We start from the raw sequence: 57,116 nt of genomic DNA on the forward strand, positions 1-57,116 counted from the left end.
ATAAGAAGGTGAAAGGGCTCCCTTACCCCATATGGGATGGCTCTGGCGCGCTCAATGCAGTGATCGAAAAGTGAGGCGGAGAGGCTGACGACTCATGTTGAGTGACGAGAAGCCGCCTCTCCCCGCGGACATTTCAGGAGCAATACCATGACGATGGCCCATGAGCGCACCCGTAGCGTTGTTCAAACACGGGACTTCCTACAGGAGCTGGCTAGGGACACGAGCCTTCCTGAAAACGTACGGTACCAAGCAAATAATCTACTTCGGCATTACCCGACAGCAGAAGCCGTCTGGTTGGCTGGTCGAGTGGAAGAGCGATCCAAGCAAGAGCTTTCCCTATTGGCCGACAAGCATGGACCTCTACATCCGGTGTTAGTCAGCTGGCTGTTAAATGATCCGATGTTTTCGGATCACGGAGCCAGCTGAGCCGGGGCGCAACACTGGCAAGAGGATCCCCCTCGTCAGGTGTTCAAGGGGCAGATGCTGGCTGTGGCCTTGATGTCCATCATGCCGTTTAAATAGGCCCCGTTTATCTCTGAGCGGCCCGAAGGGAGCCGTGCACTGGGCGTGATTGACATACCGCCGTGCCGTAACAGCTTCCCTCGTATCTATAATTGGTGGCTCAGCTAGGAGCCATCATGAGTTTGTTGCCGATTGAATCTGTTTTGCCCGCTTTAAGAGATGCCTTGTCTGCACGTAATGAAGTTGTACTTGAGGCAGCGCCGGGGGCAGGCAAAACAACGCGAGTACCAATAGCGCTGCTGGAAGAGCCTTGGCTGGCCGACCAGACTATTGTCATGCTCGAACCACGTCGACTAGCTGCCAGAGCCGCAGCTGAGCGACTGGCGAGCGAGCTGGGAGAAAGCGTTGGGCAAACAGTCGGCTATCGAATTCGCTTGGAGAGTAAGGTCGGACCACAGACTCGAATTGAAGTAGTGACTGAAGGCATTCTTACTCGTCGGCTTCAAGACGATCCTGCCCTAGATGGCGTTGGGCTGCTCATATTTGATGAGTATCATCTGCGTAGTCTCGATGCCGATCTGGCGTTGGCCTTGTGTCTCAACGGCCGTGAGTTGTTGCGCGACGAACCGCCGCTGAAGGTGCTGCTGATGTCCGCCACGCTGGAAGGCGAGCGCCTGTCGCGCCTGCTGGACGAGGCGCCTGTGGTACGCAGCGAAGGTCGCATGTATCCGGTGGAGCAGCGTTGGGGGCGGCCGAGTCAGATCGGCGAGGCGCTCGAACCCCGGGTGGTACAGACCATGCTCCAGGCCCTGGCCGATGAACCTGGCAGCCTGCTGGTGTTCCTCCCCGGCCAGGCGGAGATTCGCCGCGTCGCCGAGCAGTTGGCCGAGCGCCTCGCTGGCCGGTCAGAGATCCTGCTCTGCCCGCTCCACGGTGAACTGGACCTCGCTGCCCAGCGCGCGGCCATCGAGCCGGCACCGGCGGGCAAGCGCAAGGTGGTGCTGGCCACCAACATCGCCGAGACCAGCCTGACCATCGATGGCGTGCGCGTGGTGGTGGACGCGGGCCTGGAGCGTGTACCGCGCTTCGACCCGGCCAGTGGCATGACTCGCCTGGACACCCAGCGTATTTCCCGCTCCTCCGCGACCCAGCGTGCCGGCCGTGCCGGCCGTCTGCAGCCGGGTGCCTGCTACCGGCTCTGGTCTGAGGCCCAGCATGAGCAACTGGCCGCCCACGGGAGCGCGGAAATCCTCCAGGCCGACCTTGCCGGACTGGCGTTGCAACTGGCGCGCTGGGGGATTGGTGATCCCAATGAACTGGCCTGGCTCGATCCGCCGCCCACGGCTGCCTACGCCCAGGGCCGTGACCTGCTGCAACGCCTCGGCGCACTGGCCGACGATGGCAACTTGACCCGCCATGGCCAGGCCATGGCCGAACTGCCCGCCCATCCGCGCATTGCCCACCTGCTGTTACGTGGCCACGCCCTGGGACTCGGCGGCCTGGCCTGTGACCTCGCCGCCCTACTGGGCGAGCGCGACATCCTGCGTGGTGGCGGTGCCGACCTGCACAGCCGCCTCGCCTTGCTGGCCGGTAACGACAAGGCAGCGCGTGGCGCTCGTGGCGGCGTGCAGCGTGCTCGCCAGCTGGCGCGGCAGTTCCGTTCCTACCTGCGTGGCCCGGCCAGCGAGCCGGTGGCCGATCCGGATCACCCGCGCTGGCTCGGCTGCCTGCTGGCGTTCGCCTACCCGGACCGCATTGCCCAGCAACGTCGTGCCGGAGGGGCCGATTATCGGCTGGCCAATGGCCGTGCAGCCACCTTTGGCGAGCCGGATGCGCTGATGAAGGAGCCCTGGTTGGTGATCGCCGATCTCGGTAGCCGCCAGGGCCAGCGTGAAGAGCGCATCTATCTCGCGGCCGACCTTGATCCCGCACTGTTCGACGGCCCTCTGGCCGAACAGGTAAGGTGCCAGGACCTGCTCGACTGGGAAGAGCGCGAAGGTGTGCTGCGCGCCGAACGTCAGGTGAAAGTGGGTGAGTTGGTGCTGGCCCGCGAAGCCCTTGCCGAACTGGATGACGAGGCCCGCTCGCGTGCGCTGCTCGGTCTGGTGCGACGCAAGGGGCTGGAGCTGCTGCCGTGGAGTGCGGAGCTGCGCCAGTGGCAGGCGCGGGTGGCGCTGCTGCGCCGACTGGACCTGGCCGACACGGGCAGCAGCGAATGGCCAGACCTCTCCGACGCGGCGCTTCTGGCCAGCCTGGAGGAGTGGCTGCAGCCCTGGCTGGGCAAGGTCAGCCGCCTCAGCCATTTCGCCAACCTCGACCTCGCCGGCATCCTCCATGGCCTGCTGCCCTGGCCGCTGCCGCAACGCCTCGACGAGCTGGCGCCGCGTACGCTGGAAGTGCCCTCCGGCTCGCGCATCCGCCTCGACTACAGCGACGAGATGCCGGTTCTCGCGGTGCGCCTCCAAGAGCTGTTCGGCCTCGCCGACACTCCGCGCATCGCCGGTGGCCGTCAGGGCGTCAAGCTGCACCTGCTGTCCCCGGCCCAGCGCCCGGTGCAGGTCACCCAGGACCTGGCGAGTTTCTGGCGCAATACCTACGCGGAAGTGAAGAAAGATTTACGAGGTAGGTACCCTAAGCATTACTGGCCTGAGGACCCGCTTGTGGCCCAGGCTACAGCTAGAGCTAAGCCGCGAAAATCGTAGGCTGTTGCTCAATGCGGGCGTGTGAACCGGAACCCAGTGTTGCCTCGAGAGCAACGCAGGTTGGCTCTCTGTTGAGTGTGCCAGTCAACCGGCGTACTAGGGCCGTGCGAGTTTTACCGTATTGCCATTCGTAGAGTCGACGTGCCCGTTTTTTGCAGATTTCGGCCCTTTGTAAATGTGTGCTCCGGAACTTAAGCGACGGTTCACCCTTGACACCCTAGTGGAGGATCATAGATGTCGTGGACTTTGGCGGCATCGACCATGCATTCCTGGTTGATCACAACGGCCAAGTGATCTTCAGCCTTGACAAGGGTCAGGTGATGACGAACCTCAAGGACATCTATCCGGACAGAGCCCTACGGATTGAGTCGGGCATTCAGGATGCCACCTTGCACGGGCAGGAGCGGATTGTCTCTTTCGCCCCAGTGAACGACCGGTAAACGTCGTCGTCATTAGACACGCGCTTTATGGACGCTTCGGCAGTGAAGCGAGTTGTATCGCAACATTCAAAGGTGGTTATGCCAATGCTCCCAGCTTTTGACTGACTCCGTATTCTCTTCCTCTTCCTCTTCCTCTTCCTTTGTCTCTTTCTTGAGATCTTCTTGCCGAAGTTGCTTTAGCTTCTCCAGTTCACGCACGTACTCGTCAACTGGCATACCATTTTTTAATGCGTTCAGAAGTAGCTCCTCGGCCTGGTCATATATACGGTTAGTCCTGATTATATGGGCAGATGAAACGATGTCTTCGTATCCATCAAGTTTGGCGAATGCAAGATGAATATACCGTTCTACCGAGAGGGGATCTTTGTGGCCAGTCCACAGCATGACGTCGTAAAGAAACTTTTTGCTATTAAGCAGGGCGCTTCTGAAGTCGTCCTTTTGCTTGAACTTGTGTCTTTTGATTAGGAGTACGAAAAGATTGGTGATGAAAGCATGGCGGAACATGTGTGCACAGACTTTTTCTTCGATGCCGGCGTGACTTCTAAGTTGAATCATTTCATTCGTAATACTGCAGGCACCGAGCGGCTTACCAGTCTTTTCTTGAACAAAGAGTCTGTCGTGATCCGTGTCCTTGAAGTTGCGAAGAGATATTCTGCGGGCAAACTGAATATATTTCTTAGCTTCGCTTAGTACCACTCTTGAAATCGGGATAAAACGCTCGGAATAGGTTCCACGTTTCAAGGTTCGCAGACGTAGCAATGGGAACGACATGTTCATGGCATTACGTATGTCCGAAACGGTAATTTCAATTATCTCGCTGCGTCGAGCGCCCGTATGCTCAAGCAAGGAAATCACCAGATTCCGTCGAAGTTGAAGGTGTCTCGATGGGTGGATTTTGTTTGCTGAATCTCGCAAAAGCTTTATATGTTCGCTCGGGATCGGATCGCGCGTGTGGTAGCGCGTTCCAGATACATGAAGAGAGTGGTGATGCAGATAACTCCGCTTTATCGTTCTTCCTGAGCGCGTTGTGATAGTAAATGTTTTCATTACGGCGCGGATGGTTCCATTCTCTGATACAAATGCATCGTCGCCATAAAGACGTCCTACGAATTGCAAAAAATCTAGACAGATCCTACCAATTGCTAGGAGTGTAGTTTCGGTGCGCCTATTTACAGTGGGATCGTTGACAGATCGCTCCTTTCTTAATTCGTCAATGAAGTCTGAGAACTGTTGGTCAGACAGTCCTATAAAGTCAGTTCGGTATCTGAAGCAGTAGCGAACTAGTGGGCTTATTTTGGATGCATACTCCCCAATGCTTCCGCCTTTACCGCCGTGCCTTGATAGGCCTTTTCCACCTCGGCCAGGGCGGTCACGTAGTGCGAGCATGTAGAGATTTGCGACGTTATTGGGCGTGCCATCAGGCCAACAGCAAAACGGCAGGCCAGAACCATCTTTTGTTATAGTACTTCCATGCGCATGGTAGCTAAAGAGTGTTAGCTCTTTAAGTGGTTTAAATAGTTGTTGGCGAAGGTGGTTTGTCACTTGCGATACTCCTCCAGTCGCGTAACTCGCCCGTCTCCGGAAGAAGGGGAGGGGGGGGGTGGCTGTTCTGGAGGGAGGCTCAGTAGAGCAGTAAGTGCCTGAACGGCATCGCTTGCCCGCTTTTCAAGTAGAGCGGGATCTAGATTGCTACGTATATTTCTTAACTCGTTAATTGCCAGGCTTAATCCCTGGAGGAGGACCATGTTGGCGCAGCGCTGCTTATCAAGTCTCTCCTCTAGTTCAGTTACTAGTCGCGAAAGTCCGGACTTAGTGCGTTTTGTTGAAGTGGCCTCTTTGCTGCCATTGACCTTCTCAATGGCCCTCAATGCCGCTAGGCGGAGGGTATCAAGTTCCTTAAATCCTCCCTTGAACTGTAAGTTGGCGTGAGATTTTAAAGTGTTGATGCTCATTGGGGATTTTGACTTTATAGCCCCTGAGTCCTCGAAATTGAATTCGAGCTTGGCTAGCGCTCCTTGGCTTCTGAGAGCCTTTAGAATGTTCTCGTTTTTGGAAAAATAGTCAGGATTACGGTAGATTAGCTTTAAAAGTTCACTGGTTATTAATGTGGCGCTAGCATGTGGCTCTAGGTCGGAGATTTTTTTCATTTAGTCTGTGCTCTGAATTTTTACTACCACGCGCATATGTTGGCCGGTTTCGTCTGTGAAAAACTCTGGCTCAATCTGGACTTTCCCTGTCTTTATCATGTCGGTGATTGCGTCTTCAAGTTCAGCAGTGTCTACTAGAGCAAAATTATCTGTGTTGTAACGAATTTTTAGTATTTCGGCTAGATCTTCGTAAGCAGTGATATCGCCATTATGCAAGCTTTCTGCTATGAACTGAGCCTTAGCGCTACGCAAAACTGCACCATCAGTGGACTCAGTAATGTAATTCCAAACATGCTGCATGTCGGTGTGCCCGAGCATCCACTGCAGTGTCTCCAGTCCTCCAAAACTGCTCGAGTGGAAGAATACCATGGAGAAAAAGCGTCGAAGTTGATGTTGTCGGATATAGTACCTTTCTCCTTTTGAATTTAGTGGTAGTTCGAAATAATCGCACAACAAGTCTAGGTTTCTATTGTAGGCATACATTGTTTGCTGACTAAGCCCGGCATTTCCGAGGAGTCCGGGGGGGGCAAAGAGGCTAGTCATTTCAGTTATGAATCCGCTTTTTAAAAGTCTCTGCTGCATGGAAATTAAGTTTTTAATCATTTTTACGGCAATGGGTTCGATTGGGCGTGCTTGGCGTTGTCTTATGCCGAACAGGTTGGATGTGCTTTTTCTATTTAAGAAGATCAACCATCTTTCGCTTTTATCTAGGCAGTCAGTCGAGTGCAAATCGAGCATTTCTCCTATTCGGCGAGCCATGATTGTTCCAACTACCATCTGGACACATCCAATATAGATGCGTAAGCACTCAATCAGTCCCACATTATTTCTGAGTTCTATGAAGTAATTTGACTGCTTTCTCAGTGCGCCGTGCCTAATAGACACCGTTTGACATACAAGCCCAAGCTTCCTAATTCCCATGTCGATAAGCTCAGGGGGCATAATGTCTTGTAACTCTCCATTGGTAAGTTGCGTAGGGGCAATTCCATTGAGGTTGCAATGCTCTGCCATGCGGCAGAAACCTTCTATTAGAAGTTCTCCATACTTGAAATGGTACTCGATTGATTTTCTGAAGGCGTCTCTCACTATTGGGTACGGCAGCGTCCGAAACCGAGCAGCTTCAGAGAGTGATGGTTCATAATCAAGTATCTGCTTCAGCTCTGATACTTCGGGAGCTGGAAGCCCAATTTCATGAAGAATTCCAAGGTTGTATGTTAAAAATCTGTAGGCGCGAAATGGACCGGATGTCATTGCTTCATGGTCACCTGTCCTGACCGATGAACCGGGATACTCTCTCGATATTATTTCTCTCTCATTATCAGTATAGAATTCTAATGAGCTTAATGTTTTTAGTTTTAGATGCCCGCCTTTCAGTGTGTTGGCATAAAGCGATTTCGCTAGCTGCAAGGTGTTAGGGGTGCGGACTCCAGCAGTTGATCTTTTTTTATAATATCCATGCAAATGCAAGGCAGCTCTTGCATAAGGTATTAAATCAAAAGGTATTTCCAGGTGATGCTCATCTAGTTGTTCGTCAGTCACAATGCGCATTCGTGGATATTGATCTAGAATGCTATCGAGTTCGATAGAACTGGAAGTGTTTATTAAGCTTAAACAAAATTTGCTGATAGTCTTGGTCCACTCGTAAACCGACTCTTCCGAACCGTTGACGCTTGAGAAGACGTCTAGCATTCTCTTCATGTGATGGCTGTTGATTCCAGCCAATCCGAATCTGGATAGCTGATATTCTTTTGCATTCAGAAGAATGTAATCGGCAACGTGAATGGCCCTGTTAAACATCGTCATCTGTGCGGCTAGTGAACCTAATTCGATCGCCGATCCTCGAACAGAACGTGTAGATGTTGTTAAAAAATACTTTAGCCCGTCTAGTAATGGCTTGTTTTTTTGGGCAAGCAGAGAAGTTTCGTCGTCTAATGTAATGTCCCAGTTGATCGTGTTGGGGGTCGCAAAATTGAAATCATATTTCCATATGTGCAAGTCGAAATCACTCAGCAACCAACTTGATTTTTTGTATTCTGTCCTAGGGTCGGTGTAGAACGCTTTTAGGAAGTCTAGCTCTGCTGGTAATTCAACATTCATATATCAACTTCTCCATTCTGCGGGGGTTACACCTCTGCTCGGCGACATAAAGGTGGTCTTTCAGTAGTGCGTCATTATCCCTTCTGATCTCGGCAACAACGGCCTTCGTTAGATCTGCCCAGTATCGTGCTACTCCTGTCACTTCTTCGGGTCGTTCCGCTGTAGCCACTGCTTTCTCTAATGATACGAGGGCGGTCATTATCCCTGGATCCACTGAGATGTAGACCTCTGAGTACTGATTCGCTGAATAGGGTTCAGTTGTTTGAGTGTTCTCCGGGTTGACCAGGTGGTCAGGGATGTCTTTTAGTGCATGGTTCTTAAGAAATAGATTTAACTCTTCCATTGTCTCGAAGTCTGCGGCCTCTATGAGGAAGCTGCTATCTTTCATCGCGTCACAGATTAAGCCGCGCTGAAAAATTCTTATCCAGCGGGCTTGGAAGAAGGCTAGTATTGACTCCGGCAGGTAGTGAGAAAGTTGCAGGCAGTCGTGGTTTGCGTGGCCGAGCGCTTTGGACATGGCTTCGACGCTTTGGGTTTTTAAATATACCTCTACCCCACATGAGGCTCGAAGACTAGAAAGGGTGACTCGAGATAAGAAATTTTTTAGTTCAGTACCCCTCAAGGAAGTATGATTTGAAAATTGTTGTGCAAGTCGTTCAAAAATCCGTGTGTGTTTATCGAATAGCGCTTTGTTCCAAGTCGGAATTACAGCGCTCCGCGGGTGACCGAAACCCTTCCCGCAGGTCAGGAATAACTCCTTCCATCGGCTGTCGCCAATTCCCTTGAGATATTTTCTTAACGGTGCTGTGATCTTTATTACTTCGAAGATTCGCTTTGTTGAGTTCGCGTTTAGTTGTATTTTCTGCTCGCTTAGCTTTCCACCTCTTCTATCCTTGAAGCCGACCAACTGATACCCGGTGTCGGTTTTCACAAAGCCGGATCTTCTACCTTTGTCGTCATACAAACGAAAATTCTTAAGGAAAGATTCTGTGATCTCATTGTGCTCTGCTACCAGTAAGCATTGGTAGGGATAAAGAGTGCCAGCAGCCGGAAGTCCAAGTATATTTGCGACATCAGCAGATAATATGGTGTATCCGTATTGGTGTTCGAAGTCCATGCGCGAGGATGGAAAGCCGTTGCTTTGAAAAATCGCGCAAATTGATTCGTGATCGTAACTCCGACGCTGCCAGCCTTTTCGAGGTTTGATTTCCGAGGAGTTTATCCGTGTGGTTGCGAGTATACGAAGTTGGACTCTCGAGTAAAGTTCATTGGCTTGTTCTGTTGCCCAGGATTTTACGGTTTCGATGTCTTTGTGGATACTTTTGAATAATATTTCTATTGCCTCGTTATCAGTTATTTCGAGAGGGACTCTAGTGATAAGTTTTTCATGGATTTCCACCCCCTCATCAGACACGGACACTCTTGTTTGCGCTCTGTGTTGTTTGGGGCGGATGGGCCGTGGTAGTCCATCCCCAAAAGGGGTTGCCCAAACTCCTGATTGTATAAAGGCCTCTTCGCAGTTCGATATGAACCTGTTCCACGTTTTTATCTGGGTTGGTATATTTAGATTTTCTCTATATGCGGTTAAGAAGTGCTCCTTCATGAAGTGCAAAAAGAATGATTTTATATTTTCTGGGTTTTGGAAGGTTGTAGTTGGCCACTCCAAAGAGTTCTTCGATAAATAGCTGGCCAGCTTGTTGCACAATGTGGTGTTGCATCTTGCTTGCTTGGCCGAAAAAGTCTTCCATGTCCGGTAGTACTCTTCTGTAAACTCAGGGCCATGGGAGTGCCATAGTTCTCCCAGCGCGAGAAAACTTGGTACTCCTTTTAGGGAGTCGACTTGCCATCCGTTCCAATAGCGCAAGGCCAATGGGTTCAATTTTTTCTGCTGGGAATCCCAGAGTTCTTTCCCTTCTTCGAGGTCGGCCATCAAATAGTCGAAATTGGGCATGCCTGGAATTTCGTCGCGCAGACTTGTAAGTGTTTCTACGAAACGTCGAGCCCAGCGAATCCGAACAGGCTCTTTGCTATCGGCCAAAGTTCTTGATCGCAATGCACCGACAAAACCGATGATGATCGGCTCGCAGCTTCGACTCGACAGATGGACGTAGGAGAGTTCTGCCTCGATGAGTTGGAGGTAGCACTCGAGCAGCTTCAGCGGAACGTTAATCAACTCCGACGACGCGTGGGTTTGAAAGGCCTTGGCTAGGGGCTCCGAAATTTTTCGGAATGGATAGTTGGGTAAGAACAGGGTGCTGCTGATGATTGTCAACGAATTCTTGTCCTTGCTTTGGGGTGGAAGATCCCGTATTTGCTGGGTTTAGGTATCTAATGATAAATCCATGCGAATGGCAAAATGCGTGAGCGCAGCCTGGATGCCGACCTGGCTCTCGCACTGACGCTCAATGCGCGGCAATTGCTGCGCGATGTGCCGCTGAAGCTGCTGCTGATGTCGGCAACTCTGGAGGGCCAGCGCCTCTCGGCTTTGCTCGACGATGCGCCGGTGGTGCGCAGCGAGGGGCGCATGCACCCGGTGGCGCAACGCTGGGGACGCCAGCTGGCACCGGGCGAGCGCATCGAACCGCGGGTGGTGCAGACGGTGCTGCAGGCGCTGGAAGAGGAGCACGGCAGTGTGCTGGTGTTTCTGCCGGGGCAGGGCGAGATCCGTCGGGTCAACGAGGCGCTCGCCGATCAGCTGTCGGGCCGCAGCGACATCCTGCTCTGCCCGCTGCATGGCGAGCTGGAACTGGCGCAGCAGCGCGCGGCCATCGAGCCGGCACCGAGCGGTATGCGCAAGGTGGTGCTGGCGACCAACATCGCCGAGACCAGCCTGACCATCGAAGGCGTGCGCGTGGTGGTGGACGCCGGGTTGGCGCGGGTGCCGCGCTTCGATCCGGGCAGCGGCATGACGCGCCTGGAGACGCGGCGTATCTCCCGCGCCTCGGCCACGCAGCGCGCCGGTCGCGCCGGGCGTCTGGAGCCGGGTATCTGCTATCGGCTGTGGTCCGAAGACCAGCACGCCCAGCTGGCAGCCTATGGCGAGGCGGAAATCCTTCAGGCTGATCTGGCCGGCGTCGCGCTGCAACTGGCGCGCTGGGGCGTCGAGCCGGACGAGTTGGCCTGGCTCGACCGTCCGCCGGCTGCGGCCTACGCCCAGTCCCAGGCGCTGCTGGAGCGCCTCGGCGCCCTGCTGCGCAATCAGCGCGGCAGCTGGCAACTGACCAGTCACGGCCAGGCCATGGCCGAGCTGCCGGCGCACCCGCGCCTGGCGCACATGCTGTTGCGCGGGCAGGCCATGGGGGTGGCTGTGTTGGCTGCCGACGTGGCGGCCTTGCTGGTCGAGCGTGACATTCAATCCGGCGGCCAGCGCGGCGGCGGAGCCGATCTCGCCCTGCGCCTGCATCAGTTGCAGGATGGCCGTGGTGCTGGGGTACAGCGCGTCCGGCAACTGGCCCGGCAGTTTCGCAGCTTGCTGCGTGGTGCCGCGGCGGCACCAACGGCCGAACTCGATGAGCGACAGGCCCTGGCCGCGCTGCTGGCCTTCGCCTATCCGGACCGCGTCGCCCGGCAGCGCCGCGAGGGCGGCGGGGGCTATCGGCTGGCCAACGGCCGCGCGGCGCAGTTCGGCGAGCCGGATGCGCTGATGAAGGAGCCGTGGCTGGTGATTGCCGAGCTGGGCAGTCATCAGGGTCAGCGCGAGGAACGTATCTATCGCGCCGTCGCGCTGGACCCGATGCTATTCGATGGTCCGCTGGCCGAGCAGGTCGCTCTGCGCGACGAGCTGGAATGGGATGAGCGTGAGGGTGTGCTGCGTGCCGAGCGGCAGCGGCGGGTCGGTGAGCTGGTGCTGAGCAGCGAGCCGCTGCCATCGCTGGATGAGGAGGCACGCGGCCGTGCGCTGCTTGGCCTGGTGCGGCGCAAGGGCCTGGAGCTGCTGCCCTGGACGCCGGAGCTGCGCCAGTGGCAGGCGCGCATCGGCCTGCTGCGTCAGCTCGATCTGGCCCCTGGCAACGACAGCGAATGGCCGGACGTCAGTGACGCCGCCCTGCTGGAACGGCTGGATGACTGGCTGCTGCCCTATCTGGGCAAGGTCACGCGGCTGGCGCATTTCGCCCAGCTGGATCTCGCCGCGATGCTCGCCACGCTGCTGCCCTGGCCGTTGCCGCAGCGGCTGGAGGAGCAGGCACCGGTTGCCGTGACGGTGCCGTCCGATTCGCGCATTCGCCTGGACTACAGTGAGCAGCCGCCGGTGCTGGCGGTGCGTCTGCAGGAGCTGTTCGGCCTGGCCGACACGCCGCGCATCGCCGCTGGCCGGCAGGTCGTCAAGCTGCACCTGCTTTCGCCAGCGCGGCGGCCAGTGCAGGTCACCCAGGATCTGGCGAGTTTCTGGGCCAACACCTATGCCGAGGTGAAGAAGGATCTGAAAGGGCGCTACCCCAAGCACTACTGGCCGGACGACCCGCTGATCGCCGAGCCCACCGCGCGAGCCAAGCCGCGCGGGCAGTAGGCTCAGTCCGATGGCAGGCTGAGGTCCTCGCCTGCCGCACGCAATGCTTCGTAGGCCTGGTCCAGTGCCGTCACGACGGCCTCGGCTTCGCGGGCATGGCGCGAAACGATGAAGTGGATCGGCACCTGGGTCAGGCGCAGGTAGGGCAGCTCTTCCATCTGCAGCCGTTGGCGGGCCTGCTCCACGGGAATCTGATAGTCCAGCAGATAGTCGCCACGCTTGCGCCGCAGCATTTCCAGCGCGGAAAGATGATTGCTGGTGCGCAGCAGGCGCAGGTCGAGCGCCGCGTCGTCGAGCAGCGCGTTGATGTTCGGCCAGTAGCTGTAGCCGCCGATCAGAATCAGCGACTTGCCGGCCAGATCGTCGGGAATGCGCGGCGCCGGTGTACCTGCGCGGTGGTACAGGTTGAGGTTGATCTGACTGAGGGTATGTCGACCCTCCAGCGTATGGGCGGCCAGCCCGGGTTTGCCGTGGGCGCCAGGCCAGAGATCGATGTTGCCATTCTCCAGCGCGGCGTACAGTCGTGCGCTGGGCAGCGCGCGAAAGCGCACGCCATAGCCGGCCTGGCGGGCGACGCGCCGGGTCAGCTCGGCCAGTTCGCCACGCGCCGTGCCATAGCCATCGGTGTAGATGGCCGGAGCGAATTCGTAATAGCCGACGTTGAGGATTCGCTGCGTGCCGGGGTCGGCCATGGCTCCGGCAGGGAGGCCAAGGACGGTGACCAGGGCCAGATACAGAAATGCTTTCAATGGATCGATCGCTGCCTTGCGCTGTTCTGGCAAGGATGCGCAGACGCAGTCCGGTTGTCCATGCGCCATCTTGTTGCGGTGTGAGGAATGTCCGCCTATATCGACCTATGCTCAGAGCAAGACGTGAAGAATGCGCCAATCAGGAGAACGGCATGCAGCGCAAGGTATTTGATCGCAAGGTATTCGACCGCAAGCTGGTGGTGATCACCGGAGGTTGTGCCGGCATCGGCCGCGCCCTGGCGGTGCGCATGGCCCAGGCCGGTGCACGGCTGGTGATCTTCGATCTGCAGCAGGACGCGCTGGATGGTCTGGTGCAGCATCTGGCCGACCACCACAATGCCGAAGCGCTGGGTCTTTGTTGCGACGTCAGCGATGCCGAGGCGGTGCAGCGTGCTATCGCGCTGGTGGTGGAACGTTTCGGCGGTATCGATGTGCTGATCAACAATGCCGGCATTACCCATCGCAGCCCGGTGGCCAGCACCAGCCTGGCGGTGTTTCAGCGGGTCATGGCGGTCAACTTCTACGGCGCGCTGCATTGCACTCAGGCCGCGCTACCGAGCCTGATCGCGCGCAACGGGCAGGTCATCGTGCTCAGCTCGCTGTCGCAATATGCCCCGGTGCCTAATCGCGCGGCCTACAACGCCAGCAAGCATGCGCTGCACGGCTTGTTCGAAACGCTGCGCGGCGAGCTGAGTGATACCGAGGTAAGCGTCATGCTGGTGTGTCCCGGCTATACGGCTACAGACCTGCGCAAACATGTGCTGGTCGGCGATGGCTCCACGGCGCCTTCTCCGGTGCTGGATATCGGTCGGGTAGCCTCGGCGCAGGATGTGGCCGAGGCGATCTATCAGGGCGCGTTGCGCCGCAAGCGCCTGCTGGTGCTCTCCAACCTCGACTGGAAGGCCCGACTGCTGGCCCGCTGCTTCCCGCGGCTGTACCAGAACCTGCTGTTGCCGCGGCTGCTGGGCAGCCGCGCGTCGTGACCTGTCTCGATTAGCCTGCGGTACCGTAGAGCTGCTGCATCAACGCCATATCCCAATACGACGCCTCGATCTTGTGGCCGTCCAGATCGCGAACGAAACAGCCATAGTAAGGCTCGCCATATTCCGGACGTGGGCCGGGCGCGCCTTCATCGATGCCCCCTGCGGCAACTGCCGCCCGATGGAAGGCGTCCACCTCCGCCGGGTTCGCGGCAAAGAAGCCGACATGGGTGCCGTTGCCCACGGATGCCGTGCCGCCGTCGAAGGGTCGCTGAATCCAGAATTCCGGAAATTCGCGACCCCAGGAAACTGCGCCGGGGTGTTCGAGGATGCGCTTGCAACCAAGGGTGGCGAGGACCTGGTCATAGAACGCAACCGCTTCGTCGAAGCGGTTGCTGCCCAGGGAAATGTGCGAAAGGATGCTTGGGTTCGTTTCGGCCATGACGCTGTCTCCTGATGTGGCGGGAGCAAGCCTAGCAGTCGCCGGGCGCCTGGCCAGGGTGTCAGCCGAACGGGGCTCAGCCAGCGTCCGTTTCCCGCACGCTCGGCTCGCTACAGAGCATGAAGCAGCGGAACAGCATGATCGTTGGCAGCAGCTGCAGCAGGCCGACGACGCCATCCAGCAGCATTCGCGGCAACAGCGGTGGCGTCTCGTCGGCGAACAGCTGGGCGGCGATCCAGACTTCGAGTATCCAGACCGGCAACAGCACGGTCATCACGCAGCCGAGTACCAACAGGAAATGCCCTCGGGTCATGACGAAGCTCTGCTTCAGTGCCGCCAGTGGCGACAGACCGCGCAGTACCAGCAGGTACTCGGCGAAGGCGATCTTGACCATCACCCAGATGCCCGGCAGCACGAACAGCGAGGCGCCAAGCAGGATCAGCAGCGAGCCCAGCCCCGAAAGCACGGCCAATGCTGGCCACAGTGGCAATGCCCGGGCATAGACCGCGCCTAGCGCCGGATCATGACCACGGCTGCGCGCGTCGAGAAAGAGGATCAGTGCGCCCACGTACAGCGGGTAGAAGATCAGGCCTACCAGCAGGTCCAGGGCGGGCGGTGCGTCGTTGCCGAGCCAGTGATCGAGTGCCACGCGGGTGAGGCTTTCCAGCAGGATCAGCGGCAGGCAGAGCCGGACGATGGTCAGGAAATGGCGGGAGTAGAAGAACCAGGCGTCGCGCAGGATGGCAAGAACGTTCATTGCAGACCGAAAGTGAGGGATCGATTCGGGGCGCCACTGTAACGGATGTGGTCGGGGCGGGACATGCGCGATTTCGCCGTCCATACTGGTGGCCCATTCCAGATCCAGGCTGCCGCGTGAAGAAGATTGCCCTGTTCGCCGATGTGCAGAACCTCTACTACACCGTGCGTCAGGCCCATGGCTGCCACTTCAATTACTCGGCGCTGTGGGCCGACGTCAGCCGCCGCGGCACTATCGTCGAAGCCTATGCCTACGCCATCGAGCGTGGCGATGCGCGGCAGCAGCAGTTCCAGCAGATCCTGCGCAACCTTGGCTTCACGGTGAAGCTCAAGCCCTACATCCAGCGCAGCGACGGCTCGGCCAAGGGCGACTGGGACGTGGGCATTACCATCGATGTGCTGGACGCGGCGTCACGGGTCGACGAAGTGGTGCTGGCGTCCGGTGACGGTGATTTCGACCTGCTGCTCGAGCGAGTGCGGGCCGGCGGCGCCGAAGCGACCGCCTATGGCGTGCCGGGGCTCACCGCGCAGTCACTGATCCGCGCTGCGACGCGTTACGTGCCGATCGAGGGTGATTTGTTGTTGCGTGGCTGAAATCCGCCGCTTTGAGAGAACGGGATTGGCTGCCAACGGGGCGACTCGGAGTGGCCAGTGTAGGGTGGATGACGTTCCACCCATCCACCGCAGCGCCGTAACGCGGCGTCGCTTCTCGCTACGACTCAAGTGCGTGTGGCGTATACACGGTGGATGGTCACCCGTGGAAAATGCTGCGCAGTTTTCCACCCTACTTTCTGGCGAACAGGCGCGTCGGATACCGGTGACGTAGGGTGGATGACGCTCCACCCATCCACCAAAACGACGTCAGGCTTTGCCGAGTGTCGCCAGGCGCTTGCGCACCGCGGCTTCGATGCCGGCCGCATCCAGGCCGCACTCGGCGAGCATTTCGCTGGGTTTGGCGTGTTCGACGTAGTAGTCCGGCAGGCCCAGGTGCAGCAACGGCTTGAGAATGCTTTCGCCGGTGAGGAACTCGGCGACTGCGCTGCCGGCACCGCCCATGATGCTGTTTTCCTCGACCGTCACCAGCAGCTCGTGACTGCCCGCCAGTTCGCGTAGCAGGGCTTCGTCCAGTGGTTTGACGAAACGCATGTCGACGACCGTGGCGTCCAGCGCCTCGCCGACCTGCATTGCCTCCGGCAGCTGCACGCCGAATACCAGCAAGGCGATCTTGCTGCCCTGGCGGCGGACTACAGCCTTGCCGATCTCCAGCGGTTCCAGCCCGGGCTCGATGGCGGCGTTGGGGCCGCTACCGCGCGGGTAGCGCACCGCGGCCGGGCCTTCGAAGTGATAGCCGGTGGTGAGCATGCGGCGCATCTCGTTCTCGTCGCTGGGCGTCATCACCAGCATGCCGGGGATGCAGCGCAGGTAGGACAGATCGAAGCTGCCGGCGTGGGTCGGGCCGTCTTCGCCGACCAGTCCGGCACGGTCGATGGCGAACAGCACGTCGAGATTCTGCACCGCGACGTCGTGGATCAGCTGATCGTAAGCGCGCTGGAGGAAGGTCGAATAGATCGCCACCACCGGCTTCATGCCTTCGCAGGCCATGCCGGCCGCCAGCGTCACCGCGTGTTGCTCAGCGATGGCGACGTCGAAGTAACGCTGCGGATAGCGCTCGCTGAAGGCCACCAGGTCCGAGCCTTCCTTCATCGCCGGGGTGATGCCGGTCAGGCGCGGGTCGGCGGCGGCCATGGCGCACAGCCACTGGCCGAACACATTGGAGTACTTGGGCCCTGAGGGCTTCTTCGGTTTGACCGGGGCGCCGACCGGCTCGAGCTTGCTGATCGCATGCCAGGTGATCGGGTCGGCCTCGGCGGGTGCGAAGCCCTTGCCTTTCTTGGTCACCACGTGGAGGAACTGCGGACCGTCGAGGTCGCGCATGTTGCGCAGGGTGGCGATCAGCGTCGGTAGGTCATGGCCGTCGATGGGACCGATGTAGTTCCAACCCAGCTCCTCGAACAGCGTGCCGGGGACCAGCATGCCCTTGGCGTACTCCTCGGTGCGGCGGGCGATTTCCCAGGCGCCCGGCAGGCGCGAGAGGATCTTCTTGCTGCCTTCGCGCATGCTGGAATATGTGCGGCTGGAGAGAATCTTGGCCAGGTAGTTGGACAGCCCGCCGACATTGCGCGAGATCGACATGTCGTTGTCGTTGAGCACCACCAGCATGTTGGCGCCGACTTCCGGGGCGTGGTTGAGCGCCTCGAAGGCCATGCCGGCGGTCAGGGCGCCATCGCCGATCACCGCGATGGACTTGCGCTGCTCGCCTTTCAGACGGGCGGCGACCGCCATGCCCAGGGCGGCGCTGATCGAGGTGCTGGAATGGCCGACGCCGAAGGTGTCGTATTCGCTCTCCGAGCGGCGCGGGAAGGCGGCCAGGCCTTCCTTCTGGCGCAGCGTACCCATGCGCTCACGGCGGCCGGTGAGAATCTTGTGCGGATAGGCCTGATGGCCGACGTCCCACACCAGCCGGTCGTCCGGGGTGTCGTAGACGTAGTGCAGGGCGATGGTCAGCTCGATCACGCCGAGGCCGGCGCCGAAGTGCCCGCCGGTGCGGCCGACGCTGTACAGCAGCTCCTGGCGCAATTCGTTGGCAAGCTCTTCGAGTTCCGCTTCGCCCAGTCGACGCAGCTGTTCGGGAGTCGCCGCTCGGTCAAGAACGGGCGTCGTGGGGCGAACCCGAGGGATCTCGTGAAAAGTCTTGGGCATCAGGCGGATCGTTGTTGTTGAAAAAAGAGCGGCAGTTTACCCGATGGGCCCTTCGATAAGAACGGCCCTGGGTCCGGTAGGGGTTTGACTGCGTTCGACGCGAAAACGCTCAGTTGCGTCGTTCGACGATGTAGCGCGCCAGCTCGCGCAGCGGCTCGGCGGCGATATCGAACGGCCGCAGGGCGTGCAGCGCCTGGTCGCGTAGCTCCAGCGCATAGGCCTTGGCCGCGTCCATGCCGAGCAGCGCCGGGTAGGTCGGTTTGTCCCTCGCGATATCGGCGCCCTGGTGCTTGCCGAGGGTCGCGGTGTCGCTTTCGACGTCGAGAATGTCGTCCTGGACCTGAAAGGCCAGGCCGATGGCGCGGGCGTACTGGCTCAGCGAGGCGAGGTTGTCGGCATCGGCACGGCCACTGGCGAGGGCGCCGAGCTGCACGCTGGCTTCGATCAGCGCGCCGGTCTTGTGCCGGTGCATAAGCTCCAGCGCGTCGCGATCGAGCTTGAGGCCGACCGAACCGAGGTCGATGGCTTGCCCGCCGACCATACCGGCGGGCCCGGCGGCGCGGGCCAGCACGGCGAACATGCGCAGGCGCAGCGTGGCGTCCTGCGGGTTGTGCGCGGCCTGGGCCATGGCCTCGAAAGCGAGACTCTGCAGGCCGTCGCCGGCGAGGATGGCGCAGGCCTCGTCGAACGCCTTGTGCGTGGTGGGTTGGCCGCGGCGCAGGTCGTCGTCGTCCATGGCCGGCAGGTCGTCGTGCACCAGCGAGTAGGCGTGGATAAGCTCGACGGCGCAGGCCGCGCCGTCAGCGCTGGCCTTGTCGCCATTCAGCGCCTCGCAGGCGGCGTAGACCAGCAGTGGGCGGACGCGCTTGCCGCCGTTCATCACGCTGTAGCGCATGGCCTGGTAGAGCCGCTCGAGCTGCGGCAGCGGCGCGACGAAGAGGGTTTCGAGGCAGCCGTCGACGCGCTGCTGACAGCTTTTCTGGTAGTCGCCGATCATCATGCTTCGGGGTCCGACTCGAAGGGGGCTTCCTGCAGACTGCCGTCGCGTTCCAGCAGGATCTGTACCTTCTGCTCGGCCTGGCTCAGCGCAGCCTGGCAATCGCGGGTCAGGCCGATGCCCTGTTCGAAGCAGGTCAGCGAATCTTCCAGCGACAGCTCGCCGCTTTCCAGGCGCTCGACCAGCTGTTGCAGCTCGGCGAGGGATTGTTCGAAATCGAGGGCAGCTTTCTTGCGGGCCATGCGGGAACCTGTCGTCGGCGGCAGTCGGAAACGGGCGCGACATTAGCAAAGAAACGACCGCGGCAGCCACAAGGTTCGCCCGCCTGATGTGTATCCACCTGCGTAAGGTGGCGGGATGCTGCCTGAGGCCAGCGTGCGCTAGCCATGTTGCTCGCGCAGGCGTCGAGAGCGCTCGGCAAGCGGCAGCTTCGGGCAGCTGTCGCAGAGCTCACCGTCGGCGCGGCGGAAATGCTGACAGCAGGCCTTTCGCTGCAAGCCGAGACGGGTGCCGCCATCTTCCAGCTGCACCGCCAGCAGGCCGCTGGCGCCGCGCATGGCGCAGGCGTCCAGCCAGGCATCGGCGCAACGGCAGAGCTGCAGGTTGCCGCAACCATCGGTCCGTAGCGTGTGCAGCAGCGCGGCCATCACGCAGTCCGCGGCGAGGCGTTGCGCCAGCTTCGGATGCAGCCCGAGCAAGGTGCCGCAAGCCGCGTGGGCCTGCTCGCAGAAGTGGCGGATCTGCTGCCCGGCATGCCGCAGCAGCCGCGGAGAATCGGCACGCAACGGCTGGTGGGCCGGCAGGCAGAAACCGGCGACGAAGCCCTGCTCAACACCTTGCGCCATACCGTCCAGGCAGGGCGCCTGGCCATCGAGCTGTACGGCCAGCACCTGCAGATAGATCGGCTGCCAGACCAGCAGCGTCCAGCAGCGCGCCGCCCAGTAGTGCCGGCCCGCTGCCGGATGCGCCGCCTGCCAGTGCGCCAGCAGGGCGGCCAGCGACTGCGGGCGATCGAGCATCAACTCGTCGGGCCTCGGCGAGCCAACCCGCCCGTCCAGCCCCGGCAGAGCGCCACGTACCCGCAGCAACAGGTCGTTCAGTCCATCGTCTTGCGCCCAGCGTGCTTCAGCGTTCCGGTGCATAAGGCGCGACGGGGTTCTTCAGGGTACCGGCGAATTTCAATGCGCCGGCCGGATCGGCGAGGTCGAGCATCTGCCGGTTGTTGCCCAGCTGCAGGCGGTTCAGGCAGGAGCGCGCGAATTCCTCGGCGAACAGGTCGTAGCGGGCGAACTTGTCGCGCAGCTGCGGCTGGCAGGCCTGATAGTCGGCGATGCAGTCGGCGACCTGTTGCCAGAAGCGCTGCTCCGGCAGGCCGACCTGCTCATCGAGGATTTGTCCCAGATAGCGGAAGAAGCCGTCGAACACGTCGGTGAAGATCGACAGCACCTTGAGCTCGTCGGGCACCGATACCGCCAGGCGACCTACGGCCTCGGGAATCTGTGCGTCGGCATCGAGAATCACCGCTTCCTCGCCGATGTCCTTCATCAGCACGCGCACCGGCACGTGGTCTTCCAGCACCAGGATCAGGTTCTCGCCGTGGGGCATGAACACCAGGTCGTGGGCGTAGAAGCAGTGCAGCAACGGCGTCAGGTAGGCATCGAGATAGCGGCGCACCCAGCGGTCGGCGGTCAGGCCCGAGGCACTGATCAGCGTTGCCAGCAGGGCGCGTTCTTCGCCGTCGCTGTGCAGCAGTGCGGCCATGGTCATCAGCCGCTGGCCGGATTGAATGTGGCCATAAGGGCTCTCCCGCCACAGCGCCGAAAGCATCTTGCGATAAGGACTGCTGGCCGGCAGTGCCTGCTCGTAATAGGGATTGCGATAGCCGATGGCCGCGACTTCGCGCAGCAACTGGAAGCCGCAGTCGCGCAGCAGCGGGTCGCTGGCCACACGCTCGGCAAGGTAGGTGTTGATCGCCGGCGTGGCCTGCATGTAGTACGGCGACAGCCCGCGCATGAAGCCCATGTTGAGGATCGACAGGGCGGTCTTCACGTAGCGCCGCTGTGGCTGGCTCTGGTTGAAGAAGGTGCGGATCGACTGCTGCGCCAGGTAGCGGTCATTGCTCAGGCCGAGATAGACGATCTGCCGGTTGGCGATCTCCGCGGCGAAACCGATGGCCAGGATGTTGTGCCATTGCCAGGGGTGGGCCGGCATCAGCAGGTAGTCGTCCGGGGCGAGCTGCAGGGCGTGCAGTTGGTTGTGGAATACGTCGAGCTGGCCGCCCAGCTCCTCGCGCAGTAGGGTCGGCTGGTCGAGCCCGTCGATGGCGCTGTAGCTGGCGCGGCTGCGGTGCACGGCAAGCCAGACCAGGCGCACCGGGCTGGCTGCTTCCGGCGCGTAGGCGCGGTAATCCTGGGCGTCGAAGCCCATCCGCCCGTTGTTGGCGACGAAGCCCGGGTGGCCTTCGCGCATGCCGGTCTCGATCTGCTGGAAGTCGGCCAGGGCCAGTTGGGCGGCGCTAAGCGGGCTGTTGGCGAGCTTGTAGGCGCTGCCGAACAGGGTGCTGCTGATCTCGTCGAGATAGACCGGCAGGTTGTTTTCCGAGATGCCCAGGGTGTCGGCGAACTCGATGATGAAGCTCAGCGCGTCCAGTGGCTGCGGCTGGCCATCGCCAAGTTTCTCGATGGAGTCGGTAACGATGGACCAGTGATCCAGCGCCAGTCGTCGCGCCTTGAAGCGGTACTCGGTCGAGCTGTCCGGCACTGCGACGCGGTAGTGGCTGTCGCCCAGCGGCTCGGGGCTGAGCAGCTTCTCGTGGCTGAACTCGGCCAGGGCTTTCTTCACCAGCAGGCGATTGGCGCGGGCCCAATGTTCGGCCTGCAGGTGTTCGGTGGCCAGATCGCCGGCGGCGGTTGGCAGTTGCACGAGCTGATTCATTGCGGATTCTCCTGAAGGGTGGCGAGGAACTGCGCGCGCGTGCAGAACGCCAGGCAGGCGTCCTTTTCCGGGAGCTGCAGCAGGCGCTGGTAAACGAAGCCGACGCGCTGGTTCAAGGCATGCACCTTGGCGTTGCGCGCGTCGGGCTCGACGACGATGCGTCGTGCGAAAGGGTCGGCGAACTGGTAGGCGAGGATGCTGCGCATGACTTCCAGACTGAAGCCGTGCACCGGGCGCTCGCAGGGCGCAAGTAGCAGGTGCATGCCGCGGTCGCCAGGGCGCACCTGGTAGTGATCGGCGAGGCGGTCGTGGGCCGGGTGATAGCCCTCGAACAGGAACGCCGGCTCGCCGTTGCACATGCCGAGGGCAATGTCGCGATGGCTGCTGCGCTGGATTTCGTCGACGTAATTGGTCAACTGCGCCAGGCTCAAATGGCCCATGGCCCAGAAGCGCGCGTAGTCGCGGCGCAGCCAGTCATGCAGCAACGGCAAATGTTCTGGCTGCACGGTTTCAAAGTGCATGGCGCCAAGCGCGCAGTAGCGAACGAAGCGCGGACCATCCGCGCGGGAAAGAGCGGTATTCATGATTTGGCTCCACAGAGGGGCGCACGCGCCGCTGCTGAAACCAGCAGCCAGCGCAGCACGCAGGCGGTGAGAACGAGGCCGATGGCGGAAAGGAAGAACGGCGCGGCGAGGCCGGCGTCGCGGACCGCCAGTCCGGCCAGCCAGGAGGCGGCGAGCACGCCGAGGTTCTGGAAGATGTTGATCAGGCTGTAGTCGCGGCCGTAGTGCTCCGGCCGGCTGAGGGCGAACAGCCGCGCATCCAGTGCCACGGTGAGCTGATACAGCGCCCAGCCGAATAGCACACGGCCGGCGAGCACTGTTGGCATCTGCTCGATGCCCTGCAGCGCCAGTCCGGCCGCGCCCAGCAGCAGCCAGGCGGTCAGGCGCTGGCCGGCGTGGTAATGCAGGGCCAGGGCGAGCAGCGCCAGCATGCCGGGAATGGCATAGACCAGGCCGGTGATCCAGCTTGCCTGAGGCCCGCCGAGCTGTTCCCAGTACACCGTGAAGAACGGCCGCGCCAGGTAGATGCAGAAGTAGAACGCCAGCATCAGCAGGCACAGCCGGGCGATTGCCAGGTGCTCCCCGCGCGGCCGTGGCGGCGTGCTTGCATCGACCCGTGTCGGTTGCGGCGCATGGCGCAACAAGAGCAGGCTGACAGCCATCTGCACGAAGTCCATCAGGCCCATCAGCACAAACATCCGCGCCGGGCTGAGGTAATGCAGCACCCCGCCACCCAGCGTGGCGCCGGCAATCGCGCCCAGATGCACCACCACCGAGAGCAGGCCGATGGTACGCACCTGCTGGTCGGCGCCCACCAGTCCCATCACGTAGGGGTACATCAGCAGGTAGCTGGCCTTGAAGGCGATCATCGTCAGCGACACTGGCCAGAACAGCCATTGTTGCTCGATCGCCGCGCAGGCCAGCGCCAGCAGCCCGGCCATCAACTGGCCGAAGATCAGCAGGCGCAGCGGATGCGCATGCCTGGACAGGCGCACCCACAGCGGCAAGGCGAGCATCGCTACCAGGCACACCGCGGCCAGGTACAGCCCGACCTGCTCGCTGCGCAGCTCGCCGAAGCGTTCGGTGAAGTACTGCGGGTAGAACGGCATCAGCAGGCTGTCGCCGAGCACTGCCAGCAGCGTCATGCCGATCAGCGCGCGTCGCAGCGTCATCGCGCCGCCACCGCGCCCTGGGGTGTCACCGGCTGCGGCAAACTGAACTGCTGGAAGGCGATCTTCGTTTCCACCGCGTAGTGCTCGCGCCCGCAGATCTCGCGCAGGATGCACGCGTTGCGGTAGCAGCCCATGCCGAGATCCGGCGTTACCAGACCGTGATCGACGAGCCCGGCGTTCTGAACGAAGACCTCGCCGCCGTTGCGGTCGATGCTGTAGTTGCGCGCCACGGCGAAGCGTTCCGGTGCCTGCCAGGCGATACGCTCGGCAATCGGCTGGATGCAGCGCGGAAGGCGGTACTGATACCCGCTGGCCATCACCAGTGCGTCGCAGCGGTGGCGATAGCTCTGCTCCAGCTCATGCTGGAAGAACTCCAGCTCCAGCGTGCCATCGCCCAGGCGCTGGCAGCGACGCAGCTCGGCGTTGGTCAGCAGCTGGGTTGGCACCTCGCCCTTGAGGCTCTGGTTGTACAGCTCGTCGTAGATGGCGTTGATCAGGGTGGCGTTGATGCCCTTGTACAGACCCTTCTGGCTATCGATGAGCTTTTCCCGGGTGCTGCGCGGCAGGCTGTGGAAGTAGTCGATGTACTCCGGGCTGGTCATTTCCAGCGTCAGCTTGGTGTATTCCAGCGGGAAGAAGCGCGGCGCGCGGGTGATCCAGTTGAGCTGGTAGTCGTGGCGGTCGATCTCCTGCAACAGGTCGTAGTAAATCTCGGCCGCACTCTGACCGCTGCCGACCACGGTGATCGAGCGCTTGCCCTGCAGGCGCGGCTTGTCCTGCAGGTAGTTGCCGCTGTGGCTGACGTGCTCGGCCAGTGCCTCGCAGCAGGTCGGCAGATAGGGCGTGGTGCCGGTGCCGAGTACCAGGCGGCGGGTGAGGAACTCGAAGCCCTCGCCGCTGCGAGTGTGCACGCCGCGCACCCGATAGCAGCGGCGCTCGTCGAGGTAGTCGACCTGCTGGACGAAGTGCTCGAAGCGCAGGCTGTCGAGCTGCTCGACCACCCACTGGCAGTACTGGTTGTACTCGCGGCGCATCAGGAAGAAATCTTCCTTGATGTAGAAGGCGTACAGCCGCCCGACCTGCTTGGCGTAGTTGAGAAAGCTGAAGCGGCTGGTGGGGTCAGCCAGGGTCACCAGATCGGCCATGAACGGCGTCTGCAGGGTGGCGCTGTCGAGCATCATGCCGGGGTGCCAGTTAAAGCCCTCGGCGCGGTCGAGGAACAGGCAGTCGAGCCCGTCGATGGGTTCGGCCAGGCAGGCCAGACCGAGGTTGAACGGGCCGATGCCGATACCGATGAAGTCATACAGCTTGCTCATGTGCGATCTCCTTACTGGTTGGCGGCGGTGGGTAGCTCGTCGAGCAGGCGGGCGCCGTGGTCGCGAATCAGCTCGACGATGGCGCGCAGGTCGTTCAGCGTGGTTTCCGGGTTGAGCAGGGTGAACTTGAGGTACTGCCGGCCCTCGACCACGGTGGCGGCAATGACCGCCGCGCCGGAGCGGAAGATCGCCTTGCGGATCTCGCGGTTGATCTCATCCAGGCGCTCGTTCGCCACGCCCGGGGCGACGAAGCGGAACACCAGCGTGCTCAGGCGCGGGGTGAAGACTTCGAAGGCAGGATCATTGGCGAGCAGGCGATGGGTGTCGGCGGCGCGGTCGATGACCTCCTCGAACATCGCACCGATATGCTCGGCCCCGAGGATGCGCAGGGTCAGCCAGAGCTTCAGCGCGTCGAAGCGGCGGGTGGTCTGGATGCTCTTGTTGACCAGGTTCGGCGTGCCCTCGCGGGTCTGGCTGCGCGGGTTGAGGTAGTCGGCGTGGTGGGTGATGTAACTCAGGTGCTGGCGCTGGCGAACGAAGAAACCGCTGCAGCTGACCGGCTGGAAGAACGACTTGTGGTAGTCGACGGTGACCGAGTCGGCGTGCTCGATACCGGCCAGCCAGTCGCGGTAGCGCGGTGCGACCAGCAGACCGCCGCCATAGGCCGCATCGACGTGCAACCAGACGCCGTAGTGCTGGCACAGCGCGGCGATTTCGGGCAGCGGGTCGATGCTGCCGAAGTCGGTGGTGCCGGCGGTGGCGACCACGGCCATGGGCAGCTCGCCCAGGCGCTGACAGTCCGCCAGCGCCTGGGCCAGCGCCGGCACGCTCATGCACTGGGCACTGTCGGTTTCGATGCTGCGCACGGCGTCGTAGCCCAGCCCCAGCAGCGCGGCGGATTTCTGCACGCTGAAGTGGCTGGCGCGGGAGGCGAAGATGCGCAGCCCGGCGGCCTCGGCCGGCAGGCCGTGACGCAGGTTGCCGCCGTGGTCGGGCAGGCGGTTGCAGACGTGCTCGCGGGCCAGCAGCAGGCCCATCAGGTTCGATTGGGTGCCGCCGCTGGTGAACACGCCGTCGGCCTGGCTGCCGAGACCGATGCGCGCGCAGGTCCAGTCGATCAGGCGCTGTTCGATCAGCGTGCCGCCGGCGCTCTGGTCCCAGGTGTCCAGCGAGGAGTTGAGCGACGACACCAGCACTTCGGCGAGCAGCGCGGGCAGCACCACCGGGCAGTTGAGGTGGGCGACATAGCGCGGATGATGGAAGTACACCGCGTCGCGCAGATAGAGCTGATCCAGCTCGCGCAACGCGGCGCCGGCGTCGCCCAGCGGACGCTCGAGATCGACGCGCTCGAAATCGGCGGCCAGTTCCTGCGGAAGGATGCCGCTGAATGGCTGCTGCTGGCGCTGCAGGCACTGCTGCACCAGGTTCAGTCCCTGCTGCAGGAGCTGGCGATAGTCATCGTGATTGCTGCGGGTGAACAGCCCGTTGCTGACGGGGCCGGGGGCGAAGGGCACTACGGTACTGGACGGGGTCATGCACATTCCTCGGGCCGAGCGCGGCCGTGACCCGGAACGGGCCGTTTTCGCGACATCGGTGGTTTCTTGTCTGGCGGCGGGGCCGCACGAAAGCATCTGCGAGGATGCTGGTTAATCGAGAATTAATCTCAATTGCGCAAGGGCACAGGCAAGACGAATCAGCGCGGAAAAACCATTACGGCGTCGGAGAAAAAAATTACGGCCGCTCCAGCCGCTGGCGCGCCTTGGCCAGCTGGGCGATCACGGTATTCACCGAGATGCCCAGGCGCTCGGCGATCTCGGCCTGGCTGAGCCCTTCCAGTCGGGCCAGTTCGAACACCTCGCGACAACGTGGCGGCAAGTCGGCGAGCTGGCGCAGTACGCACTGCAGCGCACAGTGATTTTCCACCAGCGCGCAGGGGTCGGCCTGGACCGCTTCGATGAGTTCCAGTGGACCTTCGTCCGATGCACCGAGCAGGGCGCGACGGCGCATGGCATCACGCAACAGGTTGGTGGCGATGCGAAAGAGATAGGCCTTGGGGTTATCGAGGCGCTGCTCGGGCATGATCTGAGCGAGTTTCAGCCAGGCGTCCTGCGCCAGATCCTCAGCCAGCGCGCGGCAACCACCGAGGCGGGTGAGATGGGCGACCAGCTGCTGGCGATGGTGGATGTAGCACTGCAGGCAGGCTTCGGGAATCTTGTTGTTGTCGCGCATGGGAGCGTGCCGCCGGAGGGGGCAACGAACCTAGCTCAACTGAGAATTAATCGCAATTGAAGGCGGTTTGCCGGTATGCCCGCGCAGATGCAGATCAGGCGTCCAGTGGCAGCTGCAGGTTGATCGGGCCGCCGTTCTGCTGCAACCGGCACTGCGCCGCCGGCTGTGGCCGAGCGTAATAGAAACCCTGCAGGCTGGGGCAGCCGTTGAGGCGCAGGAACGCCGCCTGACGCTCGTTCTCTACCCCTTCGGCGACCACGTGCAGGCCGAGGTGGCTGGCCATGGTAAGGATGCCCCGCACCAGCGCGACGGACTCTTCACTGTCGGGCAGGCCGCTGACGAATTCGCGGTCGATCTTGATGCCGTCGAAGCGGAAGCGCTGCAGATAGGTCAGCGAGGCATAGCCGGTGCCGAAATCGTCGAGCAGCAGCGGCAGCCCGGCGGCCTTCAGGCGGGTAAGCGTCTGCTGCACGTGCTCGTCCGCTTCGAGCAGCGCGCTTTCGGTGATCTCCAGCTCGAGCATGCTGGTCGAGGCGCCTTCCTCTTCGAGTATCGCCAGCAGACTGCCGGCCAGGTCGGCCTGCCTGAAATCCAGTGGTGAAAGGTTGACCGCGATGCGCAGCGAGTAGCCCTGTGCATGCCAGCGGCAGGCCTGGCGGCAGGCTTCGCGGAACACCCAGCGCGTCGCTTCGATGATCATGCCGCTGTCTTCCAGCACCGGAATGAACTCTCCGGGCGGTACCAGGCCGCGCTCCGGCGAATTCCAGCGCAGCAGGGCTTCCATGACTTCGGGCTCGCCCTGGGCATTGACCTGGGCCTGGTAATGCAGCACGAACTCGTCCCGGTCCAGCGCCCGGCGCAGGGCCTGCTCGAGGGCGCGGCGTCCGGCGGCAGCCTCGCTGAGTGCTTCGTTGTAGACCACCGTGCAGTTGCGCCCGGCGTCCTTGGCTGCATACAGCGCCAGGTCGACTTGCTTGAGCAGATCGCTGGCGCTGTGTCGACCATCGCTGACGGTGATGCCGATGCTCGGGCTGACGAAACATTCGTACTGGCCGATGCGCACCGGTGGCTGGAAGCCGTCGATGATGCGGCGGGCCAGCTGTTCGGCGCTGGCAATGTCGCAGCCGTCGAGCAGCAGCATGAACTCATCACCGCCGGTTCGCGACAGCAGCGCGTGCTCGGGCATCAGCTGGCCGAGGCGATCGCCTATCTGCACCAGCAGCTTGTCGCCGACCTCGTGACCGAGGCTGTCGTTGATGCGCTTGAAGTGATCCAGATCGAGGTAGAGCAGGCTCAGCGGCAGCCGCGCCGATAGCAGCTGCTCCAGGCGCTGCATCAGATAGTTGCGATTGGCCAGCTGCGTCAGCGGATCGAAGTGGGCGAGAAAGCGCAGGCGCTGCTCGGCGCGCAGGCGGTCGCTGATGTCGCGCAACAGCACCAGGAAGTGCTTTTCCCCGTAGCGCTGGAAGGGCGTGCAGCTGATCTCCAGCGGCACCTCCTGACCATTGCGGCGGCCGGTCAGCTCCAGGGTGGTGTTGGCTGGGGTGCTGCGCAGGCGTGCGGTGGCATCGCCTTCGACCAGACGATCACCCGGCAGGTTGTTGCTAAGCTCGTCGGGGCTGCAGCCGAACAGCGCCGCGGCCGCAGGGTTGGCTTGCAGCACGCGCAGGTCGCTGTCGACCACCAGCATGCCGATCGGCGCCGTGTCGACCAGCTCGCGGAACAACCGCTCGCTTTCGCTGACGGCGAGCTGGCGCTCGTGCAGCTGGTTCATCATGCGGCTGAGGGTGAGCGCGAGCTTGCCGATCTCGTCGCGACCGCTTACCGCTGGCGGCTGTGGCTGCTGGTCGAGGGCAAACTGGCGCGCCGCCTGGTCGATGCAGGCCAGTCTTCGTGTCAGTAAACGCCCGTAGAGCCGGTTGAGGATCAGCCCGAGCAACAGCAGCAGCGCCAGGGTCTGCGCCAGGTAGAACCAGGCCTCGCGCTTGGTCTGCGCGAGCATCGGCGCGAAGTCGTACTCCACCAGCAGCGCTTCGCGCAGCGGCGTGCCGTTCTGGGCGACGCGATCCAGCGGGTAGATGGCCAACTGCTGGTCGGCGTCTTCACCGATCCAGCCGGCGCGACCGCTGGCAACGAGCGCCGCAAGATCGTCTGCGCGGATCAACTCCAGTCGCTCAGGCGCGAGGCCGAGACGGGTTGCAGCGATCACCTTGAATTCAGGGTCGATGACCATCGCCCAACGCACGCCCTCCAGACTGGCGAGGTCGGCCAGCTCGGTTTCCAGTTCGGCAACGCGGCCCAGGCGACGATGGTCGCTCAGGCTGCTCTGCAGCAGCGAGAGGTGTTGATGGGTGTGATTACGCCAGCCGGTCAGGGTTTCCTCGATCCGCGTCGGCAGGTGCCAGAGCATCAGCAGGACGGTGAACAGCAGGCCGAACAGACCGAGCAGCAGCGGCATCGATTTTCGTAGCGACAAACTTGTCAGCATTTGATCACCTCGCAGCTCGCGATCAGCCTGTCATGCCGGATTCCGTTGAGCAGGCGGCGTTCGATCATGTACTGGCTCAGGCGTCCGATGCTCTGTTGCAGCTGGCCACCTTCGAACCACTCGCGATTGACGCTGCCGTCGCCCATCAGCAATCCACCCAGGGTGACGTCCAGCTCATCCTGCGTCAGGCCCAGGCGAGCGTGCAGTCGCGGATCGACCTCGGTGCGGTTGTCCTGCCAGGTACGCAGGGCATCGAACCAGAGCGCTCTGAGCTGCCGGCGTTGCTTGGGGTTGACCCGCTGCCGGTCGACCACCAGCACATCGATGATTTCCCCAGGCAGCTGACGGCTGTCGAAGATGCGCCGCGCGCCCTGGCTTTCCAGGGCCGGACCCTCCGAGGCGAAGGTGATCACCGCATCGACCTGTTGTGCGGCGAAGGCCTCGGCCTGCTCGTGGACCGGCAGGCTGAGCACCTGCAGGTCATCGATGGTCAGCTGCGCCTGGTCGAGTACGCGGGAGAGGAAGTAGGCGCCGAGCGCAGTGTTCTCCACGCCGATGCGTTGGCCGCGCAGATCGGCCAGGGTCGCCACCGGAGCGCGGGCGAACAGCGCATCGGCGCCAGCGGAGACATTGGTGATAAGAATGATCTCCAGGTCGAGATCGGCGGCGCTGTCCTGCAGGGCGAGGGTTTCATCGAGGGTGAGCATCGCGGCGTCGAGCATGCCGTTGCGAAAACCGCGCAGTACGCCGGTGGTGGTCGGGTACTCGACTAGGCGGACGCCGCTGGGGGCGGTCCAGCCGAGGTCGTCCGCCAGGTAGAGCGGCGCATAGCCAAGCCAGCGATTGCTGCCGATGCGAATGGCTTCCGAATCGGGCTGGCAGCCAAGCAAGGCGATCAACAGCAGCAGGACGGTAGTGCAGCGGAACATACGATTTCTCCGCGATATCTGTTGGCCGCCATAGCGGAACCGTACGGTCACGGGAATCCCTGCTAAAGCAGGGGACTTAGGCTCGGTGCATCGGTGGGGCGCGCTGAATCACATCAGCAATTGTCGAGCGGCGCGGCCCGCACGGCACGGTGCTCAGTTGCGGCAGGTTGCACGCGCATAGTCGCTGATCAGCCTGGGCAGGTTTTCCAGGGCCTCGGTGCTCTGCGCAGCGCCAATCTGCAGCGCCTCCTTCGGCATGCCGAAGACCACGCAGCTGGCTTCGTCCTGCGCCACGGTGCGGGCACCGGCCTCGCGCATGTTCAGCAGGCCGCGTGCGCCATCGTCGCCCATGCCGGTCATGATGATGCCCAGCGCGTTGTGCCCGGCATGCCGCGCTACCGAGCGGAACAGCACATCCACCGAGGGTTTGTGGCGGTTGACCGGCGGCCCGTCGAGCACCTCGACGAAGTACTGCGCACCGCTGCGCTTGAGCTGCATGTGCCGCCCGCCGGGAGCGACCAGCGCCAGCCCGGCGCGCACGCGATCGAGGTGGCGCGCCTCGCGTACCTCGATCTGGCACAGGTTGTTCAAACGCTGGGCGAAGGCTGCGGTGAATTTCTCCGGCATGTGCTGGACGATGACGATGCCCGGGCTGTCTGCCGGCAACTGGCGCAGCACCAGCTCGAGTGCCTGGGTGCCGCCGGTCGAGGTGCCAAGCGCGATGACTCGATCGGTGGTGGTCAGCCCCGCCGCCGGCGATGGCTCTCGGGACGGGCTGCTGGGCTTCGCTTGTGCACGCACGGCGGCGCGCGGGCGGCTGCGGGCCGCCTGTTCGATCTGCCGGATCAGCTCGCTGGAGAGTTGCTGCAGGCTTTCCTTGAGGCCCAGGCGGGCCTTGGTGAACACACCGACCGCTCCGGCTGCCAGCGCTTCCAGGGTGATCGCCGCACCGGCCTCGGTGAGGGTCGAGCAGATGATCGCCGGTGTCGGTCGTTCAGCCATGATCTTGCGCAGAAAGGTGATGCCGTCCATGCGTGGCATTTCCACGTCCAGCACCAGCACGTCCGGCCAGTCGCGCTGCATCTTTTCCAGGGCGAACAGCGGGTCGGCGGCCTGGCCGATGACCTGGATGCCCGGGTGGCTGTCCAGGCAGGCGGTCAGTACCTGGCGCACCAGCGCGGAGTCGTCGACGATGAAGACCTTGATCATGTGTGGCTACCTGGCTGGTTCATAGGCGCTCGAACACCGAAGGCGCCACACCGCGCAGCGGCAAGCCGAAACCGTGCACGCTCTCGGCGTGGCCGATCAGCAGCAGGCCGCCCGGGCGCAGGTGCTGCAGCAGGCGTGCGGTGATGGCGCGCTTGTCGTCGGCGCCGAAGTAGATCAGCACGTTGCGCAGCATGATCAGGTCCATCGGCTCCAGATCCTGCGGCAGTGGACGCATGAGGTTGATCTCGCGAAAGCTGACCCGCTCGCGCAGCGCCTGGCTGATACGAAAGTTGCCATCCTGGGCGCCGACGCCACGCAGGCAGTGGCGCTTGAGCCAGCCGGGCGGGAAGGCGTCGGTGTCGGCCATCGGATAGACCGCCTCGCGAGCCCTGTGCAGTACGCTCTGGCTCAGGTCGCTGGCGAGGATCGACCAGTCGGAGCTGGCGTGCTCGGCCAGCACCATGGCCAGGCTGTAGGGTTCTTCGCCGCTGGAGCAGGCGGCACTCCAGCAGCGCAGCGGCCCGCGACGGCCGGCCAGCCACTGGGCGAGAAAGCGGAAGTGCTGCGGCTCGCGGAAGAAATAGGTTTCGTTGGTGGTCAGCAGATCGACCACCAGCCGGCGCTCGACCTGCTGCTCGGGCGCGCGCAGCAGGTCTAGATAATGCCCATAGTCGCGCAGGCCCAGCGCCCGCAGCCGGCGCATCAGCCGACCAGCCACCAGCGGGCGCTTGGCTTCGCTCATGCGAATCCCGGAAGCCTCGGCCATCAGCTTCTGCAGAAAGCGGAAGTCCTGATCGCCCAGCGTCGGCAGGTGGGTCGTCGTCACTTCAGCCTGCCAGCGCCATGGCACGATTGAGCTGCAGGATGTCGTCCAGCGAGAGCACCCGGCGCACGTCGAGAATGATGGTGAAGCCCTGCTCGTTGCGCGCCATGCCGGCGATGAAGTCGGTGCGGATGCCGCTGCCGAAGGGCGGTGCCGGCTCGACTTCATGCCCTTCGATGTCCAGTACCGCATCCACTGCATCGACCACCAGGCCGATGCGCTGCTGCACCTCGTTGAGCTCCAGCTCGATGATCACGATGCAGGTGCGCTTGCCCGCGGCGGTGCGCTCCATGCCGAAGCGCGCCGCCAGATCCAGCACCGGCACGACGTTGCCGCGCAGGTTGATCACCCCATGGATGCACGCCGGCATCATCGGCACGCTGGTGATCTGGCCGTACTCGATGATTTCCCGAACCAGCTCGATCGGCAGCGCATAGCGCGCCTGGCGAACCCGGAACGAGAGGTGCTGGATGCTGTGTTCAACGCTGGCGATCTGGTTCATGCACGGCATCCTCAGCTGAAGCTGACGAACTGGCTGTCGTCCACCGACGTCCGTGCCCGCTGCTCGCCGCGTGGGCTCGTAGCGGCAGGGCGCGGGCTGGCGAACGGCACCGGCCGACGTAGCGGCTGCGAGGCGGTGTTGGCAGCGTCGAAGCGGAAGAAGCTGATCAGCTCGAGCAGTTGCCCGGCCTGGGCGTTCATTTCCTCGGAGGTGGCGGCCAGCTCCTCGGAGGCCGAGGCGTTCTGCTGGGTGATCTGATTCATCTGGCCCATGGCGATGTTGATCTGCTCGGCGCCGCTGCTCTGCTCCTGCGAAGCGGCGGTGATCTCCTGCACCAGGTCGGAAGTCTTCTGGATGTTCGGCACGATCTCGTCGAGCAGCGACCCGGCCTGCTCGGCCAGTTGCACGCTGTTGCTGGCGACACCGCCGATTTCCTGGGCTGCGACCTGACTGCGTTCGGCCAGCTTGCGTACTTCCGCGGCGACCACCGCGAAGCCCTTGCCATGATCGCCGGCACGCGCGGCCTCGATGGCGGCGTTGAGGGCGAGCAGGTTGGTCTGGTAGGCGATGTCGTCGATGATGCCGATCTTGTCGGCGATCTGCTTCATCGCCTGGACCATGTCGCGGACTGCACGACCGCCTTCGACGGCATCATTGGCGGCCTTGCCGGCGATGTTGTCGGTGATCTTCGCGCTTTCGGTGTTCTGTGCGATCGAGGCGGACATCTGTTCCACCGAGGCGGTGGTTTCCTCGACGCTGGCGGCCTGCTCGCTGGCGGCCTGGCTGAGCGACTGCGAGGTGGCGCTGACCTCTTCGGAGGCCGACGACAGCGAGTCGGCGGCGCTGCGAACGTCGCTGATGACGTTGCGCAGGCGTTCGGCCATGTTGTTCATCGAACTCAGCAGGCGCCCGGTTTCATCCTTGCTGTTGACCTCCAGCTGCACGCCCAGATCGCCGGCGGCGAGGCTGTCGGCAACGCTGACGGCGCGATTGAGCGGGCGGGTGATGCTGCGTGTGACCAGCATGCCGATGATGAAACCGAGCACCACGGCGAGCAGGATCAGGCCGATCATCTGCGTCTTCGAGCCGAGGTAGATGGCGTTGATCTGCGCGTTCGCTTCCTGGGCGCGGTCGCGGCGGAACGCCACCGCTTCGGACATCAGGTTGTCCACGGTCTCGCCGCTGCGCGACAGTGCCGGGAACAGCTCGCTGAAGGCGCTCTGCTCGGCCAGTTCGGCCGATGCCAGGTGAATCGAGAGGATTTCGTTGAGCCGGCGCTCGTAGTCGGCCAGCGGCTCGTCGATGCGGTTGACCAGTGCCTTGGCCTGATCGGAGTGGAAGGACTTCTTGGCCTTTTCCAGGGTGGTGCGGGTGTCGACCAGGGCCTTCTGTGCCGCTGCGGCGGAGCTGTCGCGGGCTTCCACGGTGGTGGCCAGCAGCGAGCCGCGCAGGGCACGTCCGGCGACGATCAGCGAGTAGTTGGCGCTATGCACGGCGTCGATACCGGTCAGGTCGCGCTCGTACATCAGATCGGATAGCCCGCTGACCTCGGAGAGGTTGCGGATGCCGAGCAGGCCGACGGCGATGGTCAGCAGCACCACCAGCAGGAAGCCCAGGGTCAGGCGCGCGCCGATTTTCATGTTGCGGAAGAATTGCATGGGGTTTCTCCTTGCTGACCTGCGGCGATCTGGCGGGGCTGGCTGGTACGCAGATCAGCAGGGCTCGCTTCGACGTGGGTGTGCAGATGACGGAACAGACTGGGAATATCCAGGATCAGGGCGACTTGCCCGCTCCCGAGAATGGTTGAGCCGCCAATACCCTGCAGATGCTGGAACAGCTGGCCGAGGGGCTTGATGACGGTTTGCAGTTCACCGTGCAGGTGATCGACGATCAGCCCGGCCTGCTGCCGGCCGTGACTGACGACAATGATGTTGCGGCGCTTGCTGGGCGCCTCGCGCAGTTTGAAATGCGCGGCCAGCGACAGGCACGGCAGCGGTCGGCCGCGCAGGTCGAGGTAGCCGTAGGCGGCGCCATCGAGCTGATCGGCTTCCAGCTCCAGGCATTCGGTGACCATGTCCAGCGGAATGACGAAGTAGTCGTCGCCAAGGCTGATCAGGAAGCCATCGATGATGGCCAGGGTCAGCGGCAGGCGGATGCGGAAGGTGCAGCCTGCGCCGGGGCGCGAGTCGATCTCGATGGTGCCGCGCAGCGCATCGATGGCACTGCGCACCACATCCATGCCCACGCCACGCCCGGAAAGGTCGGAAACGTTGTCGGCGGTGGAGAAGCCGGCGGCGAAGATCAGCATCTGCACATCGTGATCGCTGAGGTTTGCCTGGGCATCGATCAGGCCGCGGGCGATGGCCTTCTCGCGGATGCGCTGGGTGTTTAGGCCGCGACCGTCGTCGGCAACTTCGATGACGATCATCCCCGACTCGTGATAGGCGTCCAGGCGCAGATGCCCTTCGGCCGGCTTGCCGGCGGCGAGGCGCTGTTCGGCCGGCTCGATGCCGTGGTCGATGGCGTTGCGCACCAGATGGGTCAGTGGGTCGGCCAGGCGGTCGATCACCGCCTTGTCCAGTTCGGTGTCGGCGCCCTGGATCTCCAGGCGGATGTCCTTGCCCAATTGCTGGCTGACGTCGCGCACCACTCGGTGGAAACGGTTGAAGGTGTCGCCGATCTCGATCATGCGCAGCTTCAGCGCCGCCTCACGGATCTGTTCCACGTGCAGATTGACCGTCTGCGTGCTTTCGATGCAGGCGGCGTCGCCCTTCAGCTGGGCCCGCAGTTGGGCGCCGGCGGCGCTGATCACCAGCTCGCCGACCAGGTTGATCAGCTCGTCGAGCTTGTGTGCGGCGACGCGGATCTGGCTGTGCTCCTGGTTGCGCTTCTCGCGCACCGTCTGTTGTTTGGCCAGCGCGGCGTTGACGCCTTGGGCTGGCACCATGCCTTGCTCGACCAGCACGCTGCCGAGCGGACGTGGCTGTTGCGCGTCGGCAGCCTGCAGGCGCAGCGCCTGGTCCAGTTCCAGCTCGGTGAGCAGGCCACTGGCGACGAGGATGCGGCCGATCTTCTGGTCGGTTTCCGGCAGGTCGTGGATCAGCTGCAGATAGTCTTCCAGCGCGGCGTTCGGCGGCAGGATACGCAGCGTGCAGAATTCGCGGATGAACTCGAAGACTTCCTCGATCTCGGCCTTGCTGGCCGTCGTGCACAGGTCGATCTCCATGCCCAGGTAGCAGCTTTCCGGATCTATGTCGGCCAGCGCCGGCAGTGCGTCGTCGATCAGTTCCAGCTGCAGGATGTCGCCCAGCCGGCTGAGGTAGCGGAGAAAGGAGGCCGGGTCGAAACCATTGGCGAGGATCTCCGGCTGCAGGCGCAGGGAGATGTGCCAGGCCGCTTCCTGGTCGCAGTTGGCGCATTTGTCGAGGCGCCCGAAAGCCTTGCAGGCGTCGGGCTCGATCACGGTCAGCGGAATGAGTGGGCTGACTTCATGGCTGGTCAGGGCCGCGATCAGCCCGGCATGGCGCGCTTCGTCCACGGGCAGCTCGCCGCTGTCCGCGTCGATCAGCTCGACCATCGCATTGATCTCGTCGAGGCCGCGCAGCAGCAGGTCGAGCAGCACCGGCGTGAGCGCCTGCTGGCCCTCGCGGACCTTCATCAGCAGGCTTTCCAGGTGATGAGTGAAGTTCACCAGGGGCGTCAGCGAGAACAGTCCGGCCGACCCCTTCAGCGTGTGCATGGCGCGGAACAGCCCGTTGATGGCGTCCTCGTCGGTCGGCGTCTGCTCCAGCTGCAGCAGGTATTCCTCGGCCTGCTTGGCCAGGTCGCGGGCCTCTTCGACGAAGCTCAGCAGCAGTTGGCTCCACTGTTGGTCATTGAGCATGGCGGCCTCCGCTTGCTGCCGGCGCGTGGCTGGAGAACAGCGTCTGCACACGCAGCAGCTGGAGCAGTTCGAGTGCCTCCGCGCTTGGGTTGCAGACTTCCAGCGTGGCGTCGCTCAGGCGCAGCTGGCGCTGCGCGGCGAGCAGCAGCTGAGCGCCGGCGGTATCCAGTTCGTCGAGTGCGCTGAGGTCCAGTTGCCAGTGCCCGCTGGGCTGCGCGCCGAACGCACCCAGCAGCGCGTCGCGTGCGTCACGCACTTCATAGATGGTCAGGTTGCCGCTCAGGGCCAGGCACGTGCCGACCGCGCTGGCCTGCTGCTGGAGTGTGAACATTTCAGCCGGCCAGTTTTTCGACAGCCGACAGCAGCTGCTGCGGCTGGAACGGTTTGACGATCCAGGCCTTGGCGCCGGCGGCCTGGCCTTCGGCCTTCTTGCCCTGCTCGCTTTCGGTGGTGAGCATGCAGATCGGGGTGAAACGGTAGGCCGGGTTGGCCTTGACCGCCTTGACCAGGCCGATGCCGTCGAGGTTGGGCATGTTCACGTCGCTGATGATCAGGTTGATCTTCTGCCCGGTGAGTTTGGTCAGCGCATCGCGGCCATCGACCGCCTCGATCACCTGGTGGCCGGCGCCGGTGAGGGTCATCTTCACCAGCTGGCGCATGGACTGCGAGTCGTCGACGATGAGAATGGTCTTGCCCATGAAAATGTCTCCTTGGCGGGGGTCAGAAAAAGGTCACGTCGTCGGTCGAGGCGCTGCTGCGTTTGACGCCGTGGCGCTCTTCGTCGGTGGTGAAGCGCTGACGTAGTTCGCGCAGCCAGCGGTGCGGGTCGAGCACGGCGCTGTCCTGGCGGTCGACGGCCTCATGCAGGCGCTGCATGTCCTGCTGCAGGTGGTCGAGCATCTGGTCGGTGCGATCCTGGAACTGCAGGTTGACGACGATTTCTTCGATGTCCGCCTGGGTGTGGCGGGTGTCCTGCTGCAGCAGCAGCGAGGTGTCGGCGAGCTCTTCCAGGCTGGCACTCAGGCCCTGCATGACCTCGCCGGTGACTTCGTCGAGGTAGTGCAGGTTGCTCTGTTCGGTATTGCTCAGTTCTTCGGCGGCGCTGACCGTGGCGCTGATCGCCTGGTTGATTTCGCCGACCTTCTGATCCATGTCGTGGCCGGTTTCGGCCGACAGCGTGGACAGCTTGCGCACTTCATCGGCAACCACCGAGAAGCCGCGGCCGTAATCGCCGGCACGAGCGGCCTCGATGGCGGCATTAAGCGCCAACAGGTTGGTCTGGCGGGCGATGTCCTGAACCAACCGCGACATGTTCTGCAGTTCGCTGGCGTGCTGGTTCAGCTCACCGATGGTGCCGAGCAGTGCGGCCTTGCGCTCGCTGGCAGTATGGAAGGCACCGGTCACCACATTGAGCTGATCGCGCGCATGGCGCAGGCTGCTGGCCATGCCATTGCCGCCGACCACAGCTTCGGAAGTGTTCAGGGTCTGCTGCAGGCGTTGCGTCATTCCGGCAAAGCGGCTGAACAGTTCGCCGACACTGCCTTGCTGCACCTGGCGCACCTGATCGACGTTGCTGCGCCAGGTGGGCACCACAGCCAGCAGCAGCGCTTCGACTGCCGTGCTGGTTGGCGCCGCCGGTGCGCTTACCGGCTCGAGGTTTGCCTGCTGCGCTGGTGCGGGCGGGCGCAGCAGCAGCGCGGCGCCGGCACTGCCGAGCAGCCCGGCAAGGGTCATCCACGGCCAGCCAAGGCCCAGGCCCGCGAGCCCTGCGGCGATTGCAATCCAAAGTGCGCTGTAGGCGATCATCTCACCCTGCCTCCCGGTTCAAGTGCGGCGAACGATAGGCAGCCGCGAGCAGGGCGGGTATCGGGCAATCCCCTAGGCTGGCCTAAGGCACCAGGTGGCTAAAGTTTTTCGCGGATCTGCCGGGCATCGGGGCCGGAGTGCTCTGGTGCGCGCTCTGGCGATCAAGCGGCGCAGCGGGTTGTCTACAGTCAATCTGGCGGAATGCGCGTCCCCGCACGGCCTCATGCCGGACGGACGCCTTCGAGGAGTGACAGCATCGCAATGATCCCCAATGCTGCCGATGTCGCTGCGAATCTTTACGCCTCGCGCCGCGCGCTGAGGGTGGCGCCGTGGAAGATCGTCCTGGCCTATGCCCTGGTGGCTGTGGTGTGGATCTTCACGACGAACCTGATCATCACCGCGCTGGGCTTGCCGGAGTCGAGCTATACGTTGCGCATCGCGGCGTTCGTGCTGTTCACCGCACTGGGGATCTGGTGGTACACGCGGCGGCTGGCCGATGGGGTGATTCGCTCGCAGAAGCTGGTGGGCCGCGCCGAGAACAGCTACCGCATGCTTTTCGATCGCCATCCCGCGCCGATGTGGCTGTTCGACAAACGTACCCTGAGCATCGTCCGCGGTAACCGCCAGGCGGTGGCGGCCTACGGCTACAGCGCCGGGGAATTCGCTGAGCTGGAAATCCTCGATCTGTACGCTGCTCATGAGCGGGAGCGGCTGGAGGCGCTGGCTCAACCTGTCACGCCGCAGCAGTTGGCCGGGCTGCGCCAGCATGTGGCGCGCGACGGCCGCGAACTGAATGTCGAAGTGCTCTGCAGCGCGCTGGACATCGACGAGTCGCCCTTCGCGCTGTTGATGGCGCAGGAGGTCAGCGCGCACTTCCAGACCGAAACGCAGCTGGCCAGCGCTCTCAGAAAGCTGGAGTTGGCCCGGCATTTAGCCCAGATGGCGTATTGGCAGCGGCTGCCGGGCAGCGAGCAGGTCGACTGGTCACCGGAGATTGGCGACGTGCTCGGCATCGCCAACGCGGGTGCGCTGAGCTGGACGGCCTTTCTCGATTACCTGCACCCGGATGATCGCCCCGCGGTCGCCGCCGCTCATGAGCGGGCTGAGCGGCACGGTAGTCTCGCCCATGAGTTCCGTGTGCTGGGCGCGAATGGCGAGCAACGCTGGATGTTCGAGCGCATACAGCTCCTCGGTCGCCAGCGAGCGCTGTTTGGCGCGCTGATGGATGTCACCGAACTCAAGGCCGGGGAGGGCGACCTGGCCGGCGAGAAACGCCGCTATGAACGTATGGTCGACGGCTTGCCCGACGGAGTGCTGATGCTGCGTCAGGGCCGCATCCACTACGCCAATGCAGCTGCGCGCCGGCTGCTGGCCGGCGACCCACTGCAGCCGCTGGACGCCCAGCCGTTCATCGAATTCGTCGCCGAGCATCAGCGCGCCCGCGAGACCGCCCGGTTGGCCGCCCTGCAGCGCGGTGCAGCAGCCGGCCAGCCGCAGCGCTTGCTGCTGGTATGTCGCGACGGCCAGCCGTTCGAAGCGGAGGTCAGCGAAACACTGCTGCCCGCCGACGGTGACGCCGAGGTGCAACTGCTGATCCGCGATGTCAGCCAGGCCGAGCAGCTGCGGCGCGATCTGGAAGACGCCAACCAGCGCCTGCAACATCTTTCGCAGCGCTTGATCGAGGTGCAGGAAATCGAGCGGCGCGAGGTGGCGCGTGACCTGCACGATGACGTCGGCCAGCACCTGACCGGCTTGAAACTGCATCTGCAACGGCTGATCCGCCGCCAGGCTGGCGACAGCGAGTTCGAGCGGCTGTCGCAACCGCTGGTAGCCAGCATGGATGCGGCGCTGGCCAAGGTGCGCAGCCTGTCGCTGTCGCTGCACCCGCTGCAGCTGGAAACGCTCGGTCTGGAAGCCGCCGTGCGCTGGCACCTGCAGCATTTCCTCGAGGCCAGCGGCACTTGCTGGGAGCTGGAGGTTCGCGGCTCGACCACAGAAATTCCGCCCGGCAGGGCTGTGGCAGCATTCCGCCTGGTGCAGGAGGCGGTGAACAACGTCGCGCGGCATGCACGGGCGCGCACGGTGCGCATCCTCATGGTTTGCGATGAACACGAATTGCGTCTGGAAATCCTCGACGATGGCCGCGGCTTCGATGTACCCGAAGCGCTGCAGGGCGCCCAGAGCCTGGGGCTGACCAGCATGCACGAACGGGTCGCCTCGTTCGGTGGCGACCTGCGGATTTCCAGCCTGCCGGGTATGGGGACGCGCATCACCGCGCTTCTGCCGGCGCCAAACGACTGATGATGAGGATGAGCTTTTGAGCAAGCGTGTTGCCCTGGTTGACGATCACGCCCTGGTGCGGGCCGGTTTGCGAGCGCTGGTCGAGGATCAGCCCGGCTACGAGGTGGTCGCCGAAGGCGGCGACGGCCAGGACGTCGAAGCGATCCTGCGCCAGGCGCGTCCGGACATTCTGCTGCTGGACCTCAGCATGAAGCACATGGGCGGGCTGGATGCGCTGCGCCAGTGGCACGGCCAGTACCCGGACGTGCAGGTGCTGATCCTGTCCATGCATGCCACCGCCGACTACGTGCTGGCGGCGCTGCGCCTGGGTGCCCGCGGTTACCTGCTCAAGGATGCCGCCGCGCAGGAACTGGACATGGCCCTGCAGGCGCTCTCGCGCAACGAGTCCTATCTGAGCCCCGGAATTGCGCAGACGGTGATCAGCTCGGCGATCGTCGAGGGGCGCAGCCGCGAGACAAGCCTGGCTCCGGTGCTGACCCCGCGACAGATCGAGATCCTGCGCTTGATCGCCCGCGGCGTATCGACCCGCGATATCGCCGCTGGCCTCGGCCTCAGCGTGAAAACCGTGGACACTCACCGCGCGCAGATCATGGCGCGGCTGAACCTGCACGACGTACCGTCGCTGGTGCTCTACGCGGTGCGCCAAGGGCTGATCAGCCCCGACGACTAGGGGTTTGCCTGATAGCGCGACGGCCGCTGCGGCGCCACAGTGTGGCCTGGCCCCGGCAAGCGAGACCCCGCCATGCATCCCCATTCCGCCGACGTGTTCGTCGACGCCTATCTGGCAAGGCACGCCGGCCCCTCGGTAGCGTCGCCTCGTCCGGCCTGGCAGAAGCCATGGCTGCTGGCACTGCTCGCGGCCGCGATAAGCCTGCTGGCAGGCGTGTTGTGGCGATCGCTCGATCTGCCGGCCGGGCCTGCGCTGGTGCTGCCGGGGATTGCCGTGGCTGGCGCCTTGCCGGTCTATCTTTGCGCGCGCTTGCTGCACCAGCGCAAGCGGCTGACCCATGCGCGCGGGGAGGTCGCCTTGCTGCGCCAGCTCTGTTCGCTATGGGCCCAGTCCGAGGGCGCCTGCCTGAAAGAGCTCGATGCCCACGGGCGGCTGCTGGCGATGAGCGAACGTGGCCGCCAGCTGATGGACGTATGCGATTTCGATGCGCTGCGCGGCTCGGACTGGCTCGGTATCTGGCCCGGCGAAGCGGCCGCGACCGCGCGGGATGCCTTCGCCCGCGCCCTTGCCGGTGAGCCTGCGCGCTTCTCCGGTTTTTGCCCGACGCTGGCCGGCGTTGCGAAATGGTGGGACGTGCTGATCATGCCGCTGCCCGGCGCTGGCGAAGCCACATCGATGCTGGTGCTGTCCTGGGACGTTACTGAAGTGCGACAGCGTGCATGCCAGCTGCAGACCACCAACGACGAGCTCACCACCTTGCTGGAGCACCTGGACGACGGCTTCTGCCGGCTCGATCGTTCCTGGCGGCTGGTGGAACTCAACGGCCGGGCGGTCGCCCTTCTGCAGCGTCCGCGCAGCGAACTGCTCGGCACCCTGCTCTGGGATCTGCTGCCGCAGGCTCGCGGCGCCGAGCTGGGTGTCGCGCTGCAGGAAGTGATGGATCTGGGCATTGCGCGGCGCATCGAGACCTTTTCGCCGCAGTATCAGGGCTGGTATCGCATTCATGCCTATCCGCACGCCGATGGCCTGTACCTGTTCTTCAGCGACATCAGCCGCGACGTGGCGAGCGCCCAGACAGCGCAGGCGGTGCAGGCGCGCCTGCGGCTGAGCCAGCAGGTCGGGCTGTTCGGTGACTGGCAATTCGACCTGACGAGTCAGCGCCTGGATCTCTCCGACCAGGCCTTGCAGCTGTTGGGCATGCCGTCTGGCGCCGCTGCCGGTGAGGCGCTGCTGGAGCGTTTGCATCCACAGGATAGGCTGGGGTTCGTTGCCGCCATGCTCGATCTGGCCGAGGGGCAGACAGGGTTCGACGCGCGGGTTCGTCTGAGCGGCACCGCCGCCGAGGATTGGCGTCACTTTCATTTTGCCGGCACGGTGATTCGCACCAAGGCGCACCCCGCCGGTTTGCTGGTGGGCTGCCTACAGGATGTGACCGAGCAGCAGCGGCGCGAGGCACGGCTGGAAGATGCCGAGGCATTTACCCGCGGCATCATCGACGCCTTGCCGCTGGCCATCGGAGTAATCGACGGCAACGGCAGGCTGATCACCGCCAATCAGGTCTGGATGGCCGGCGGCAACGCTCCGGCTGCCTTATCCGGCTGCAAGTCGCTGGATTACCTGGCGCGCTGCCGTGCGGCCACTGGCGACGGGTTCGATGCCGGTGCCAGGCTGGCAGACGGCATCGAGGCGCTGCTCGCCGGCACTGGTGACCCGTTTGTCTTCAGCTACGAGCACGGCAGTGATGCGCAGCGGCGCGTCTACCAGAGTTCGGCGTTGCTGATGAGCACGCTGACCCGGCGGGTACTGGTCGTCCACGAACTCCTTACGGGAGAATCTCGCAACAGCGAGGGCGCTGCCCTGACTCCCGCTTGAGCGGCTATACCGCCGATTCCCGAGTGCTTGGCAACGCTGCTTCACGCCGCTGCTTTCCCCGTTCGCGACGTGTCTGGCGGGCGCGACCGTTCGTCTGGTAGCTTCATGGACATCAGGTTCGCGCCGGGCGCGATGGAGAGAGCTTGAATCGCAAGGCAGGACTTCTGGCGGCTCTGATACTCGTGCTGGCGCTGGTGCCGATGTGGGCGTTCGTGTTTAGCGAGATCAGGCATGAGCGTGAGCTGATGATCGGGGCCGCGCGCAACGATGCGATGAACCTGGCGACCGCCTTCGAGGCGCACGTCCAGAGCACGATCAGGCTCATGGACATCGTGCTGCTGGACATGCGTGAAGATGTGCTGGACAACGCCGACTTCGAGCGCCACGTCCGCGAGGAACTGCAGGCCTACGGCAGCTTCGTTGCGCAGCTGGCGGTTATCGACAAGCATGGCCGGCTGGCCTTCTCCAACCTGGAGTCGTCGGTAAAGCCGGTGGACTTGAGCGATCGCGAGCATTTCAGGGTGCATCGCGACAACCCGCAAGAGGATCGGCTGTTCATCAGCAAGCCGGTGCTGGGCAGAGTATCGAAGCAGTGGACCATCCAGTTCACCCGGCCCATTCATCAGAACGGTGAGTTCGCCGGTGTCCTTGTCCTTTCGGTACCCACCAACTTCTTTGCCGACTATTACCAGCAGATCGATGTCGGGTTGCATGGCGCGATCGCCCTGCTCGGCACCGACCGCAGCCTGCGCGCCATCGCCTCGGGAACGCCGATTGCCGGGCGCTACGGGCGCTTCAAGGTGCCGGCAGACAGGCCCTACGTCGACCCCGATGCGCCTGTCCGCGGTTACTACGAGGGTGTGAGTTCTCTCGATGGGGAGTATCGCCTGGGTGCCTACCGGCGCCTGACCGACGCAGGTGTGGTGGTACTGGTGATGCTTTCGCCCAAGGATTTCATGGCCGCTCACGAGGAGCGCAAGGAGCTGTTGCTCGCCTCGGCTGGCGTCATTTCGCTGCTGTTGCTTGCTGTGGCGGTGCTGGTTTTCGTGCTGAGCAGCCGCTATTTCCAGAGTACCGCCCGACTGCGTCAGGCGCACGACCAGCTGGCACAGTTCGCCAACACCGACGTGCTCACCGGCGCACGCAGCCGCCGAGCGTTTTTCGACGGGCTGGACGCGGAACTTGCGCGCGCGCGGCGGCATGGCGACGGTCTGAGCCTGTTGATGCTCGATATCGACCATTTCAAACGCGTCAACGACGTGCATGGCCACCCGGCCGGCGACGTGGTGCTCAAGCAGTTCGCCGTCATCTGCGCTGCGCTGCTGCGTGGTCATGACCTGTTCGGCCGTATCGGCGGCGAGGAATTCGCCATCGCGCTGCCCAATACCGACCTGGAAGGTGCGCGTTGCGTCGCCGAAAAGATCCGCCAAGCCATTGCCCAAGCGCCCGTGGCGACGACAGCCGGCGAGATATCCATCACCGTCAGCATCGGTCTGGCCTGCACCGATGGCGGGCAACATGAAGCGGATTATCTGATCGTGCAGGCTGATCGGGCGCTATACCTGGCCAAACACGGCGGCCGCGATCAAGTCTACGCAGCCGCCCCACGCCCGCTCGAAAGCCCGCGTTCCTGAACAGTTGATCATCCTGCCAGCGGACCCTCAAATCGCAGGCAATAAAAAGCCGGCTTGTGGCCGGCTTTTCTTCAGTGCTTCGACTTACTTCTGGTAAGCCTCGGCAGCTTTGATGATGGCGGCACGGGCGGCGTCGGCGCCTTCCCAGCCTTCGACCTTGACCCACTTGCCCTTCTCGAGATCCTTGTAGTTCTCGAAGAAGTGCTTGATCTGCTCGATCAGCAGCGGCGGCAGGTCGGTGTATTCCTTAACGTCTACATACAGCTGGCTCAGCTTGTCGTGCGGGACGGCGATCAGCTTGGCGTCGCCGCCGGCTTCGTCGGTCATGTTCAGCACGCCGACCGGACGGCAGCGGATGACCGAACCCGGAGCGACCGGATAGGGGGTCACGACCAGCACGTCGAGGGGGTCGCCGTCATCGGCCAGGGTGTGCGGGATGAAACCGTAGTTGGCCGGGTAGAACATCGGGGTGGCCATGAAACGGTCGACGAACAGGCAGTCGGTGTCGTGATCGATTTCGTACTTGATCGGCGCGTGATTGGCCGGGATTTCGATGGCGACGTAGATGTCGTTCGGCAGGTCTTTGCCAGCCGGGACTTTGCTGTAGCTCATGAACGATGGGCTCCTGATCGGCCAGCGCGGCCTGGGGGCGGAAAAAAGTGGGCGCGATTATAGGCGCAATGTCGCGCGCAATGCACGGGGTTCGACGTGCCCAACCTACGCAGGTTCCCGGTAGGCCGGATGTTCGGCTTGCAGGCGTTGCAGCCGTGTCAGCGGGTCCTGCCGGTAGAAGTCGGCGAGTTGCGCATAGACCTCGGGGAATATCTGGTGCAGCACATCCGGCGCGCTGAAGAAGTACTCGCTGGTGACGGCGAAGAACTCTGCCGGGTTTTCGGCAGCGTACGGATCGATCGGCGTTTCGGCATCGGGGTTGGCGTCGAGCAGGCGGTCGAGCTGGTCGTAGGCACTCTGCATGGCGCTGGCCCAGGCTTCGATGCGCATCTGTCGGTGCAGCGGCGGCAGGCCGTTGGCATCGCCGTTGAGCATGTCCAGCTTGTGCGCCAGTTCGTGAATCACCAGGTTGTAGGCTTCCCAGCCGCCGCTCTCCTGCACGCCGGGCCAGGCGAGGATCACCGGGCCCTGCAGCCAGGCTTCGCCGCTGTGCTCGGCATCCCACTCATGCTCGACGCCAGCGGCATCGCGATGCTTCTGCGGGCTGAGGAAGTCGTCGGGGTAGATGACGATCTCGTGAAAGCCGCGATACCAGCCAAGCTCGGCCAGGTGCAGCAGCGGCAACTGCGCCTGCAGCGCCAGGCGCAGGCGGTCCTGGGGTTGCAGCTCGACGCCCGCCAGCGGCGTCAGGCGCTTTTCATGCAGAAATAGCACGGCGCGCTCACGCAAGCGGCTCAACTCGTCTTCGCTCAGGCCGTCGAGAATCGGCAGGCTGTCGAGCACCTGCTGCCACAGCTCTGGGCTGACCGGGTTGCGGGCGAGGATGCGTTTGCGCTGCCAGGCGCGGTAGGACCACATGGTGAAACATCCAGCGGGGCGGGGCGCCCACATTAAGCGTGGCTGCAGGATGCGACAAGCAATGAAGTACCGCCGGTCGGCGCGTCACGGGACTGTCAAGCATGGTGGGTAAATCGGGTGGACACCCACTCGCAAGGAGACTTCGACATGTCCGCACCGGATCAGAAACGCCGCCAACTGCTGCAGGGCATCGGCGCCGGCCTCGCCCTGCCGGCTCTGGGCGTTGCGCCCGCCATTATCGCCGCGCCGCGCGAACGCCCGCAGATGCTTGACGGTGTGCAATCCGGTGACGTGGCGGGCGACCGCGCGCTGATCTGGAGCCGCTGCGACCGCCCCGGCCGCCTGATCGTCGAGTGGGATACGCGCAGTCGCTTCGGCAATCCGCGGCGCATGGTTTCTTCGATCACCGATGCCGGCCAGGACTTCACTGCCCGCGTCGACCTGCGCGGGCTGCCGGCGGATCAATCGATCTTCTACCGCGCGCGCTTTGAAGATGCCCGCAGCGGCATGCTCAGCGAGCCCTGGTTCGGCCATCTGCGCAGCGCACCAACGCGCCCGCGCGACATTCGCTTCGTCTGGGGCGGTGACACCTGTGGCCAGGGTTACGGCATCAACCCGGACTTCGGCGGCATGCGCATCTACGAAAGCATGCGCATGCGCCGGCCGGATTTCTTCCTGCACAGCGGCGATGTGATCTATGCCGACGGGCCGATCCCCGCCGAGGTTACCGCCGAGGACGGCAGCATCTGGCGCAACCTGGTCACCGAGGAAAAGAGCAAGGTTGCCGAGACGCTCAACGAGTTTCGCGGCAACTACCGCTACAACCTGCTGGACGAGAACCTCCGGGCCTTCAACGCCGAGGTGCCGCAGATCTGGCAGTGGGACGATCACGAGGTGACCAACAACTGGTCGCCGAGCAAGCAACTGGACGACCGCTATCAGCAGGTGCGCGACATCGATACCCTGGTGCAGCGCGCCCGCCAGGCCTATCTCGAATACGCGCCGATGCGCATGGCCCGTGGCGACACGCAGGGGCGCATCTATCGCAAAGTCAGCTACGGGCCGCTGCTGGATGTGTTCGTGCTGGACATGCGCAGCTACCGCGGGCCGAACACCCATAATCTGCAAACGGAGCAGGGCGCGGATACGGTATTTCTCGGCCGCGAGCAGCTGCGCTGGCTCAAGCGCGAGCTGCGGGCATCGCGCGCGACCTGGAAGGTCATCGCCGCCGACATGCCCATCGGCCTGCACGTACCGGACGGCCCGCGTTGGGAGGCGATCGCCAATGGCCATGACGGCGAGGCGCTTGGCCGCGAGCTGGAAATCGCCGAGCTGCTGACCTTCATCCAGCGCGCGCGAGTGCGCAACACTGTCTGGCTGACCGCGGATGTGCATTACTGCGCGGCGCATTACTACCACCCCAATCGCGCGGCCTATCAGCAGTTCGAGCCGTTCTGGGAATTCGTCGCAGGCCCGCTGAATGCCGGCAGCTTCGGGCCGAACCCGCTGGACGGCACCTTCGGCCCGGAGGTGGTGTTCCAGAAGGCGCCGCCAACTGCGAACAGCTCGCCGCGGGCAGGCTTCCAGTTCTTCGGCGAGGTGGAGATCGACGCGCAGACCGCCGCGTTGCAGGTAAGCCTGCGCGACATCGACGGCACGGTGGTCTACAGCCAGACGCTGGAGCCCTGGCAGCAGGCCTGAACCGGCTCAGCCGAGCAGAAAGTTGCCGGCGCGAGGTTCGCCTTCCAGCGCCGCTACTTCCGCTTCGTCCTTGAGCTGTACGCCGGAGAGCTGTCGGCGGCTGGCTTCGCGCATCAGATAGAGCAGGCGGTGCGCGGCGAGGTTGTAGCTCAGGCCCTCGGGGCGAATGTTGGAAATGCAGTTGCGCTGCGCATCGTGCCGGCCGACCTCTGGCGCCCAGGTGAAGTACAGGCCCAGGCTGTCCGGTGAGCTGAGCCCTGGGCGTTCGCCGAGCAGAATGACCACCATGCGCGCCTTGAGGCGCTGGCCGATTTCGTCGGCAATCGCCACGCGGCCCTGCTCGACCAGGATAATCGGCCCGAGCGACCAGCCTTCGGCCTGACAGTGCTCGGCGATCTTCAAGGCCATCGGTGCGGCGTGGCGTTGCACGGCCAGGGCGGAGAGGCCGTCGGCGATCACCAGCGCCAGATCGCAGCCTTCGCCAGCGTGCTCGTCGAGCGTCGCGGCGCTGGCTTCGTCGAGGCGCCGACCGAGGTCGGGACGCTGCAGATAGATCTGCCGGTCTGAAGCAGCACTGCGCAGGTGCAGGCAGCCAAGTTTATGCTTCTCCAGCTCGCCAGCCAGCGCTGCGCAATCCAGCGGCAGATGCACCGCGTCGCGCGCCTGGGCATGGGCGAACTGGAAATCCAGCTGCGCGTCGGTGGGCAGGCTGACACCAGCCCGGCCAAGGGCGATGCGTGCCGGGGTCAGCTGGCGCAGGTGCTGCCAGGGGTTTTCGGTGGTGGGGGAGCGGTCGGGCATGGCTACCTCGGAGCGTGACGGTCAGCCGCGTGGAAAAGCGTGCAGCGTTTTCCACCTGAGGATGGGCGAGGAAACGAGAGCGGCTTCATGCCATTTTCTCCAGCGCCCGGCGGAAGGCTTCGGGCAGCTCGCGGCCGAGCTGCAGGCGATTGCCGTCCTGGCGGAGGATCTGCATCTTCGCCAGCCATTCCTCGAATTCCGGCGCGGGCCTGAGGCCGAGCACCTGGCGCACGTAGAGCGCGTCGTGGAAGGAGGTGGTCTGGTAGTTGAGCATCACGTCGTCCGAGCCCGGGATGCCCATGATGAAGTTGATGCCCGCCGTGCCGAGCAGGGTCAGCAGCATGTCCATGTCGTCCTGATCGGCTTCGGCGTGGTTGGTGTAGCAGATGTCGCACCCCATGGGCACGCCGAGCAGCTTGCCGCAGAAGTGGTCTTCCAGCCCGGCGCGGATGATCTGCTTGCCGTTGTAGAGGTACTCCGGGCCGATAAAGCCCACCACGGTGTTCACCAGCAGCGGCTTGTAGCTGCGTGCGACGGCGTAGGCGCGGGCTTCGCAGGTCTGCTGATCGACGCCGTGGTGGGCGTTGGCCGAGAGCGCGCTGCCCTGGCCGGTCTCGAAATACATGAGGTTGTCGCCGAGGGTGCCGCGGTTCTGCGACAGCCCGGCCTCGTAGCCTTCCTGCAGGGTCGCCAGGCTGATGCCGAAGCTGGCGTTGGCCGCCTCGGTGCCGGCGATGGACTGGAACACCAGATCCAGCGGTGCGCCGCGGTTGATCGCCTCGATGGACGTGGTGACGTGGGTGAGGATGCAGGCCTGGGTCGGAATCTCGTAGCGGCCGATCACCGCGTCGAGCATTTTCAGCAACTCGCAGATGCCGCTGGTGCTGTCGGTGGCCGGGTTGATGCCGATCACCGCATCGCCGTTGCCGTAGAGCAGGCCGTCGAGGATGCTCGCGGCGATGCCGGCCCCGTGGTCGGTCGGGTGATTGGGCTGCAGCCGGGTGGACATGCGCCCGGCCAGCCCGATGGTGTTGCGAAAGCGGGTGACGACCCGGACCTTCTGCGCGACCAGGATCAGGTCCTGCACGCGCATGATCTTCGACACCGCGGCGACCATCTCCGGCGTCAGGCCAGGTGCCAGAGCCTTTAGCGACGACTCGTTAGCATCATCGCCGAGCAGCCAGTTGCGGAAATCGCCCACGGTCAGGTGGCTGACCGGGGCGAAGGCCGCGTCGTCGTGGCTGTCGATGATCAGCCGGGTCACTTCATCACTTTCGTAGGGAATCAGCGCTTCTTCGAGAAAGCGCTTGAGCGGCACCGCTGCCAGGCACATCTGCGCCGCCACGCGTTCGGCGTCGCTGTCGGCCGCGACTCCGGCGAGCAGGTCGCCGGAGCGTGCCGGGCTGGCCTTGGCCATCACCTCGCGCAGGTCGTCGAAGCGCCAGGTGGTGCCGCCCACGCTGTGCGAGTACGCCATGTCAGCCTCCTTCTTCAGTGCAGCGATGCCTCGGCTTTCTCGATCGCCGCAAATTCCTCTTCCGGCGTGCCGGCCACCAGATGGTGTCGACTGTAGATCGCAAAGTAGGCGATGAAGATCCCATAGATGATCGCGGCGCCGATCACCACCCGCGGGTCGACCAGGAAGCCCGCGATGACCGCGATGCAAGCGAGAACCAGGGCAATGCCAGAAGTGACGATGCCGCCGGGGGTCTTGTACGGGCGATGCAGGTCCGGCCGGCGCAGGCGCAGGACGATGTGCGAGGCCATCATCAAGACGTAGGAGATGGTTGCGCCGAACACCGCGACGAGGATCAGCAGGTCGCCCTGGCCGGTCAGCGACAGCAGGAAGCCGATTACGCCGGGGATCACCAGGGCCAGCACCGGCGCCTTGTTCCGGTTGGTCAGCGACAACTTGCGCGGCAGGTAACCGGCGCGCGACAGCGCAAAGATCTGTCGTGAATAGGCGTAGATGATCGAGAAGAAGCTGGCGATCAGCCCGGCCAGGCCGACCAGATTGACGAAGCCGCTCATCCAGGTTGACGACCCATAGGCGGTGGTCAGCGCTTCCACCAGCGGGTTGCCGGATGCCACCAGCGTGCTGGAGCCGGCGCCGCCTGGGCCGACCAGCAGGATCAGGCCAGCAAAGGCGACCAGTATCAGCATGGCGCCGATCAAGCCGCGCGGCATGTCGCGCTGCGGATTCTTGGTTTCCTCGGCGGCCAGCGGTACGCCTTCCACGGCGAGGAAGAACCAGATCGCGTAGGGAATTGCCGCCCAGATGCCGACGTAGCCGTAGGGCAGGAAGTTGCTGGCACCGGCAGCGGTGGTCGGGGCGATATCGAGCAGCTTGTCCACCGAGAAGTGCGGCACCATCGCCACGATGAAGACTGCCAGGGCGAGGGCAGCGACGGCGGTGATGATGAACATCAGCTTCAGCGCCTCGCCGACACCGAAGATATGGATGCCGATGAAGATGATGTAGAAGGCGAGATAGATCATCCAGCCGCCGATGCCGAACAGCGATTCGCAATAGGCGCCGATGAATACGGCGATGGCGGCTGGGGCGATGGCGTATTCGATCAGGATTGCCGTGCCGGTGAGAAAGCCGCCCAGCGGGCCGAAGGCGGTGCGGGCGAAGCCGTAGCCGCCGCCCGCGGTCGGGACCATCGAGGACAGCTCGGCCAGCGAGAAGCACATGCACAGGTACATGGTCGCCATCAGCAGCGTGGCGATGAACAGCCCACCCCAGCCGCCCTGGGCCAGACCGAAGTTCCAGCCGGCATAGTCGCCGGAAATGACATAGGCGACGCCGAGGCCAACCAGCAACACCCAACCGGCGGCGCCTTTCTTCAGTTCGCGTTCCTGGAAATAACTACTGCCAACGGTTTCGAAATCGATTGCGTGGTGCGGTGGCGTTGAACGGCTGTGTTCGAGAGCCATGGGGGAATCCTCTTGGATAGGTTGGCAAGTCTCTCCCTAGCAAGCGTCATGCCCCACGCTACAAACCGGTGTTTGCAGTGATTTGTCAGCCAAGTTCGGCAGGAACGCACCTTTTGCGTGCTCCGCAGCACCACGGCGGAGCCCGGCAGGCGTCTTGTTCAAGGCATGGGCGGCATGCGCCGCCCATGCTGATCCATCAGAAGAAGCCCAGCGGATTGATGTCGTAGCTGATCAGCAGATTCTTGGTCTGCTGGTAGCTGTCGAGGATCATCTTGTGGGTTTCGCGCCCGACGCCGGACCTCTTGTAGCCACCGAACGCGGCATGCGCCGGGTAGAGGTGGTAGCAGTTGGTCCAGACGCGGCCGGCCTTGATGGCCCGGCCCATGCGGTAGGCGCGGTTGATGTCGCGGGTCCAGACACCGGCGCCGAGGCCGTACTCGGTGTCGTTGGCGATCGCCAGGGCTTCGGCTTCATCCTTGAAGGTGGTGACGCCGATCACCGGGCCGAAGATCTCCTCTTGGAATACACGCATCTGGTTGGTGCCCTTGAGCAGGGTCGGCTGGATGTAATAGCCGGTGGCGAGCGAGCCTTCGAGCTTCTCCGCTGCGCCGCCGGTGAGCACCTCCGCGCCTTCGCCCTTGGCGATTTCCAGATAGGACATGATCTTGTCGAACTGCTGCTGGCTGGCCTGGGCGCCGACCATGGTCTCGGTGTCCAGCGGGTCGCCACGCTTGATCTGCGCGACCTTCTTCATCACCGCTTCCATGAAGGGTGCATAGATCGACTCCTGCACCAGCGCGCGCGACGGGCAGGTGCACACTTCGCCCTGGTTGAAGAAGCCCAGTACCAGGCCTTCGGCGGCCTTCTCGATGAAGGTCGGCTCGGCCTGCATGATGTCTTCGAAGTAGATGTTCGGGCTCTTGCCGCCCAGCTCGACGGTGCTCGGGATGATGGCCTCGGCGGCGCGCTTCATGATGTGCGAGCCCACCGGTGTGGAGCCGGTGAAGGCGATCTTGGCGATGCGCTTGCTGCTGGCCAGGGCCTCGCCGGCCTCACGACCGTAGCCTTGCACCACGTTGAGCACGCCCGGTGGCAGCAGGTCGCCGATGACCTCCATCAGTACCGTGATACCCAGCGGTGTCTGCTCGGCCGGTTTCAGCACTACGCAGTTACCAGCAGCCAGGGCCGGAGCCAGTTTCCAGGCGGCCATCAGGATCGGGAAGTTCCACGGGATGATCTGCCCGACCACGCCCAGTGGTTCGTGGAAGTGATAGGCCGCAGTGTGCTCGTCGATTTCGGCGCTGGTGCCCTCCTGGGCGCGGATGCAGCCGGCGAAGTAGCGGAAGTGGTCAGCGGCCAGCGGGATATCGGCGTTCAGCGTTTCGCGCACCGCCTTGCCGTTGTCCCAGGTTTCGGTGACGGCGAGCATCTCCAGGTTCTGCTCGATGCGATCGGCGATCTGCAGCAGGATCAGCGAGCGCGCCTGCACGCTGGTCTTGCCCCAGGCGTCGGCCGCTGCATGGGCGGCGTCCAGGGCTTTCTCGATATCGGCGGCGTCGGAGCGCGGAAATTCGGCAATCGGCTGGCCGTTAACCGGAGAGAGGTTGGTGAAATACTGCCCGTTGACTGGCTCGACAAACTCGCCATTGATGAAGTTGCCGTAGCGGGCCTTGAGGGTAACGAGGGCACCGGCGGTGCCGGGAGGGGCGTAGATCATGGGGGGCTCCAGTTTGTTCTTGGATGGAGATTCGCTGCACAAAGCGTAGATCAGGACTTGAATACTGTCGCGGCGGCCAGGGGCGCTTTTTGAGGCGGCAAAGCGAGCGCTGCCGCGCAGTCGGGCCGGGGACAGGAGCCCCGGCCCAGGGGGGTCAGAGGGCGCTGTGGAAGATGGCTTCGATTTCCTCTTGCGTGGCGCGGCGCGGGTTGGTCAGGCCGCAGGCATCGTTCATGGCGTTGGCAGCCAGGGTCGGGATGTCATCGGCCTTGGCGCCAAGCTCGGCAAGGCCACCGGGGATGCCAATGTCCTGCGACAGGGTGCGAATTGCCGCGAGTGCCGCCTCGGCGCCCTGTGTGGCATCGAGCCCGCGGGTCTCAACGCCCATCGCGGTGGCGATGTCGCGCAGGCGTTCGGGGCAGACGCTGGCGTTGTAGCTCTCCACGTGAGGCAGCAGTACGGCATTGCAGACGCCATGCGGCAGATCGTAGAAGCCGCCGAGCTGGTGAGCCATGGCATGAACGTAGCCCAGCGAGGCGTTGTTGAACGCCATTCCGGCAAGGAACTGCGCATAGGCCATGGCTTCGCGCGCGGGCATGTCGCTGCCGCTCGCGACGGCGGTACGCAGGTTGGCCGAGATCAGTTCGATGGCCTTGAGCGCGCAGGCGTCGGTGATCGGTGTGGCGGCGGTCGAGACATAGGCTTCGACTGCGTGGGTGAGGGCGTCCATGCCGGTAGCGGCGGTCAGCCCCTTGGGCATCGCCACCATCAACGCCGGGTCGTTCACCGACAGCAGCGGCGTGACATTGCGATCGACGATGGCCATTTTTACGTGGCGGCTCTCGTCGGTGATGATGCAGAAGCGGGTCATCTCGCTGGCGGTGCCGGCGGTGGTGTTGATCGCTACCAGTGGCAGTTGCGGTTTGGCGGAGCGGTCGACGCCTTCGTAGTCGGCGATATGTCCGCCATTGGTGGCGCACAGGGCGATGCCCTTGGCGCAGTCATGGGGCGAGCCGCCGCCGAGCGAAATGATGAAGTCGCAAGCGCTTTCGCGCAGCTGGCTCAGGCCCTTCTCGACGTTGCCAACGGTTGGATTGGGTTGTGCGCCGTCGAATACGACGGATTGGATATCCGCGGCAGCCAGCAGCGTCGCGACCTTTTCGGCCACGCCTGCGCGAGCCAGCCCGACGTCGGTAACGATCAGCGCTTTGCGAAAGCCATAGTTGGCGATGGCGACCATCGCTTCATCGAGGCTTCCGATGCCCATCATGTTCACCGCGGGTATGAAGAAGGTGCTGCTCATGGAAAGTCCCCTGTGCTTGTCTGAAAACTGGTCTCGCAGCATCGCATCTGGATCAGGCGGCGGAATGACCTGGCTCAAGAAGATGACCGCTCAGTCGGGTTTCGGGCCCCGCGTCTGACCAACGGCGTCTGGTCGGCTGGTATGGGCTGCTGTGCTAACCTGCGTCGCAGTTTTCAGCGGGTCTGACCGCTTCAGAGGGCATCCATGCATATCCATATTCTCGGCATCTGCGGCACCTTCATGGGTTCGCTCGCGGTGCTGGCCAAGGAACTCGGGCATCGGGTCACCGGTTCCGACGCCAACGTCTATCCCCCGATGAGCACCCAGTTGCAGGCTCAGGGCATCGAGCTGACCCAGGGCTACGAGCCGAGTCAGCTCGAGCCGGCGCCGGATCTGGTGGTGATCGGTAATGCGCTGTCGCGCAGCAACCCGGCGGTGGAGTACGTGCTGAACAAGGGCCTGCCCTATGTCTCCGGTCCGCAGTGGCTGGCCGATCACGTGCTGCAGGGGCGCTGGGTGCTGGCTGCGGCCGGCACCCACGGCAAGACCACCACCAGCAGCATGCTGGCCTGGGTGCTGGAACATGCCGGCATGAGCCCGGGCTTTCTCATCGGTGGCGTGCCGCAGAATTTCGGCATCTCCGCGCGCCTGGGTGGCACGCCGTTCTTCGTGGTGGAGGCCGACGAGTACGACAGCGCCTTCTTCGACAAGCGCAGCAAGTTCGTCCACTACCGCCCGCGCACGGCGATCCTGAACAACCTGGAATTCGATCACGCGGACATCTTCCCGGACCTCGCGGCCATCGAGCGGCAGTTCCACCACCTGGTGCGTACCGTGCCCAGCGAAGGGCTGGTCATCCATCCCGAGTCCGAACAAGCGCTCAAACGCGTGATCGGCATGGGCTGCTGGACGCCGGTGCAGACCACCGGGGATGGCGGTCAGTGGCAGGCGAAACTGCTCAGCGCCGACGGTTCGCGCTTCGAAGTGATCTTCGATGGTGCCGTGCAGGGCGTGGTCGAGTGGGAGCTGACCGGCCAGCACAACGTCAACAATGCGCTGGCGACGCTCGCCGCGGCCCGCCACGTCGGTGTGCTGCCGAAGCAGGGCGCCGAGGCGCTGAGCGAATTCCGTAGCGTCAAGCGGCGCATGGAGAAGGTCGCCGAGGTCAATGGCGTGACCATCTATGACGATTTTGCCCATCACCCCACGGCTATCGCAACCACCCTCGACGGGCTGCGCAAGCGTGTGGGCGATACACCGATCATCGCGGTGATCGAGCCACGCTCCAACTCGATGAAGCTCGGCGCGCACCGCGAGGGCCTTGCTGAATCCGTGGCACTGGCCGATCAGGCGATCTGGTACGCGCCTGCCAACCTTGGCTGGGACCTGGCCGCCACCGTCGCCGGCTCGCCGGTGGAGACTACGGTGTGCGATTCGCTGGAGGCGATCATCGCCAAGGTGAAAGCTGACGCCGTGCCGGGCACCCAGGTGGTGGTGATGAGCAATGGCGGTTTTGGCGGCTTGCACGGCAGGCTGGCCGCGGCGTTGAGCTGATTGTTCAAGGTGGAAAACGCTTCGCGGTTTTCCACCCTACGCTGATCATGGGTAGGGTAGAAATCGCCGAAGGCATTTCCACGCGCATCGCATCAGGAGCAGATTGAATGAACGGACCGGAACGCATCACCCTGGCCATGACCGGCGCCTCCGGCGCGCAGTACGGCCTGCGCCTGCTGGACTGTCTGATCCAGGAAGAC

At 63.3% G+C, this 57,116-nt stretch carries 46 protein-coding genes and 2 pseudogenes (2 of these 48 running past the window's edge); 14 read left to right on the top strand and 34 right to left on the bottom strand.

Features of this window, described 5'->3' with window-relative positions:
- The 4 genes and pseudogenes from PSEST_RS03060 to PSEST_RS03075 all read left to right on the top strand — a co-directional run.
- A protein-coding gene (locus PSEST_RS03060; protein WP_003292679.1) for a UvrD-helicase domain-containing protein crosses the window boundary here: on the top strand, window positions 1-74 show its end. 1,111 nt of this gene lie to the left of the window's left edge; 74 of the gene's 1,185 nt are visible here — the last part of the coding sequence; its start codon lies off the left edge, out of view; the stop codon is at window positions 72-74.
- 73 nt (window positions 75-147) lie between these two features.
- The gene (locus tag PSEST_RS03065; protein ID WP_015275580.1) at window positions 148-426 is read left to right on the top strand and encodes a BPSL0761 family protein; all 279 of its coding nucleotides are present in this window, start codon (window positions 148-150) and stop codon (window positions 424-426) included.
- Window positions 427-638: 212 nt separating this feature from the next.
- Window positions 639-3,164: an ATP-dependent helicase HrpB gene (gene hrpB, locus PSEST_RS03070; protein ID WP_003292681.1), complete on the top strand. Its 2,526-nt coding sequence runs from the start codon at window positions 639-641 to the stop codon at window positions 3,162-3,164.
- Between the two features lie 224 nt (window positions 3,165-3,388).
- A pseudogene (locus PSEST_RS03075) lies at window positions 3,389-3,592 on the top strand (chemotaxis protein); the annotation flags it as partial.
- Between the two features lie 78 nt (window positions 3,593-3,670).
- Here the strand turns inward: PSEST_RS03075 and PSEST_RS22350 are convergent.
- Genes PSEST_RS22350 through PSEST_RS03095 form a run of 4 tightly spaced genes read right to left on the bottom strand, consistent with a single transcriptional unit; the run spans window position 3,671 to window position 10,120 of the window.
- Window positions 3,671-5,146 (bottom strand): tyrosine-type recombinase/integrase, encoded by a 1,476-nt coding sequence (locus PSEST_RS22350; protein ID WP_015275581.1) that lies wholly within the window; start codon window positions 5,144-5,146, stop codon window positions 3,671-3,673.
- Window positions 5,143-5,751 (bottom strand): hypothetical protein, encoded by a 609-nt coding sequence (locus PSEST_RS03085; protein WP_015275582.1) that lies wholly within the window; start codon window positions 5,749-5,751, stop codon window positions 5,143-5,145. The genes PSEST_RS22350 and PSEST_RS03085 overlap by 4 nt, the downstream gene beginning before the upstream one ends.
- Entirely contained in the window at window positions 5,752-7,848 is a 2,097-nt protein-coding gene (locus tag PSEST_RS22040; protein WP_015275583.1) for a phage integrase, read from the bottom strand. It lies immediately after the preceding gene.
- Window positions 7,838-10,120, bottom strand: coding sequence for a hypothetical protein (locus tag PSEST_RS03095; RefSeq protein WP_015275584.1), 2,283 nt, complete (start codon window positions 10,118-10,120; stop codon window positions 7,838-7,840). The genes PSEST_RS22040 and PSEST_RS03095 overlap by 11 nt, the downstream gene beginning before the upstream one ends.
- Window positions 10,121-10,201: 81 nt before the next feature.
- Between PSEST_RS03095 and hrpB (PSEST_RS03100) the strand changes: the two are divergent.
- A pseudogene (gene hrpB, locus PSEST_RS03100) lies at window positions 10,202-12,355 on the top strand (ATP-dependent helicase HrpB); the annotation flags it as partial.
- 2 nt (window positions 12,356-12,357) lie between these two features.
- On the opposite strand, the gene PSEST_RS03105 reads toward hrpB (PSEST_RS03100), so the two are convergent.
- On the bottom strand, window positions 12,358-13,173 hold the full coding sequence (locus PSEST_RS03105) for a substrate-binding periplasmic protein (protein ID WP_015275586.1): 816 nt from the start codon (window positions 13,171-13,173) through the stop codon (window positions 12,358-12,360).
- 83 nt (window positions 13,174-13,256) lie between these two features.
- Between PSEST_RS03105 and PSEST_RS03110 the strand changes: the two genes are divergently transcribed.
- On the top strand, window positions 13,257-14,087 hold the full coding sequence (locus PSEST_RS03110) for an SDR family oxidoreductase (protein ID WP_015275587.1): 831 nt from the start codon (window positions 13,257-13,259) through the stop codon (window positions 14,085-14,087).
- A 10-nt stretch (window positions 14,088-14,097) separates the two neighbouring features.
- Here the strand turns inward: PSEST_RS03110 and PSEST_RS03115 are convergent, their stop codons facing one another.
- Entirely contained in the window at window positions 14,098-14,526 is a 429-nt protein-coding gene (locus PSEST_RS03115; protein ID WP_015275588.1) for a VOC family protein, read from the bottom strand.
- 76 nt (window positions 14,527-14,602) lie between these two features.
- On the bottom strand, window positions 14,603-15,283 hold the full coding sequence (locus PSEST_RS03120) for a YciC family protein (RefSeq protein ID WP_015275589.1): 681 nt from the start codon (window positions 15,281-15,283) through the stop codon (window positions 14,603-14,605).
- A 116-nt stretch (window positions 15,284-15,399) separates the two neighbouring features.
- On the opposite strand from PSEST_RS03120, the gene PSEST_RS03125 reads away from it, so the two are divergent.
- Complete coding sequence (locus tag PSEST_RS03125) at window positions 15,400-15,876, top strand: NYN domain-containing protein (RefSeq protein WP_015275590.1); 477 nt, start codon at window positions 15,400-15,402, stop codon at window positions 15,874-15,876.
- A 267-nt stretch (window positions 15,877-16,143) separates the two neighbouring features.
- Here the strand turns inward: PSEST_RS03125 and dxs are convergent, their stop codons facing one another.
- The 20 genes from dxs to PSEST_RS03225 all read right to left on the bottom strand — a co-directional run bounded on the left by dxs (window position 16,144) and on the right by PSEST_RS03225 (window position 38,893).
- Window positions 16,144-18,042, bottom strand: coding sequence for a 1-deoxy-D-xylulose-5-phosphate synthase (gene dxs, locus PSEST_RS03130; protein ID WP_015275591.1), 1,899 nt, complete (start codon window positions 18,040-18,042; stop codon window positions 16,144-16,146).
- 109 nt (window positions 18,043-18,151) lie between these two features.
- A complete protein-coding gene (locus PSEST_RS03135; RefSeq protein ID WP_041756883.1) occupies window positions 18,152-19,039 on the bottom strand; it encodes a polyprenyl synthetase family protein in 888 nt (295 codons plus the stop codon).
- Window positions 19,039-19,281 (bottom strand): exodeoxyribonuclease VII small subunit, encoded by a 243-nt coding sequence (locus PSEST_RS03140; RefSeq protein WP_003283056.1) that lies wholly within the window; start codon window positions 19,279-19,281, stop codon window positions 19,039-19,041. Before PSEST_RS03140 ends, PSEST_RS03135 begins: the two co-directional genes overlap by 1 nt.
- A gap of 138 nt (window positions 19,282-19,419) precedes the next feature.
- Window positions 19,420-20,181 (bottom strand): siderophore ferric iron reductase, encoded by a 762-nt coding sequence (locus PSEST_RS03145; RefSeq protein WP_015275593.1) that lies wholly within the window; start codon window positions 20,179-20,181, stop codon window positions 19,420-19,422.
- The gene (locus PSEST_RS03150; protein WP_015275594.1) at window positions 20,165-21,973 is read right to left on the bottom strand and encodes an IucA/IucC family protein; all 1,809 of its coding nucleotides are present in this window, start codon (window positions 21,971-21,973) and stop codon (window positions 20,165-20,167) included. Before PSEST_RS03150 ends, PSEST_RS03145 begins: the two co-directional genes overlap by 17 nt.
- Entirely contained in the window at window positions 21,970-22,557 is a 588-nt protein-coding gene (locus PSEST_RS03155) for a GNAT family N-acetyltransferase (RefSeq protein ID WP_015275595.1), read from the bottom strand. Before PSEST_RS03155 ends, PSEST_RS03150 begins: the two co-directional genes overlap by 4 nt.
- The gene (locus PSEST_RS03160; protein WP_015275596.1) at window positions 22,554-23,708 is read right to left on the bottom strand and encodes an MFS transporter; all 1,155 of its coding nucleotides are present in this window, start codon (window positions 23,706-23,708) and stop codon (window positions 22,554-22,556) included. The genes PSEST_RS03155 and PSEST_RS03160 overlap by 4 nt, the downstream gene beginning before the upstream one ends.
- Complete coding sequence (locus tag PSEST_RS03165; RefSeq protein WP_015275597.1) at window positions 23,705-25,024, bottom strand: lysine N(6)-hydroxylase/L-ornithine N(5)-oxygenase family protein; 1,320 nt, start codon at window positions 25,022-25,024, stop codon at window positions 23,705-23,707. Before PSEST_RS03165 ends, PSEST_RS03160 begins: the two co-directional genes overlap by 4 nt.
- A gap of 11 nt (window positions 25,025-25,035) precedes the next feature.
- Entirely contained in the window at window positions 25,036-26,559 is a 1,524-nt protein-coding gene (locus tag PSEST_RS03170) for a pyridoxal phosphate-dependent decarboxylase family protein (protein ID WP_015275598.1), read from the bottom strand.
- Between the two features lie 196 nt (window positions 26,560-26,755).
- On the bottom strand, window positions 26,756-27,253 hold the full coding sequence (locus PSEST_RS03175; protein ID WP_015275599.1) for an RNA polymerase sigma factor: 498 nt from the start codon (window positions 27,251-27,253) through the stop codon (window positions 26,756-26,758).
- A gap of 94 nt (window positions 27,254-27,347) precedes the next feature.
- The gene (locus PSEST_RS03180) at window positions 27,348-29,741 is read right to left on the bottom strand and encodes a putative bifunctional diguanylate cyclase/phosphodiesterase (protein ID WP_015275600.1); all 2,394 of its coding nucleotides are present in this window, start codon (window positions 29,739-29,741) and stop codon (window positions 27,348-27,350) included.
- On the bottom strand, window positions 29,735-30,670 hold the full coding sequence (locus PSEST_RS03185; protein WP_015275601.1) for an ABC transporter substrate-binding protein: 936 nt from the start codon (window positions 30,668-30,670) through the stop codon (window positions 29,735-29,737). The genes PSEST_RS03180 and PSEST_RS03185 overlap by 7 nt, the downstream gene beginning before the upstream one ends.
- A gap of 153 nt (window positions 30,671-30,823) precedes the next feature.
- A complete protein-coding gene (locus PSEST_RS03190) occupies window positions 30,824-31,879 on the bottom strand; it encodes a protein-glutamate methylesterase/protein-glutamine glutaminase (protein WP_015275602.1) in 1,056 nt (351 codons plus the stop codon).
- 19 nt (window positions 31,880-31,898) lie between these two features.
- Window positions 31,899-32,705 carry a CheR family methyltransferase gene (locus PSEST_RS03195; protein WP_015275603.1) on the bottom strand — a complete coding sequence of 269 codons (807 nt, stop codon included), beginning with the start codon at window positions 32,703-32,705 and terminating at the stop codon, window positions 31,899-31,901.
- Between the two features lies 1 nt (window position 32,706).
- Window positions 32,707-33,204 (bottom strand): chemotaxis protein CheW, encoded by a 498-nt coding sequence (locus tag PSEST_RS03200; RefSeq protein WP_015275604.1) that lies wholly within the window; start codon window positions 33,202-33,204, stop codon window positions 32,707-32,709.
- A gap of 11 nt (window positions 33,205-33,215) precedes the next feature.
- Entirely contained in the window at window positions 33,216-34,862 is a 1,647-nt protein-coding gene (locus PSEST_RS03205) for a methyl-accepting chemotaxis protein (protein ID WP_015275605.1), read from the bottom strand.
- Window positions 34,841-37,087, bottom strand: a complete 2,247-nt coding sequence (locus tag PSEST_RS03210; protein ID WP_015275606.1) for a chemotaxis protein CheA — start codon at window positions 37,085-37,087, stop codon at window positions 34,841-34,843. Before PSEST_RS03210 ends, PSEST_RS03205 begins: the two co-directional genes overlap by 22 nt.
- Window positions 37,077-37,418 (bottom strand): STAS domain-containing protein, encoded by a 342-nt coding sequence (locus tag PSEST_RS03215; RefSeq protein WP_015275607.1) that lies wholly within the window; start codon window positions 37,416-37,418, stop codon window positions 37,077-37,079. The genes PSEST_RS03210 and PSEST_RS03215 overlap by 11 nt, the downstream gene beginning before the upstream one ends.
- Window position 37,419: 1 nt before the next feature.
- Window positions 37,420-37,785 carry a response regulator gene (locus PSEST_RS03220; RefSeq protein ID WP_015275608.1) on the bottom strand — a complete coding sequence of 122 codons (366 nt, stop codon included), beginning with the start codon at window positions 37,783-37,785 and terminating at the stop codon, window positions 37,420-37,422.
- A 22-nt stretch (window positions 37,786-37,807) separates the two neighbouring features.
- Window positions 37,808-38,893, bottom strand: coding sequence for a methyl-accepting chemotaxis protein (locus PSEST_RS03225; RefSeq protein ID WP_015275609.1), 1,086 nt, complete (start codon window positions 38,891-38,893; stop codon window positions 37,808-37,810).
- 261 nt (window positions 38,894-39,154) lie between these two features.
- On the opposite strand from PSEST_RS03225, the gene PSEST_RS03230 reads away from it, so the two are divergent.
- The 4 genes from PSEST_RS03230 (at window position 39,155) to PSEST_RS03245 (ending at window position 45,370) form a co-directional block, all read left to right on the top strand.
- Entirely contained in the window at window positions 39,155-41,194 is a 2,040-nt protein-coding gene (locus tag PSEST_RS03230; RefSeq protein ID WP_015275610.1) for a PAS domain S-box protein, read from the top strand.
- A 16-nt stretch (window positions 41,195-41,210) separates the two neighbouring features.
- Complete coding sequence (locus tag PSEST_RS03235; protein WP_015275611.1) at window positions 41,211-41,864, top strand: response regulator; 654 nt, start codon at window positions 41,211-41,213, stop codon at window positions 41,862-41,864.
- Between the two features lie 72 nt (window positions 41,865-41,936).
- Window positions 41,937-43,736 carry a PAS domain-containing protein gene (locus PSEST_RS21655; protein ID WP_015275612.1) on the top strand — a complete coding sequence of 600 codons (1,800 nt, stop codon included), beginning with the start codon at window positions 41,937-41,939 and terminating at the stop codon, window positions 43,734-43,736.
- A gap of 143 nt (window positions 43,737-43,879) precedes the next feature.
- Window positions 43,880-45,370 (top strand): sensor domain-containing diguanylate cyclase, encoded by a 1,491-nt coding sequence (locus PSEST_RS03245; protein WP_015275613.1) that lies wholly within the window; start codon window positions 43,880-43,882, stop codon window positions 45,368-45,370.
- Window positions 45,371-45,454: 84 nt separating this feature from the next.
- Here the strand turns inward: PSEST_RS03245 and ppa are convergent, their stop codons facing one another.
- Together ppa and PSEST_RS03255 are read right to left on the bottom strand one after the other, a co-directional pair.
- Window positions 45,455-45,982, bottom strand: coding sequence for an inorganic diphosphatase (ppa, locus tag PSEST_RS03250; RefSeq protein ID WP_015275614.1), 528 nt, complete (start codon window positions 45,980-45,982; stop codon window positions 45,455-45,457).
- Between the two features lie 105 nt (window positions 45,983-46,087).
- Window positions 46,088-46,900 carry a zinc-dependent peptidase gene (locus PSEST_RS03255; protein WP_015275615.1) on the bottom strand — a complete coding sequence of 271 codons (813 nt, stop codon included), beginning with the start codon at window positions 46,898-46,900 and terminating at the stop codon, window positions 46,088-46,090.
- A 147-nt stretch (window positions 46,901-47,047) separates the two neighbouring features.
- On the opposite strand from PSEST_RS03255, the gene PSEST_RS03260 reads away from it, so the two are divergent.
- The gene (locus PSEST_RS03260; protein ID WP_015275616.1) at window positions 47,048-48,601 is read left to right on the top strand and encodes an alkaline phosphatase D family protein; all 1,554 of its coding nucleotides are present in this window, start codon (window positions 47,048-47,050) and stop codon (window positions 48,599-48,601) included.
- Window positions 48,602-48,607: 6 nt separating this feature from the next.
- Here PSEST_RS03260 and eutC read toward each other — a convergent pair whose 3' ends face one another.
- The 5 genes from eutC to yiaY form a co-directional block, all read right to left on the bottom strand.
- Window positions 48,608-49,402 (bottom strand): ethanolamine ammonia-lyase subunit EutC, encoded by a 795-nt coding sequence (gene eutC / locus PSEST_RS03265; protein WP_015275617.1) that lies wholly within the window; start codon window positions 49,400-49,402, stop codon window positions 48,608-48,610.
- An 85-nt stretch (window positions 49,403-49,487) separates the two neighbouring features.
- Entirely contained in the window at window positions 49,488-50,879 is a 1,392-nt protein-coding gene (locus PSEST_RS03270) for an ethanolamine ammonia-lyase subunit EutB (protein WP_015275618.1), read from the bottom strand.
- Window positions 50,880-50,893: 14 nt separating this feature from the next.
- The gene (gene eat / locus PSEST_RS03275; RefSeq protein WP_015275619.1) at window positions 50,894-52,342 is read right to left on the bottom strand and encodes an ethanolamine permease; all 1,449 of its coding nucleotides are present in this window, start codon (window positions 52,340-52,342) and stop codon (window positions 50,894-50,896) included.
- A 196-nt stretch (window positions 52,343-52,538) separates the two neighbouring features.
- Window positions 52,539-54,059 carry an aldehyde dehydrogenase family protein gene (locus PSEST_RS03280; protein WP_015275620.1) on the bottom strand — a complete coding sequence of 507 codons (1,521 nt, stop codon included), beginning with the start codon at window positions 54,057-54,059 and terminating at the stop codon, window positions 52,539-52,541.
- Window positions 54,060-54,213: 154 nt separating this feature from the next.
- Window positions 54,214-55,362, bottom strand: coding sequence for an L-threonine dehydrogenase (yiaY, locus tag PSEST_RS03285; RefSeq protein WP_015275621.1), 1,149 nt, complete (start codon window positions 55,360-55,362; stop codon window positions 54,214-54,216).
- 204 nt (window positions 55,363-55,566) lie between these two features.
- Between yiaY and mpl the strand changes: the two genes are divergently transcribed.
- The gene (mpl, locus tag PSEST_RS03290; RefSeq protein ID WP_015275622.1) at window positions 55,567-56,916 is read left to right on the top strand and encodes a UDP-N-acetylmuramate:L-alanyl-gamma-D-glutamyl-meso-diaminopimelate ligase; all 1,350 of its coding nucleotides are present in this window, start codon (window positions 55,567-55,569) and stop codon (window positions 56,914-56,916) included.
- 107 nt (window positions 56,917-57,023) lie between these two features.
- Window positions 57,024-57,116: the beginning of a flavin prenyltransferase UbiX gene (gene ubiX / locus PSEST_RS03295; RefSeq protein ID WP_015275623.1), read on the top strand. Its footprint extends 537 nt past the window's final position; only the first 93 of its 630 coding nucleotides appear in the window; the start codon lies at window positions 57,024-57,026; its stop codon lies beyond the right edge, outside the window.

The sequence above is a fragment of the Stutzerimonas stutzeri RCH2 genome, assembly GCF_000327065.1.
In the GTDB taxonomy this organism is placed as follows: Bacteria; Pseudomonadota; Gammaproteobacteria; order Pseudomonadales; family Pseudomonadaceae; genus Stutzerimonas; species Stutzerimonas stutzeri_AE.

What these genes read in the sequence shown, in the direction of transcription:
- PSEST_RS03065 (WP_015275580.1), top strand. Translation starts at nt 148, where the DNA reads ATGACGATGGCCCATGAGCGCACCCGTAGCGTTGTTCAAACACGGGAC.
- hrpB (WP_003292681.1), top strand. Translation starts at nt 639, where the DNA reads ATGAGTTTGTTGCCGATTGAATCTGTTTTGCCCGCTTTAAGAGATGCC.
- PSEST_RS03085 (WP_015275582.1), bottom strand. Translation starts at nt 5,751, where the DNA reads ATGAAAAAAATCTCCGACCTAGAGCCACATGCTAGCGCCACATTAATA.
- PSEST_RS22040 (WP_015275583.1), bottom strand. Translation starts at nt 7,848, where the DNA reads ATGAATGTTGAATTACCAGCAGAGCTAGACTTCCTAAAAGCGTTCTAC.
- PSEST_RS03105 (WP_015275586.1), bottom strand. Translation starts at nt 13,173, where the DNA reads ATGGCGCATGGACAACCGGACTGCGTCTGCGCATCCTTGCCAGAACAG.
- PSEST_RS03110 (WP_015275587.1), top strand. Translation starts at nt 13,257, where the DNA reads ATGCAGCGCAAGGTATTTGATCGCAAGGTATTCGACCGCAAGCTGGTG.
- PSEST_RS03115 (WP_015275588.1), bottom strand. Translation starts at nt 14,526, where the DNA reads ATGGCCGAAACGAACCCAAGCATCCTTTCGCACATTTCCCTGGGCAGC.
- PSEST_RS03120 (WP_015275589.1), bottom strand. Translation starts at nt 15,283, where the DNA reads ATGAACGTTCTTGCCATCCTGCGCGACGCCTGGTTCTTCTACTCCCGC.
- dxs (WP_015275591.1), bottom strand. Translation starts at nt 18,042, where the DNA reads ATGCCCAAGACTTTTCACGAGATCCCTCGGGTTCGCCCCACGACGCCC.
- PSEST_RS03135 (WP_041756883.1), bottom strand. Translation starts at nt 19,039, where the DNA reads ATGATCGGCGACTACCAGAAAAGCTGTCAGCAGCGCGTCGACGGCTGC.
- PSEST_RS03140 (WP_003283056.1), bottom strand. Translation starts at nt 19,281, where the DNA reads ATGGCCCGCAAGAAAGCTGCCCTCGATTTCGAACAATCCCTCGCCGAG.
- PSEST_RS03145 (WP_015275593.1), bottom strand. Translation starts at nt 20,181, where the DNA reads ATGCACCGGAACGCTGAAGCACGCTGGGCGCAAGACGATGGACTGAAC.
- PSEST_RS03150 (WP_015275594.1), bottom strand. Translation starts at nt 21,973, where the DNA reads ATGAATCAGCTCGTGCAACTGCCAACCGCCGCCGGCGATCTGGCCACC.
- PSEST_RS03155 (WP_015275595.1), bottom strand. Translation starts at nt 22,557, where the DNA reads ATGAATACCGCTCTTTCCCGCGCGGATGGTCCGCGCTTCGTTCGCTAC.
- PSEST_RS03160 (WP_015275596.1), bottom strand. Translation starts at nt 23,708, where the DNA reads ATGACGCTGCGACGCGCGCTGATCGGCATGACGCTGCTGGCAGTGCTC.
- PSEST_RS03165 (WP_015275597.1), bottom strand. Translation starts at nt 25,024, where the DNA reads ATGAGCAAGCTGTATGACTTCATCGGTATCGGCATCGGCCCGTTCAAC.
- PSEST_RS03170 (WP_015275598.1), bottom strand. Translation starts at nt 26,559, where the DNA reads ATGACCCCGTCCAGTACCGTAGTGCCCTTCGCCCCCGGCCCCGTCAGC.
- PSEST_RS03175 (WP_015275599.1), bottom strand. Translation starts at nt 27,253, where the DNA reads ATGCGCGACAACAACAAGATTCCCGAAGCCTGCCTGCAGTGCTACATC.
- PSEST_RS03180 (WP_015275600.1), bottom strand. Translation starts at nt 29,741, where the DNA reads ATGCTGACAAGTTTGTCGCTACGAAAATCGATGCCGCTGCTGCTCGGT.
- PSEST_RS03185 (WP_015275601.1), bottom strand. Translation starts at nt 30,670, where the DNA reads ATGTTCCGCTGCACTACCGTCCTGCTGCTGTTGATCGCCTTGCTTGGC.
- PSEST_RS03190 (WP_015275602.1), bottom strand. Translation starts at nt 31,879, where the DNA reads ATGATCAAGGTCTTCATCGTCGACGACTCCGCGCTGGTGCGCCAGGTA.
- PSEST_RS03200 (WP_015275604.1), bottom strand. Translation starts at nt 33,204, where the DNA reads ATGAACCAGATCGCCAGCGTTGAACACAGCATCCAGCACCTCTCGTTC.
- PSEST_RS03205 (WP_015275605.1), bottom strand. Translation starts at nt 34,862, where the DNA reads ATGCAATTCTTCCGCAACATGAAAATCGGCGCGCGCCTGACCCTGGGC.
- PSEST_RS03210 (WP_015275606.1), bottom strand. Translation starts at nt 37,087, where the DNA reads ATGCTCAATGACCAACAGTGGAGCCAACTGCTGCTGAGCTTCGTCGAA.
- PSEST_RS03215 (WP_015275607.1), bottom strand. Translation starts at nt 37,418, where the DNA reads ATGTTCACACTCCAGCAGCAGGCCAGCGCGGTCGGCACGTGCCTGGCC.
- PSEST_RS03220 (WP_015275608.1), bottom strand. Translation starts at nt 37,785, where the DNA reads ATGGGCAAGACCATTCTCATCGTCGACGACTCGCAGTCCATGCGCCAG.
- PSEST_RS03225 (WP_015275609.1), bottom strand. Translation starts at nt 38,893, where the DNA reads ATGATCGCCTACAGCGCACTTTGGATTGCAATCGCCGCAGGGCTCGCG.
- PSEST_RS03230 (WP_015275610.1), top strand. Translation starts at nt 39,155, where the DNA reads ATGATCCCCAATGCTGCCGATGTCGCTGCGAATCTTTACGCCTCGCGC.
- PSEST_RS21655 (WP_015275612.1), top strand. Translation starts at nt 41,937, where the DNA reads ATGCATCCCCATTCCGCCGACGTGTTCGTCGACGCCTATCTGGCAAGG.
- ppa (WP_015275614.1), bottom strand. Translation starts at nt 45,982, where the DNA reads ATGAGCTACAGCAAAGTCCCGGCTGGCAAAGACCTGCCGAACGACATC.
- PSEST_RS03255 (WP_015275615.1), bottom strand. Translation starts at nt 46,900, where the DNA reads ATGTGGTCCTACCGCGCCTGGCAGCGCAAACGCATCCTCGCCCGCAAC.
- PSEST_RS03260 (WP_015275616.1), top strand. Translation starts at nt 47,048, where the DNA reads ATGTCCGCACCGGATCAGAAACGCCGCCAACTGCTGCAGGGCATCGGC.
- eutC (WP_015275617.1), bottom strand. Translation starts at nt 49,402, where the DNA reads ATGCCCGACCGCTCCCCCACCACCGAAAACCCCTGGCAGCACCTGCGC.
- PSEST_RS03270 (WP_015275618.1), bottom strand. Translation starts at nt 50,879, where the DNA reads ATGGCGTACTCGCACAGCGTGGGCGGCACCACCTGGCGCTTCGACGAC.
- eat (WP_015275619.1), bottom strand. Translation starts at nt 52,342, where the DNA reads ATGGCTCTCGAACACAGCCGTTCAACGCCACCGCACCACGCAATCGAT.
- PSEST_RS03280 (WP_015275620.1), bottom strand. Translation starts at nt 54,059, where the DNA reads ATGATCTACGCCCCTCCCGGCACCGCCGGTGCCCTCGTTACCCTCAAG.
- yiaY (WP_015275621.1), bottom strand. Translation starts at nt 55,362, where the DNA reads ATGAGCAGCACCTTCTTCATACCCGCGGTGAACATGATGGGCATCGGA.
- mpl (WP_015275622.1), top strand. Translation starts at nt 55,567, where the DNA reads ATGCATATCCATATTCTCGGCATCTGCGGCACCTTCATGGGTTCGCTC.